A 55889-nucleotide genomic window follows, 5' to 3' on the forward strand; every position below is an offset into this window, starting at 1 on the left:
GCTTCGGCTTCGGCTTCGGCTTCGGCTTCGGCTTCGGCTTCGGCTTCGGCTTCGGCTTCGGCTTCGGCTTCGGCTTCGGCTTCGGCTTCGGCTTCGGAAAGGTTCTCGTCTTCTATACCAGCAGCGTCAATGGCCGCTTCTTCGGATTGGGATACATCGTCCTGTGCAGGCTCACCCATAGTATCGGACCATTCGACCGGTGTATTTGCCGAGTCGATCAGGTCTTCCGACTTGGGGTCTTCCACCGGCTTTTGATCGGTTTTTTTCTTACGAGCCACCGCAGCATTCCCCTTATCGAATCCAAAATCTCATGAATAACAGGCCACTCTAGGTTAATCGGTGGTCTCGCCACCCTCAACCCGCATCGCATGTTTCACAAGCTTTTTAACGGCTTTCTGCATTTTCTTGGGTGTCGGCTCTTTGGATATCTTCAAGCGCGCATAGTCCAAGGAATAAAGGGGTTCAGCCGTCGCTTCACTGATCGCAGCCAGCCACAACGGGGCCGAACCAACCCAAATTTCGGCAAATTGTCGCGCTGTTCTGGGTGAAAAAAGGGGCGCAATAACCGGGGATTCACCACTGGCAGCCGCCTCTGCTTCGGGTGTTAGCGGCAACAGACGTTGTTGATAGACAGCCTGTTCACGCACAGTCAGCCCCGACTCGGTCAAACGGGTGGCCACATTGCCCCGACTATGCTCGCCGCGAAGATGGAGCAGAGGGCTTTCGGGCCTGTGTTTAATCAGATAAGCCACCAACTCTTCAGCCGTTGCGCCAACCATCTGCGCATTCCAACCTGCGCCCTTGGCGGTACCTGTGGTGGCAGGGCCAACGCAAAAAGCAGGCATATCCCGGGACAATCCTTGCGAAATCGCGGCGTTTACACCGTTGGCTGAGGTGAAAATCAGCCCCCGCACGTCGGTAGTATCCACGCAAATCGGCAAAGGCTTGATCTCGAGGATTGGGGAATAGATGACCTCTACCCGCGTCTGGGTGCGGGTCGATAACTGCGCGACGAACCTTTCAGAGGCTGCGCGCGGGCGGGTCATAAGCAAATACAACGGTCGGCGCCCTCGGCCTTGGGATTGTTTGCATCCGCGCAGGGTGATACCCCGCTTGGCAATCATGGTGTAACGGATCAGGTCTATGGTGCAAACACTTACCGTGCTCGGATTGGAAAGCAGCTGTGACGACACAGCCGCGGCGGTCGTGCGCCAAACCGATGGGTCAGGAGCCGAAATACTGTCATCGGTCGTACACGGCCAAACCGAGTTGCATAGCGCCTTTGGCGGCGTCGTCCCGGAAATCGCGGCGCGGGCGCATGCAGAAAAGCTGGATGTCTGCGTTGTACAAGCCTTAGAGGCTGCAAAAACAACGCTTGCCGAGATCGATGCCATCGCCGTCACAGCCGGGCCGGGGCTTATCGGCGGCGTCATGTCCGGTGTTATGTGCGCCAAGGGTCTGAGCGCTGCGACCGGCCTGCCTCTGATCGGTGTGAACCACTTAGCCGGACATGCGCTAACGCCGCGCTTGACCGATGGAATCCCTTATCCCTATCTGATGCTTCTGGTGTCAGGTGGTCATTGCCAATACCTGATCGCCCACGGCCCGGAACAGTTTACGCGTCTGGGCGGCACTATCGACGATGCGCCTGGCGAAGCGTTTGACAAGACCGCCCGCTTGCTCGGCTTGTCACAACCGGGTGGTCCCTCGGTTGAAGCTGAGGCGCGGCTTGGAGATCCCAAGCGCTTTCGCTTTCCACGCCCTCTGTTGGATCGACCGGGGTGCGACCTGTCATTCTCGGGGCTGAAGACCGCACTGATGCGGTTGCGGGATCAAATCGTTGCTGAAAAGGGTGGCCTGACCCGTCAGGATCGCGCCGACTTATGCGCCGGGTTCCAGCAAGCCATCGTTGATACTCTGGCCGAGAAGACCCGACGCGCGATGGATCGGTATTTGGAAGAAAACCCGTCAGACCCGGTGATCGCAGTGGCCGGAGGAGTGGCAGCAAACGCGGCCATTCGTTCCGCTTTAGAGACTGTTTGTGCAGAAAAAGGGGCTCGTTTCACTGCGCCCCCCCTGGATTTGTGCACCGATAACGCTGCAATGATCGCCTACGCTGGAATTGAGCGGTTTCGCACCGGGGCCCGTGATGGTCTGGACCTGATTGCTCGCCCCCGTTGGCCATTGGACCAGACCAGCCCTGCAATGCTGGGCAGCGGGAAGAAAGGGGCCAAAGCATGAGCGTCGCGGTTCTCGGTTCAGGTGCATTCGGCACCGCGCTGGCAATCTCACTGGCCGGGAACGGCCCGGTGACCTTGTGGTCGCGCAACGCAGAGCAAGCACGCGACATGCAAAACACCCGCAAGAACAAGACGCGCTTGCCAAATGTGATCCTGCCGGACGAAATCTTGGTGACGGCCGATATACAGGCCGCCACAGCCGCTGATGTCCTGTTGCTTGCGGTACCGATGCAGAAGCTGCGCGCGGCCTTGATGGAACACTCTTCTGTTCTGGCCGGAAAAACGCTGGTGGCCTGCTGCAAAGGGATCGAGCTTTCTTCGGGTCTTGGTCCTATCTCGGTGATCCACCAGACCATCCCGGATGCGCGCCCGGCCCTGCTAACCGGACCCAGCTTTGCCGATGATATCGCGCGCGGATTGCCTACAGCATTGACACTGGCCTGTGCGGATGCCGAACTGAGCCTGCACCTTCAGCATGAACTTAGCAGGCCGAACTTGCGCCTCTATCGCACTACCGATGTGATCGGAGCAGAGTTGGGAGGGGCATTAAAAAACGTCATCGCAATTGCCTGCGGCGGCTGCATTGGCGAAGGGTTGGGTGAAAGCGCCCGCGCCGCCCTGATGACGCGAGGTTTTGCAGAGATGCAGCGGTACGCAGCTATGCGGGGCGCGCACCCAGAAACTCTTATGGGGCTTTCCGGCATGGGCGACTTGGTTCTGACTTGTTCTTCTGAAAAGTCGAGAAACTATCGTTTCGGCCTGGCATTGGGACGCTTAGATGAATTTGATGCGAATACTACCGTCGAAGGTGTTGCCACCGCGAAAGCATTGGCCAAAATTTCTGCGACCGAGGAATTGGACATGCCTATAAGTGCAATGGTTGCAGAAATAAGCACCGGAGAATGTAGTGTTGGCGAAGCCATTGTCTGGCTACTCAACCGACCCCTGAAGGAGGAATAACATGCTCATCGCCCTGATCGCCAAGGACAAGGATGGCGCCCTACAAACCCGGCTGGACAATCGCGCTAACCACTTGGCTTATATCGAGGAAACCGGCGTCGTCCAACAAGCTGGTCCTTTGCTGGACGGGGACGCGATGATCGGCTCTCTGATCGTTCTGGAGGTCGAAGATTTGGCCGCTGCACAGAGTTGGGCCGACAATGACCCGTATGCCAAAGCAGGGCTGTTTCAGTCCGTCGAACTGATCCATTGGAAAAAGGTCGTTGGCTGATGGCGTATTGGCTGTTCAAATCTGAGCCTTCGACCTGGAGTTGGGATCAGCAGTTCGCAAAAGGTGAAACTGGCGAGGAATGGGACGGCGTGCGCAATTATCAGGCGCGCAATTTCATGCGCCAGATGGCAATCGGGGATCGTGGGTTCTTTTACCATTCGCAAAAAGACAAGGCGATCGTCGGCATTGTCGAGGTGTGCGCCGAGGCCCATCCTGACAGCACCACCGATGATGAGCGGTGGGAGTGTGTGGACATCAAGGCGATACGCCCGTTTAACATTCCGGTCACTTTGGACCAGATCAAGGCAGATGAACGCTTGGACCAGATGGTGCTGGTTAAGAATTCTCGCTTGTCGGTGCAGCCGGTCAGCGATGCCGAATGGCAAGTGATCTGCGATCTTGGCGAAACACAGGCCGACTAACCGGTCTTTTTGATCCAATCTAGGATCATTCCGGCGATATCGTCCGAGTTGTCGTCCATCATCATGGCATGGGTATTGCCAGTTATTCCTGCTGCGGGCAGGTCGAGGATGTCCGCCACGCCGCCCTCTGATCGCAACTGGTTTACGTATTGATCCGCCTTATCCCTGTAGACGCGCCAGAGTGCATGTTCATCAATGTTATCGCCCCATATCAACAGATGCGGCACTTGCGCGGCGCGGCCTGTATCGGGCGGAACCGATGCGGGTTCAATGACGACAACACCCTTGAAAAACTCTGGATGGGTAGCCGCCGCATCCAATGCGAAATGACCGCCTTGACTGTGAGCAACAAGCCAAACCGGCCCTACGCGGCGCAGCGCGTCGTAGTAAGCAGCCAGCGTCATGTCCGCATGAGTGGTCCAACGTGGTACGAATTGTGATCCAAACCCGTCCAACGTATTCAACGGGAACCTGATTCCGGAAAATGGACGGCGCGCAGTGTGATCAGTTGAATACCCATCCGGCGGACCAAATCGAAACATCGTCCAAACATCGTTCAGGGTGCGAAAGACCGGGTCGTCCGTGTATATCTGAGGATAGGGTGACCATCCTGCCCGGCCGCGTTCAACAGCGTCGCAATTGAAAGTATCGAAGCCAGCATGCAGAAAAAAGCTATGCCATCCGGGGCGACCATCGGGCGTTGTTTCCCATGTTGCACCCGTCATGCTGCCGCCGTGCCAGAACATCAACGGTGCGTCGAATTTCGGCTCAACCTGCCGCAAAAACTGCACATAACACTGGCCCGTCAGGTAGTCGCCATTCATATCGACCGTGCGCGTTGGTGCGTTTTGCGAAACTTGAAGATGCTGAACTGGTTGGCCGGTCAATGTAACCTTGTGACCACCCGCAAAAAAACTTCCTATCTCTTTGATCCGGATGGTAAAAGTATCGCCCAGCGATTGTTCTGAGTTTGACATTTTGTGCTCAATTCAAAAATTAAAATACACCGAGATCGTAGATGGCGATCTAGTTGAGTTCAATTGCGCGACACAAACTGAAAAAGGGAAGGCCCTGACTGATACAGAACCCTCCCTACCCCAGCGTGCTCCCAACTCACCACACGCGTCTGGAAATTTATCGGCTCTGACCGTCCTGGTCACACACTGACACTAGCCGAGTTCCAGCGGTCGGTTCAAACACCAAGTGCTTAAAATTGAAAACGCCCACCGGTGCAGGCGCATATGCGGGTCAGCCGTAAACCGACTCTTTGCCGAAATGCTTGGTCAGCATGTAGTAAACCACGGCGCGGTACTTGTTGCGCTCGGACATGCCATAGGTTTCAAGCGCTTTGTTAATCGCTTCCATAAGCTCAGGCCCGTCGGACAGACCCAGTTTCTTGATGAGGAAGTTGCTCTTGACGGTTTCAAGCTCTCCTTCCTGCGTAGCCGCCACGGTCGACGCATCGGCATCATAGATCGCCGGACCACAACCGATGGTGACTTTAGTCAGCAGGTCCATGTCCGGATCCATGCCGCATTTGGATTTCAGATCATCTGCATACTTGGCGATCAACTCGTCGCGTTTTCCCATGAAATACTCTCCCTTAAAGCGGTTGCGTCCTGATGACTCTCGTCCTGAAACAGGTGCAAGCAGGTTAATCACAGAAAAAATTCGGACAAAGGGAAAATTTCACGGCTTTCCCCGTAAGCCGATCTTCTACCGTTAGCACCAATTCGAATCGGGTTTGATTTTTGCAGGTTTATAATTTAACATTTTTGTTAAATAATGGTAGGAGAGCCCCATGTCCGTGAATTTCCCAAACGAATCCGCTGAATACAGAACAGCCCGTGCGGCCCTTTTGGATGCCGAAATCGAATTGCGAAAAAGGATCGAAGACGTGGCCGCCCTGCGTCGCAGTCTACCAAGAGGAGGGGATTTGCCGCAGGATTACACATTTCACACTCTGTCCAACGATCCTGCGCCACTATCTTCGTTGTTTGGCGCACATGACACGTTGGTCATCTATTCGCTGATGTACGGGCCAGATGCCACTTCACCCTGCCCTATGTGTTCGGCCTTTCTGGATGGTCTCAATAGTCAGATTGAACATCTGACACAAACCGTATCAATCGCTATCGTTGCTCAAAACACACCGCAAAAGCTGGGTGACCTCAAGGCGCGCATGGGGTGGAATAACCTCCCACTATACTCTGCGCTTGGCACGACTTATCAACGCGACTATCTGGCCGAGACAGACGAAGGCAACCAATTGCCGATCCTAAATGTCTTTCAGAAAGACGCCGACGGGATCCATCATTTCTGGAGTTCGGAATTGTTCTTTGAACCCAGCGACTGGCACCCCCGGCATGTGGATTCCGCATGGCCACTTTGGAACATTCTTGACGTTACACCCAACGGGCGCGGGGACTTTATCCCACCTTTGCGCAATTAAGACATGTGCCAAAAGAAAACGGCGGCCTGCATGGCCGCCGCTTATTTGTGATCACTATCAGTAGCGATAATGCTCGGGCTTATAGGGGCCTTCCGGTTTCACACCGATATAAGCCGCCTGTTCGTTGTCCATTTTGGTCAGCTTCACGCCAATGCGATCCAGATGCAGGCGAGCCACTTTTTCATCCAGATGCTTGGGCAGGATGTAGACCTTGTTCTCGTACTGATCTCCTTTGGAGAACAATTCGATCTGCGCCAGAACCTGGTTGGTGAAGGACGCTGACATCACGAAAGACGGGTGACCGGTGGCATTGCCGAGGTTCAACAGACGGCCTTCAGACAGCAAGATGATGCGGTTGCCCGAGGGCATCTCGATCATGTCCACCTGTTCTTTGATGTTCGTCCATTTGTGGTTCTTCAAGTTGGCGACCTGAATTTCGTTATCGAAGTGACCGATGTTGCCGACGATGGCCATGTCCTTCATCTCGCGCATATGCTCGATGCGGATCACGTCCTTGTTGCCGGTTGTGGTGATGAAGATATCCGCGCTGGCAACTTCGTCTTCCAGCAGGGTGACTTCGAACCCGTCCATCGCGGCTTGCAGCGCGCAGATCGGGTCAACCTCGGTGACTTTCACACGGGCGCCAGCGCCGCGCAGCGAAGCAGCCGAGCCTTTGCCCACATCGCCGTAACCGCAGACCACGGCAACCTTACCGGCCATCATGGTGTCGGTGGCACGGCGGATGCCGTCGACCAGCGATTCCTTACAGCCGTATTTGTTGTCGAATTTCGACTTGGTGACTGAGTCGTTTACGTTGATCGCCGGAAACGGCAGATGGCCGTCTTTCACCAGCTGGTACAAGCGGTTTACACCAGTGGTGGTCTCCTCGGAGACACCCTGAATCTGGTCGCGCATCTTGGTAAACCAGCCGGGGCTTGCAGCCATCCGCTTGGCGATCTGCTTCTTGATCACCTCTTCCTCTTCCGAACCGGGAACCGGGATGATGTCCTCACCCGCTTCGGCGCGGGCACCCAGCAGGATGTACAGCGTAGCGTCGCCGCCATCGTCCAGGATCATGTTGGGGCCGTCTTCGAACAGGAAGGATTTATCCAGATAATCCCAGTGCTCTTCCAGTGTCTGACCCTTGATGGCAAAGACAGGGATGCCAGCCTCGGCTATTGCCGCCGCCGCGTGATCCTGGGTTGAGAAGATGTTGCACGACGCCCAGCGCACATCCGCGCCCAGCGCAACCAGTGTTTCAATCAGAACGGCGGTCTGGATGGTCATATGCAGCGAGCCGACGATGCGCGCGCCTTTCAGCGGCTTTGCTTCACCGTATTCTGCACGCAGTGCCATAAGGCCCGGCATCTCGGTTTCAGCGATATCCAGCTCTTTGCGGCCGAACCCGGCCAGCGTAATGTCTTTGACGATATAGTCCCCGGCCATCAGGTGCTCCATTCCGGTAAATTACAGTCCGGGCTGCCCCTAACACTCCTTGGGGCAGGTGGCAACGAACATGGCCGGAAATGGAGTATCCCGTCGCTAAAATCAGCTTGGCTCACCCTTCAGTTTAATCTTCGGGATCGCTTCAAAAAAATCGGTGCCAACGGCCACAATACAGCTAATGCCGTTCGCTTGGGTCACCAGAACCGTGTAGCTTCCGGTTTCCTTCGAGGTCCAGACCTCCATCACAGCCTGCGCTCCGCGGGTTTTCTGCAATCCGCCAAAGACCAGCTCTTCTGAGTAACTGTCTTGCAGCTTTGCGACCACATGCTCTCGCTGTGCGCAGCTTTGGGCAAAGGCAGGAGGCGCTGTCGCGGCCATCCCAAAGGCCAAAGTCAATCCAAACAGTCGCTTAAACATAAGTAGCTCCTTTCGATACGCATTGCGTTCCGAGAGGGGCACACTGGGAGGAGTATGCACCCCCCTCAGCACAAATGTCGGTATCACCACGCGCCAATTCAAAGCACGCCTAGTCAAGAAAAAGTTGGCAGCAGGTGATCTCGACAGGTACATCATATCACAAAAGCGCGAAATGAACGTGTCCAACTTCACAAGGCATGGCAAAATGGCAACACAACCCAGAGCATGGCAGCGAATGCTGTCGGGAAGACGGCTGGATTTGCTGGATCCGACCCCTGTCGACATCGAAATCGAGGATATCGCCCACGGATTGGCTTTTGTGGCCCGGTGGAATGGCCAAACCGCTGGGGATTTTGCCTATTCCGTCGCCGAACATTCCCTTCTGGTGGAGGAATTGTTTGGCAGAATTGCCCCGAAAGCACCAGTGAAATGGCGGCTCGCGGCGTTGTTACACGATGCGCCGGAATATGTGATCGGAGATATGATCTCGCCCGTCAAAGCCGCTGTCGGCCCCGGTTACGGCGCTCTGGATGACCGTCTGGCGGCGGCGATCCATATCCGCTTCGGCCTGCCCGCTGCGGTGCCGAAAACGGTAAAACGGCAGATCAAAAAAGCCGATAAGATCAGCGCCTGGATGGAGGCCACCCAGATCGCGGGGTTTTCCGAGGCCGAGGCGACCAAGTTTTTCGGTCGACCGGACAAGGCGGTGATGGAAGGTTTGGAAATCAGACTGCGGCCACCGGTTGAGGTGCGACAAGCCTATAATGATCGGCACGCTGCATTGATGGGACACCTGTAGAGCGCAGTTGTAAACCAACGTCAGCTCTGAGCCATTAGTCACCGATGATGCACCCTACGCGAGTGTCAGCTTACTAGAGCAAACAGCATTTTGGGACATTGCGGTGTGACGCACAGTTTTCTCAATCTGTTCCGCTTCTGACTAGGACGTGAAACCTACACCTTTCGCGTTGCGCAAACAAAACATAAGTCTGAGAAATGGCGAAAGTATCGATTGAAGAACTGCGAGTGCGCCGAACTCTTGCAAAAGAGCGTCAAGCGCAACTTGAAGAAAGGGCCGGGCCATCCCAACGACTCCGACGGGACGACCATTGGCGACATGTTTATGCGCAGCATCCGTACCTACTGGGCGCTCCAGACGAACGGCTCGATGAGCGCTTCTGTAATGTCTTCCAGAACGTTATGGAACTCGGCGACAATGGCAAAATTCAGCTTGTTTCACTTCATTCGAACCCCGAGTTTATGGAAGCTTTCACGCACCTTCTTGAAGAATATGCCTTTCGAACCGGTGGTGGGCCACCACCGAACTTAATTGAGCGTGCGGGTGCGCCAATAAAGAAGTATTTCGAGAACGGCACTCCGATTGGTGTCCGGATGTTCGAAGGTTATGAAGCTCCTTCGACGCCAATTCTCGTCAAGTACGGTAAGCGCAGATACCTGGAGCCAATGCTGCAAAAGGGCGAACTTCGGTTGGCCAATGCTGGCCTCTACAATGATTCTGGATTTCTCGATGCAGTGAGGGATGATGAGACGAGCCGAACTTTCTTCCTGCCAACCTATCATGAGCGACTTGAAGGAAAGACGCACCTCGAATTTCAAGGAAAAAAGCAAGCATATGATGACGACGACGTAGTGCTGCCTTTAGTATTTGAAGACTACTACCTGTTCAGCCTCTGCGAGAGCATCCACCATCGAATGCCTACCGATTTCGATGCAGACGCGGCAATTGTGATCCACAGTCCAGAACTGTTCAAACAGCGGCTCATCAGCACGTTTCTGGCCCAACGTCCCGATTTCGTGCCCGCAGCGGGGCGCGTGATTTATTATGATCCCTACCGTGATTACACGAAATTCAGGGAACCCATGTTGGCCAAGCACTTTGGGTACGCTTATCAAAGAGAGGTACGTGTGGTTATGCGTCCCAAACGGCAGTCACTCCTCCCGCTTGAGCCCATCTTTTTGAACATCGGTTCGATGAGCGAATATGCTGAAATGGTGACAGTTTAAGCTTGGATAGCGCTTGCTTGCGCCGTGCCGTCAGATTTTCCTTTGCCACCTAAGAGTGCTCTAAGCGGCCATTGGCAAAACGTTGTCGGAAGGCAGATTTGTCCCGCAAAGCAGACAAACCGAAGTCTCCCGATCAACACAGATTTAAAGCCGGATTCCAAAAGGCCGTGTTTTACCGTGGGCTGCGCTTCGCCAAAATACGCTGCAACGTCCGGCGGTGCATGTTCAGGCGGCGGGCGGTCTCGGATACGTTGCGATCACACAACTCATAGACCCGTTGGATATGCTCCCAGCGGACACGATCCGCGCTCATGGGGTTTTCCGGCGGTGGAGGAAGTTCGTCGCCTTTGGCCAATAAGGCGCTGGTAATGTCGGTGGCGTCAGCAGGCTTTGACAGGTAATCGGTCGCGCCGATCTTCACAGCGGCCACGGCGGTGGCAATCGCGCCGTATCCGGTCAGAACCACAACCCGACTGTCGGGGCGTTTTTCGCGCAGGACCTCGACGACATCCAGCCCATTGCCATCCTCAAGCCTCAGGTCGACCACCGCATAAGCAGGTGGGCGGGCAGTTGAAATTGCGCGACCTGCGGCAACGGAGCCTGCGGTTTCAACCTCGAACCCGCGCTTCTCCATGGCCTTGGCCAGACGCCTCAGAAACGGCTCGTCATCATCCACCAAAAGCAGGGATTTATCGGGACCGATATCGAGGTCAGAGGTATCCGCCATATTCTGTTCTTTCCGCTATTTCACGCCTTTGGCTTAAATATGAGTAATAGCAGCGCCGCCCCAAAGGTCAAACGCATCAGAGCTTATCCAGAAAACATCCGACCTTATCGGCCATCTGTTCGGGTGTGTCGTCACGATTGAAGAATTCAAGGAACCCCTGCTCGGGCGTCATTAGATAAGTAAAGGTGGAATGGTCGACCAGATAGAACTCGTCGCTTTTGTCATGGGCCTTATAGTAGGTCTTGTAAGCTTGGCTGGCGGCCTTGACCTGCTCAGGAGTACCGGTCAGGGCGATGGTCTTGCCGCCAAGGTTAAAGGCATAGTCATCTACCACCTCTGGGGTATCGCGGTTCGGGTCGATCGAGATGAACAGTGGTGTCACAGATTGGCCCCGCTCGGCCAGAATATCCACGGCTTCGGCGTTGCGGGACATATCAAAGGGGCAGACATCCGGGCAGAACGTATAGCCGAAATAGACCAACGTGGGTTCGGTAATCACATCCTTGTCGGTGACTGTCTCACCTTTGCCATTGATCAGTTCGAATGGACCACCAATAGCAGCCGAGCCACCCGCGATCTGGCTGGTGCGGCATTGCGCGAATTGATCGTCCGGGCGCGCGCCCAATGTCAGCAGCCACATGGCGCCCAGGCCGACGGCCAAAACAACGGTTGCAAGAATGGCGTAAAGACGGACCATGTCATCTATCCTGAGACAAGAGGGGTTGTTGATCGTTTCGGCCGGGACACCTATCAAGATGAACAGCCGATGCAACAGGACATAATAGACCGATGGCAAATTCCAACATCACATTGTGGAGTGGTCAGGAAGGCAGCAATTGGATTCGACTGCGTACGCTGATCCTGTTGCGCTGGGTGGCCATTTTCGGTCAGTTCACGGCCATCACTGTGGCGCAACAATATTATCACGTGCAGCTAGAGCTGGCGCTGTGCTATCTGGCCATAGGAGTCTCGGTCATGGGGAACATGACAGCCATCCTATTGTTCCCGCAAAACAAGCGCTTGACCGAGTTTGAGAACTTCCTGATGGTTTTGTTCGATCTTATGCAGCTCGCCATCTTGCTGTATCTGACCGGTGGACTGAACAACCCGTTTGCCCTGTTGCTGCTGGGTCCAGTGACGATTTCGGCCAATGTGATGAGCACCCGTTCGACCTTGATCGTGGGCGGCGTGGCGATTGTTTTGACCACATTGCTGGCCGAGTTCCACATTCCGCTGCGTACCGAACAGGGGCAGATGTTGGAAACCCCCGATATGTTAGTGTTCGGCAACTGGGCCGCGGTCGTCATCGCCATCGTCTTTATCGGAGCCTATTCCCACCGGGTCAGCGCCGAGGTCCGCTCGATGTCCGAGGCGCTTGCTGCCACCCACATGGCCTTGGCACGCGAACAGAAACTGACGGACCTGGGTGGCGTGGTCGCCGCTGCGGCGCACGAACTGGGCACTCCGCTGGCCACTATTAAACTAACCAGCTCTGAGTTGATCGAAGAGCTGGATGACCGCCCCGACCTGAAAGAAGACGCCGCTCTTATCCGCGAACAAGCCAACCGCTGCCGCGATATCCTGCGCGATATGGGGCGCGCAGGTAAAGACGATCTGCATCTACGGCAAGCACCGCTGTCCACAGTCGTACATGAAGCCGCCGAGCCGCATATCAATCGAGGCAAGATCGTGCATTTTGACGAGGGGCCTGCGGGGGACGGTGATGTGCAGCAACCCTCGATCTTGCGCAAACCGGAAATTATTCACGGGTTACGCAACCTGATCCAGAACGCGGTGGACTTTGCCCGTACCAATGTCTGGGTCGAGGCCGAATGGACCACCGATCAGATAACCATCGACATCATGGATGACGGGCGCGGCTATCCGGCACATATGATCGGTCGGATCGGGGACCCATTCATGCGCCGCCGCAGGGCTGAGACGGATCAACGAACCCGGCCAGAATATGAGGGCATGGGGCTGGGTCTGTTCATCGCCAAAACGTTGCTGGAGCGTAGCGGCGCGGAATTGCATTTTGCCAATGGTTCAGACCCCTACCAGAGTTTATGCGACGACCCAGAACGCCGGGGCGCAATTGTGCGGGTATCCTGGCCACGTAAACTCATCGACGCGCAAACTGGCGACACCCCTGTGCCGTCGGGCGCAAATCAGCGGATCCAAGTCTGAGTTAAGACCCCGTTAACCATTCTCCCGCATAGTTCCCCTTTGTGCTGTCAGCCCCGAGGAATGTATGATTGACTGGATCATTCTAGCCGCAATAAGCCTGGTATCAGCCAGTTTGGCGGTGCAGTGGCTTTTGCCCCGTCGTCGGCAAGCGGGAGACAATTTCGGCTTTTCCGCCCCGGCTTCGCTGTTCAATGCGGTTTTTCTGTTCGAGGCAGATCGGTTGATCAGCCACTCCGACATAGCGTTGGAGGGGTTCGAGTCCGTTCGCGACTGGGCTGACCTGCGCCGCTTGCTACAAAGGAATTTTCCAGCTTTTCCAGAAACCCCCGATCAAGTTCGCAGCGCGGGTACGCTAGTCATTCCGCCAATCGACTGCACGATCGAACGGGACGTTTTGTGCGAGTGGATTGACGGCATCGTTCGTGTGCAGCTGCGTGACAGTGTAGACAACCATCGCCCGGTTCAACGCGAAGCGCAGGATCCTATCCGCTTGGCCATGGAGCATGCACCCTACCCTGTCTGGTTATTGGATCGCCAAAACAACGTGAGGTGGTGCAATGCCGCCTATGTATCCTTGGTTCGAAAGGTGCGCGGTCAGGATACCGATTTGACAGCACCTCTGTTTCCCGGTGCATGCGGGGATGCACGGTTGGGAGCAAAGACCCGAATTTCAATCTCATCTGACGACATCGAAAACAAACTTTGGTTTGACCTGAGTCTAGTCGATCATCCCGAAGGTCATTTGTGCTATGCCGTAGATATCAATGCCATCGTCGCCGCAGAAACGACCCAGCGCAAATTCGTCCAGACAATGACGAAAACTTTTGCTCAACTGTCGATCGGGCTGGCCATATTTGACCGCAATCGCCAACTGGCCTTGTTCAACCCGGCGCTGATCGATCTGACCACCCTGCCCCCGGATTTCCTCAGCTGCCGCCCCAGCCTGTCCAGCTTTTTCGATCGGCTGCGCGATCAGCACATGATGCCGGAACCGAAGAATTACCGCAGTTGGCGCACCCAGATGAATGACCTTCTCGAAGCTGCTGAGGACGGAAATTATCAGGAAACCTGGTCGCTGCCCTCTGGGTCAGTATATTCGGTTAGCGGTCGCCCGCATCCGGACGGAGCTGTTGCGTTTCTGTTCGAAGACATCACCGCAGAAATTACCCTTACCCGTCGGTTCCGCTCGGAAATGGACCTTATGCAATCAGTTCTCGACAAACTAGCTGACGCCATCGCTGTGTTTAGCGACGACGGAACGCTGGCTTTCACCAACCGCGCCTACCAACACCTGTGGGGCGATACCGGAGAGGTCGGTTTCGAGCCAGACTCCGTTTTAAACGTGACGCGAAATTGGCAAGAACACTGCGCGGCAACACCAATCCTTGGTGAAATACGTGATTTTGTGGAGATGAGGGACAGCCGTGCCGAATGGTCCAGCGGGCTCAGGCTGCGAAACGGCACCAATCTGACTTGTACGGTTAGCCCAATGCAAAACGGCGCGACTATTGTTCGGTTCTCAACTGAGGACACGACAAAACCTCTGCCGATCCAGAAAATCAGCGCCTGAACCGGGTTGCAGCCGACCGGTCGTAAGGCCATTGTGGCGCCATGACGCCGCACTCACGTTTGATCACCCTGAATTCGCCCGAAGAAACTGCAAACCTGGCTGTCAGGCTAGGCGCAGCGTTGCGGCCTGGCGATATCCTTTTGCTTGAGGGCGAGATTGGAACCGGCAAGACCCACTTCGCCCGAAGTCTGATCCAATCTTTGATGGTTATTCCCGAGGATGTCCCGTCACCCACCTTCACACTGGTACAGGCATATGACACTCAGTCCGGCGAAATTTGGCACTGTGACCTGTACCGGATAAGCTCTGTTGAGGAGATCGAGGAGTTGGGCTTGGCAGAAGCATTTGACACCGCTATTTGCCTTGTCGAATGGCCTGACAAACTGGGGGTTATTACCCCTATCACAGCCCTGAATCTGCGTTTTGAATCAGACCCTAATTCAACAGAAAAACGGCAGTTAACCCTGAGCTGGTCTGATCCGAAATGGACCAAAATATTGGAGAGCACCGCATGACGAACCGGGCTGTTCTAGCCGAAGCCCTTATCGCGCAGTCACCGTGGTCGAACGCGACACGCGCGCCACTGGCGGGGGATGCTTCGAACCGACGGTATGAGCGTTTGACTGACCCCGAAACGGGACGCACTGCGGTTTTGATGGACTCTCCTCCGGATGAGGCAGAACCGGTCGAGGCTTTTGTCCGCATGGCAAAATATCTAAGGAAGATCGGTCTTAGTGCGCCTGAGATTTACGCCGAGGACACTGAATACGGCTTTCTGCTGCTGGAAGATTTGGGTGATGACCTGTTTGCCCGCGTTCTGGAACAGGATCCGAAGATGGAGCGCGAGCTTTACGAAGCCGCAACCGACGTGCTGATCGAGCTATACAAAGCACCAACACTATCACTGCCATCTTATGATCCGACCTTGATGACTGAGCTGGCTGCGCTGGCTTTTACCAAATACGCACAAGAGATTCTGGGCGATCATGATGGGGACGCGCGGGCCCGTTTTGAGCATCGCTTTTCAGATATTCTGCACCGCGAAACTTCAGGCAGCAAAGTGGTTGTGCAGCGCGACTATCACGCAGAAAACATGATCTGGCTGCCGGAGCGTGAAGGGGTTAAGCGGGTGGGTCTCTTGGATTTCCAGTCCGCCATGCTGGGGCACCCAGCCTATGATCTTGTCTCGATGCTGCAAGATGTGCGCCGCGATGTGGCCCCGGGCACAGAGATGCAGATGCTAAACCGCTATATCACCGCGACCGGAGTGAATGACCACGATTTTCGCACGGCTTACGCTGTTCTTGGCGCTCAACGGAACCTACGGATTCTGGGCGTATTTGCCCGATTGGCAACGGAATACGGCAAACCAAAGTACATTGATCTGATTCCAGACACTTGGGCGCACCTGATGCGCGATCTAAGCCATCCTGCGTTGGTCACCGTCGCCGATTTGCTTCGAGAAACGCTTCCCGAACCCACCCCAGAAAATCTGAACAGGCTCAGACGTTCATGACCCAACTTCCCGAAGCCGTGATGCTGTTTGCTGCCGGGTTTGGGACCCGTATGGGTGCGCTGACCAAAGACCGACCCAAACCTATGATCGAAGTCGCAGGTCGTCCTTTGATTGATCACGCGCTTGACCTGGTTGACGACTTGAACCCGGAACGCGTCGTAGCCAACCTTCATTATAAGCCTGAACAGCTTGAGGCCCATCTGACCCCTAAAGGCGTAGCGCTGTCCCGCGAAGAGCCGGAAATCTTGGAAACAGGTGGCGGATTACGCGCCGCTTTACCTTTATTAGGGTCTAATCCAGTATTTACGCTGAACACGGATGCCATCTGGTCCGGACCGAACCCACTGACCCTTTTGCGCGACGCTTGGGATCCAGACAGCATGGACGCGCTGCTGATGTGTGTTCCTATCGAACAGACCATTGGGCACAGCGGAGCGGGCGACTTCGCCGCCGATTCCGATGGCCGGATCACCCGCGGCCCCGGTCTGGTATATGGAGGCGCACAGATCATGAAAACCGGCGATCTGTTGGGTGTTTCAGAGAAAGCGTTCTCGCTGAACGTGCTGTGGGATCTAATGCACAAGCGAGGCCGACTGTTCGCAGCCACCTATCCCGGTCGCTGGTGTGATGTGGGCCGTCCTGAAGGGATCGCGTTGGCCGAAGGTCTGATCGACGATGTTTGAACCCAGCGCCGCGCCTCGAGTCTTTGCCGTACCGCCAGGGGCTGACTTTCCCAAGGCTTTGGTGAACGGACTGCGGGCGCGTGTTGCTACACACCCACCCGAGGCACTGGCGCGGGTGCAACTTGTGATCAACACCCGCCGCATGGCTCGGCGTGTGCGCGAGCTGTTCGATAAAGGTCCGGCCTGCTTGCTGCCGCGCTTGTCGCTGGTGACTGATTTGGGTGAAAGCGTTGATCTGGCGCATATCCCGCCGGCCATACCGCCGTTAAGACGCAGGCTGGAACTGACCCAACTGATCGCCAAGTTGTTGGAACAACAGCCGGATCTGGCCGCACGGTCCTCACTTTTTGATCTGTCAGACAGTCTGGCCGCGCTGATTGATGAAATGCAGGGCGAAGGGGTTTCCCCGGACGCAATCCGGCAACTGGATGTCAGCGATTTGTCCGGGCACTGGGCGCGCGCGCAGGCATTTATCGGGATCGCCGATCATTTCATCGCGTCAGGTCCCGACGCTCTGGACGCACAGGCACGGCAGCGACGTGTCGTAGAAAACCTGATCGACCGCTGGCGGACCGCGCCGCCACTGCACCCGGTAATACTTGCAGGCTCAACCGGATCACGCGGCACAACGCTGATGCTGATGGAGGCCGTCGCCCGCCTTCCCCAAGGTGCTCTGATCCTGCCTGGATACGATTTCGATCAGCCAAATCACGTCTGGCAGGGACTGGACGACGCCCTGACGTCGGAAGATCATCCGCAATATCGGTTCCGTAAACTTATGACGCGGCTCGAGATGCAGCCCGGTCAGATTAAAAAATGGACCGATGACCCTGCCCCTTCACCCGCTCGTAACCGACTGATTTCCCTCGCGCTACGCCCAGCGCCGATTACCGATGCCTGGCTGTCCGAAGGTCCACTTCTAAGTGATTTGAACGGCGCCACAGAAAAACTGACACTGGTCGAGGCTCAATCGCCCCGCGCCGAGGCGCTCGCCATTGCCCTACGCTTGCGCGAAGCAGCGGAAACCGGTCAGACCGCCGCCTTGATCACCCCCGACCGCATGCTAACCCGTCAAGTCAGCGCTGCCTTGGATCGTTGGAATATCCTGCCAGACGACAGTGCAGGGCTGCCATTGCAATTGTCGCCTCCGGGCCGTTTCTTGCGCCATGTCGCAGGTCTGTTCGTCCGCCGCCTTGAAGGCGAGGCGTTTCTGACACTTCTGAAACACCCGCTCTGCCACGGCGGCAGCGATCGCGGCGCGCATCTTTTGCATACCCGCGATCTGGAGCTGGATCTTCGGCGTCACGGCCCTCCATACCCTGACAGCGCCAGCCTGACCGAATTTGCCATCCGAAAAGAGGTCACTGAAGACTGGATGCGCTGGCTGATCACGCATTTCTGCGACCAGCAGGTGAACGAAGAGCTACACTTGTCTGAGTGGGTTACTCGTTTGCGTACCTTGGCCGAAGCAATCTCAGTCGGCAGTGACGGTGAAACTGGACCACTGTGGGAAAAGAACGCAGGCCAAAAGGCAAGGGCGGTTCTGTCGGCGCTGGAGGACGAGGCGCAACATGGCGGCCCGATGACGGCACATGATTTTGCCGATTTGCTGGGTGCGCTTTTGGCGGGTGAAGAAGTCCGCGACCGCGACGCGCCTCATCCGCGCATCATGATATGGGGCACACTCGAAGCGCGGGTACAGGGGGCTGATCTGCTTATCCTGGGCGGCGTGAACGAAGGCAGCTGGCCCGAGGCCCCGGCACCAGATCCCTGGCTGAACCGTCAAATGCGCGACAAGGCTGGCCTGCTGCTGCCGGAACGCCGCATCGGTCTTTCTGCCCACGATTTCCAGCAAGCTGTAGGTGCGCCCGAAGTTTGGCTGACCCGAGCAACCCGATCCGACGACGCAGAGACAGTACCGTCGCGCTGGTTGAACCGCATGACGAACCTATTGCAGGGACTGCCGGGGCAGGGCGGGCCCGAAGCTCTTTCAGCGATGCGTACCCGTGGGCAAAAACATTTGCGCTGGTCAGAGCAACTGGAGGCTGCGCCTAAGATCGAGCCAGCCCAGCGTCCGTCTCCGAGACCTCCGGTTGCTGCACGTCCCAACCGCCTGAGTGTTACGGAAATCAAACGCCTGATCCGCGACCCTTATGCGATCTACGCAAAGCATGTATTAAGGCTGCGGCCGTTGGACCCGCTGGTTCAAGCCCCGGACGCATTGCTGCGGGGAATTGTGATCCACGAAATCCTGGAGCATTTCATCAAGGATAGTGTTCTGGATACCGCCTTGCTGACCTGCGAGAACTTCTTGAAACGCGCAGAAACGTTACTGGACCAACATGTCGCTTGGCCGACAGCCCGTAAGCTGTGGCTTGCGCGGTTAGAGCGGATTGCCGACGACTTTCTAAGCGCCGAAACCGCCAGGCGTGGTGACGGTGGGCCCATTGCCTTTGAAGCCGCTATGAAATTGGAACTGGCTCCATTGAATTTCACCATCGCTGGCCGGGCGGACCGTATCGACCAAAACAGTCGCGGAGCATTGCGGATCGTTGACTATAAGACTGGTGTGCCTCCGACTGAAAGCCAACAAGCGAAGTTCGACAAACAGTTGTTGATCGAAGCGGCGATGGCTGAACAAGGCGCCATCGAGGGGATCGATCCAATCCCGGTCGCTGAAGCGGTATTTATCGGCATGGGCGGCAGCTACAAAGAGGTCGATGCTCCCTTAGCGAAAGAACCGCCTGAAAAGGTACTCGCTGAGCTAAAAGAGCTTGTTTCCGCTTATTTAGAGCCTGATCAAGGCTTCACCTCCCGCCGCATGCTGCACAAGGACACCGACATTGGTGATTATGACCATCTGGCCCGGTTCGGCGAATGGGATCGGACCGATGAAACCGATCCAGAGGTCCTGAAATGAACATCCGCAACGATGCTACAGAACGGCAAGTGCAGGCCGCACGGCCAGATGCCTCAACCTGGTTGGCGGCCAATGCGGGTTCAGGCAAAACACGGGTTCTGACCGATCGGGTGGCGCGACTTTTGCTGGGCGGGGTGCAGCCGCAACACATCCTGTGCCTGACTTACACCAAAGCCGCCGCAAGCGAGATGCAGAACCGGCTGTTCAAGCGCCTGGGTGAGTGGGCAATGCTGGGCGATGCGCTCTTGTTGGCGCAACTGACCGACCTGGGCGTACCGGGCGTCATTGATCCCGACCGATTGGCGCAAGCGCGTACGTTGTTCGCCCGCGCAATTGAGACCCCGGGCGGGTTGAAAATTCAGACGATCCATTCGTTCTGCGCCTCGCTGCTTCGGCGGTTTCCTCTGGAGGCCGGGGTCAGCCCGCAATTTTCAGAAATGGAAGATCGTGCTGCCGCATTGCTGCGCGAAGAAGTCGTCGAGGATTTTGCAGAAGGGCCACAGGCCAAGCTGATTGAGGATGTCGCCCGTTTCGTAACCGACACTGGGTTCGACAATTTGACCGCGGCCATAACGCACAAACGCGGCCTGTTTGTGCAACCGGTCGAATGGGGCCAGTTACTTCAAAAGTTCGGACTGGCTGATGCATTTGACGAGGACGTTCTGGCGAGCCGCGTGTTTCTGGGTGGTGAGATCGAGCTGATCCGCTCAATCCTACCCGCGTTGACGGACAGCGGTGGCAACAACGCCAAGGCTGCGGCCAAGCTTTCTGCGTTTACCGAAGCTAAGATCAGCAGCCTACCCATGTTGGAAAGCGTATTTCTAACCGGGAAATCCGCCAAGGAGCCCTTTACTGCCAAGATCAACAGCTTCCCGACAAAAGCCCTACGCGAGGGTGCACTTGCCGAACAAATGCCGCAGCTGGAATCTTTTATGCTGCGGATCGAGGATGCGCGCGAGCAACGGTTGGCCCTTGTCGCGGCGCGAAAAACACATGTCCTGCATCGTTTCGCCGCCGCCTTCCTGCCGGAATACGAGCGGCGCAAACAACTGCGGGGTTGGTTGGATTTCGACGATCTGATCCTGCGCGCTCGGCAGGTGCTAAACGATCCAGCCGTTGCAGAATGGGTGCTGTACCGGCTGGATGGTGGCATCGATCATATATTGGTCGATGAAGCCCAGGATACCAGCCCAGACCAATGGGATGTGATCGAAAAGCTGGCCCAGGAATTCACCAGCGGGGAAGGGGCCCGGTCAGGGGTAGAGCGCACGATTTTTGTGGTCGGTGACAAGAAACAGTCAATTTATTCTTTCCAGGGTGCCGACCCGCAGGCCTTTGACCGGATGCAGCAAGATTTTGGTGCAAGACTGGCGGAATCAGGCTCTAAACTGTGGGATTCGACGCTGGAATACTCGTTCCGGTCATCCAGCGCGATCCTGTCTTTGGTTGATATCCTGTTCGAAAACCGTGCTGAAGCCGGATTTCACAAGGAAAGCCAACACCGCGCCTTCAAAGCGGATCTGCCAGGTCGTGTCGATCTGTGGCCAGTGGTTGAAAAGGTCGAGGACGATAGCGACGGCGACTGGACCGATCCGGTGGATCGCCCCGGATCGCGTCATCACACGGTCATTCTGGCCGAGAAGGTGGCCCGGTCGATCAAGGACATGATCGATCAAGGAGAGACGATCCCAGAGGATGGCGAAACGCCTGGGTCTTTTGTGCGACGCAAAGTTCAGCCGGGGGATTTCCTGATCCTCGTGCAGCGCCGCTCAGACCTGTTTGCCGAGATCATCCGCGCCTGTAAAGCCGAGGGTCTGCCCATTGCCGGTGCCGACCGCCTGAAAGTGGGCGCAGAACTTGCGGTAAAGGATTTGGCTGCACTGCTGAGCTTTCTGGCCACGCCCGAGGATAGCCTCTCGCTGGCGACCGTGCTGAAATCACCGCTGTTTGGTTGGAGTGAGCAACAGCTCTTCGATCTGGCGCACCGGCGGCAAGAACAGTACTTGTGGGCTGCGCTACGTCACCGTGCCGAAGAGTTCCCGGAAACGCTGAACATCCTCAACGATCTGCGCGACCAAATCGACTTTCTGCGCCCATATGACCTGATTGAACGCATCCTGACCCGTCATGATGGGCGACGAAAACTGCTGGGCCGATTGGGGGCAGAAGCTGAGGATGGCATAAACGCTCTGCTCTCACAGGCGCTGGCTTATGAACGCACAGACATTCCCAGCCTGACCGGGTTCCTCGTGTGGATGCAGACCGACGATCTGGAAATCAAGCGGCAGATGAGCGGTGTCGGCAACATGATCCGTGTGATGACGGTGCATGGTTCTAAGGGGCTTGAGTCCCCGATCGTGATTTTGCCGGACACGGGCAAACGGCAAGCCCCGCGGGATGCTGAAATCATGGTGGGTGAGGGTATTCCGCTTTGGAAAGTACCTGCAGACGCTTCTCCGGCGCTGATTGCGCAAGCGCGGGCAGAAGCGCGTAGCCGCGAAGAGAATGAACGGCTACGATTACTGTATGTGGCTCTAACACGGGCGGAAAAGTGGTTGATAGTTGGAGCTGCCGGGGATGTCGGCAAGGATGGTACCAGCTGGTATCAAATGGTTCAGGCCGCGATGGAGCGCACAGGGGCCACGCAACTGCCCGGCTCGGAAACGCTTCGCCTATCCCATGCAGATTGGGACGCACTGCCGCGTGTAGACCACTCTGAGAGCCAGATTGCCGAGACGCCGTTGCCTACCCAATTTCTGAGTTCGGCGACGGTACCAGAGCTGGCACCCGATACGTTAAGCCCATCGGAGCTTGGTGGAGCCAAAGCTTTGCCCGGAGATACAGGTCTGGATGAAGAAGCTGCCAAGCTTCGCGGCACCCGCCTGCATCTGTTACTGGAACACTTGCCGTCAACCGCGCGCGAAAACTGGCAGCAGCTTTGCACAAGGGTTCTGCCCGATATGCAAGAAGCTGAACGGCGCGAGCTGCTGAAAGAGGCGGAAAACGTTTTGACAGCGGATCACTTGCAAGACGTTTTTGCCGATGACGCTCTGGCTGAAGTTCCGGTGTCTGCCGACCTGAACGGGCAGCGCATGCATGGCGTGATCGACAGGTTAGTCATTACCGAGACTGACGTGCAGGTGATTGATTTCAAATCAAATGCCACTGTTCCTGACAGTCCGGAAACATGCCCCGAAGGACTTCTGCGACAAATGGGAGCGTACGCCCAGGCCTTAGCGCAGATTTATCCTGGCCGTCATATACGCACAGCGATCCTATGGACCCGAACGGCAGACCTTATGTGGTTGCCACACGATCTTGTGACGGATGCATTAGCGCGCACCCAGATATCTTGACCTTGGACCACACCGACCCTACGTTCTGATCCCGAGCTTACCCCATTCAGGAGACAGAATATGTCGACCGTAGCCGTAACCGACGATACCTTTGACGCCGAAGTAAAGAATTCCGACATCCCCGTAGTTGTCGATTTCTGGGCCGAGTGGTGTGGTCCCTGTAAGCAGATTGGCCCCGCTCTGGAAGAGCTGGCCGCTGAATACGGTGATAAGATTAAAATTGCCAAAGTGGACGTAGACAGCAACCCGAACGCCGCAGCCGCCATGGGCGTGCGTGGCATTCCGGCGCTGTTCATCTTCAAGGACGGTCAGGTCGTCTCGAACCGTGCCGGTGCAGCCCCGAAGGCTGCGCTACAAAGCTGGATTGATGAATCCATCTGAATACACCAGTTCATTTCGGAAGAACGGGCATCGCGCAGCGGTGCCCTTTTTCTTTAACCATTCGCTCTGGATTAACGGTCGATCCATTCCTGCGGCAATTTCAACACCGGCCCATTCGGTCTGTGAGGACGATCCAGAGGATGCGGTAACTGCGTCACTGGAACAGCCTGCTTAATGCGATCCCGACGAACAAACGTAGCTTCAATCACCCGAGGAAACGTCTCACCTTCAATATCTACCGTTCCAGACGCGTTATTTGGGTGAATATGAGCGCAAACGAAGCCCTCTTTTAATGCAGACAAGGCGGGATACGCTCTCTGGAACGCACCCGGCTTCATCAGGATCGACGGTATGCGGTGAAGCTCAAGCACGATTATGCGAAATCGGTGCAGAAGATTAATTGGCAGTGTGGATAGGACTGGGTATTCAGCTGCTTCGATATCCATTTGCAGGATCATGTCACCTTCTGCTGGCGCAAACTCGGTCATCCAATCCTCAAGCGAAATCACGTCAGTGCCTGTCTTGGCAGCCAAGTGCTTTTTGACGAATACCGATCCCGGAACTTTCAGGATCGGTTCATCAACCGAACCATCTGCCATAAATGACGGAATCCCGTGTTTTGCTATATCCAACTCAAAACTAGACTGCCGAGATACGCCCGGAGAAAAACATGCAGTGATATCTTCGAGGTCGTTGGGTAATAGGTACCCTCCGTCCCCAAAATCACCAACACGGATCAGCTTATATCCCAAATCATAGGGTCTCACGACTTCGGCAAAAAAAGCGCGTCGGTCAGCCGTCTTCATGTCAATTTCAGGCAAAGTGAGCATTGGTAATCCGCCAGTGGTAAGTTCTATCTGACCACATTGCCTTGTCACGCAACGCTATGGAAGGTCAGCATTGTTTAATCCTTAACAGAGGCCGACGCAGAAACAGCAAACCTTTTCCGGTCGTTTCCCGGCCTATCCCCGCACTTTATGTTTGAATATGGGTATAAATTCGGGTTGCTTTGGCGGAAACAGTAATCGCTCAAGCACGAAAGAGAAATCAATGGCAAAGACACGGGTTCTTGTGGAATTCGGAATGGGGACGTCTTTGCGGCGTGAAGACTATACCGAAGCGGCGCTGCGCGCTGTCAAAGACGCATTGTGGCACAACTCGGTAAACATGGCTGAGCTGTTCGGATTTCCGAAAGAGGCGATGATAATCGACGCCGAGATTGGTGTGCAGCAGCCCGATCAGGTGGACTGCGACGCGCTGAAGGCCATATTCCCCTATGGGCAGCCGAACATCACCGTCACACAGGGCGGGTTGGATATCGAAAAACCGCATACAGAAGGGCGTACGGTGATTGCCAATGCAGCCGTCATTGTCTCATTCGATATGGAGCCGGTGACATGACCGAAAAACGTATCATTCTGGAAATGGGCACCGGGAACGACCTCTACGGTCAGGACTATACCAAGGCGGCGCGCCGGGCAGTGCAGGATGCGCTGCACCATTCTTCGATTACTCTGTTTTCAAAGCTGGGTATCGACCACTCTGAAATGCGAGTGCAGGTGACGATTGCGGTACAGGACCCAGATCGCGTGGATTGCGCGTTGGTCGCCGCGGATTTGCCACGTGGGCGCGCAGAGGTGCGGGCTGTGAAAGGCGGGCTGGACATTGAAGATACCGAAGCGGGCACACGGCATGTGATCGCAACAGCCGCTATCGAGGCGTTTCTGCCGGACCTTTCGCTTCACTACAAATTGTCATGAAAAAAGCCGCTCGGATGAGCGGCTTGCTTTCTTCGTCGTACTGGTCGCGGATCAAACGTTTTTGATGTCCGCGCGGCACAGGCCGATATCGTCCAACTGTGCATCGCTCAGTTCCGACAGGGCTTTGCGTGTTTTACGGGCTTCGTTCCAAGCTGCTGCTTTTTCGAAGGTTCCGGTGAACGCGTCCACTACGTGCAGGATGGTAGCTGCTCCGAGCGGCGCATGGATATTTGCTGTAGTTGCCATTTGCGCTTTCCTTAAAACTGAAACAGCCGACCTGTTGTCGGTTGTGAGCCTCATCTAGGATTTTCCCTCAAGACTCACAATTGCTAGTCTGGTAACCCCGATTTGCGTTTTTTGCATATCTTTTGGGCGGTTTATGAACTGTTGCGCTGCCGTCAGGTCCGGCCCATATAGGACGACAGTTGATATCGGAGGCTTTTATGGCGGACAGCGATTTTCCAGGTTGGCACGGCACAACAATCATTGGCGTCAAAAAGGGCGGTCAGGTGGTAATTGCCGGCGACGGACAGGTCAGCCTGGGCCAGACCGTCATTAAGGGCACCGCCCGAAAGGTGCGTCGCCTGACGCCCGGTGGGTTCGAGGTAGTGGCCGGTTTTGCCGGATCGACCGCTGATGCCTTTACCCTATTGGAACGGCTGGAGGCAAAGTTGGAAGCCACACCCGGCCAACTGGCCCGTGCGTCGGTTGAACTTGCCAAGGACTGGCGCACCGACAAGTACCTGCAAAAGCTGGAAGCGATGCTGATCGTCACCGACGGCAAGGACCTTTTGGTGATTACCGGGGCAGGGGATGTACTTGAACCGGAACACAACGTAGCTGCCATAGGATCGGGCGGAAACTATGCTCTGGCTGCTGCACGCGCGATGATGGACAGCGACAAAACGGCCGAGCAAGTGGCTCGTGAAGCGATGGCGATTGCATCGGATATCTGCGTCTACACCAACGGTAATCTGACGGTGGAAACGATCTCAGGCTAACAGCGCTTTGATCTCTTTTCCCTTCCATCGCATTTGCATCCCGATCAGGCCCAAGATCGCGGCGATGATCACAATGTAATATGGCACGCGAATGTCGATGCTCATCAAGCCGCCGCCTATCAAGGACATGACCCCGCCCGCCAGACAGAACACAGCGGTTGTAACTCCCATGACCCACCCCTGATCTGCTTCGCTGACAGCTGATGAAAAAAGGCCAAGCAGAGTTGGGTAGGACACACCGAAAAAGAAATAAAAGAAAAAGACCGGTACATAGCTGAACACGCCACTGGGGCTGAAAGCGAAGGCAAACCCGCAGATCACCATGGTCACAAGCGACACAAAAATGATCTGGTGCTTGCTGAACCGCTCTTGCGCGGGCTTCACAAGGAATGTGCTGGAGAACGCCAGTGCAAAGCCGATCACCACCATCGCCATACTGCCACCGATCACGCCATAGCCCCAGGCGCTAGTGAGGAAGTTGTCGACGAAAACATAGAAGGTGACATTGGCGACCATGAACAGCGCATAAACTGGCAGGATTTTCAGAACCATCGGATGTTCGCGCACGGCGATCAAACTGTCGGTGATGTCACGCGGGCGAAAGACAAAGGCAGCTCTCTCAGCCCTTGTGTCCTTGAAAAAGAACAACACCAGAAAAATGGCGATCAGCACCAAAACAAAAGCGCCGTAGAACGGGGTTTTCAGGGTCGCAATGCCGCCCAACAAGGTGGCGTCAGATAGAACCGCACCGATAATGGGTCCACCAACCAGTCCAAAGCTGACGCCAGTCACTATGTAACCCATGTTACGGTCCCGGTCGGCGGCATCCGTGCTGCCGTCAATCATCGCAGCCTGCGCAATCGGCTGGTTTCCAGCGGTGAAGCCTGTGATTGATCGACCGATGATCAACAGCAACAAGCTATTGACGTACAACGCCGCGATGGTCAGGGCATAGCCGATCAGCGCTCCACCCAGGCAAACCAGCAGTGCATTCTTTCGCCCGATGGAATCTGAGACTTTCGATACGTAGACAACACCCAGAAACCAAGACAAAAAGAAACATCCGATCACCAGCCCATAGTAGAAATGGCGCCGGCCTTGCGGCGTGCTGTCCGGCAAGAACCCGGATTTCGTTTCCATGATCAGTGAGTTGATGATGGGAAAGACCAACCCTTGACCAATCAGATCGACAAACACCACGAACAGCAAAGTGATCTTGGCAATTTTTGTCATGTTCGCGCTCCTGACCCACAACGCCTTGAAATCACTGTAACAGAGGGATCGCAATTCACCTATGGAAAGCATTTGCAAACCTGATGGTGCATTGTTAACCAACGCAGCCAATGAAATTGGCTTGGTTGTTTTCGCCATTGCGGTGATTACCTAGGCCGCATCTGACCCAAGCCGACCGAAAGGACTGCCCCCGTGACTGACCTGACCCCGCGCGAGATTGTCTCGGAACTGGACCGTTTTATCATCGGGCAGAAAGACGCCAAACGCGCCGTGGCCGTGGCGCTGCGCAACCGTTGGCGACGCAAGCAACTGGCCGACGATATCCGCGACGAGGTCTATCCCAAGAACATCCTGATGATCGGCCCAACCGGCGTCGGCAAGACCGAAATCAGCCGCCGTCTGGCCAAGCTGGCCCGCGCGCCTTTTATCAAAGTCGAGGCCACCAAGTTCACAGAGGTCGGTTATGTCGGTCGCGACGTTGAACAGATCGTCCGCGATCTGGCCGATGCTGCCATCATCCAAACGCGCGAATACATGCGCGAGGACGTGAAGGCCAAGGCCCATCAAGCCGCCGAAGACCGCGTGATTGAGGCCATCGCCGGGACAGACGCTCGTGAGGGCACGCGTGAAATGTTCCGCAAGAAACTGAAAGCCGGGGAACTGGACGATACCGAAATTGAACTGGAACTGTCCGACACATCGAACCCGATGCCGATGTTCGATATTCCCGGTCAGCCCGGCGGCCAGATGGGCATGATGAATTTGGGCGACATTTTCGGCAAAGCGTTTGGCGGGCGAACCGTCAAAAAACGCATGACCGTTGCCGATAGTTATGACGCACTAATTGGGGAAGAAGCCGACAAACTGCTGGATGACGAAACCGTCAGCCGTGTGGCGCTAGAGTCGGTCGAACAAAACGGCATCGTGTTTCTGGATGAGATCGACAAAGTTTGCGCGCGATCGGATGCACGCGGCGGCGACGTCAGCCGCGAAGGGGTGCAGCGCGACCTGCTGCCTCTGATCGAGGGTACGACGGTCTCAACCAAACATGGCCCGGTCAAAACTGACCATATCCTGTTTATCGCCTCGGGCGCGTTCCATATCGCTAAACCCTCAGACTTGCTGCCGGAACTTCAGGGCCGCCTTCCGATCCGTGTCGAACTGCGTGCTCTGACCGAAGAAGATTTCGTCCGCATCCTGACCGAAACAGACAACGCTTTGACCCTTCAATACACGGCACTGATGGGCACCGAAGAAGTCACCGTCAGCTTTACCGAAGATGGGATCGCCGCCCTGGCCCGTATCGCGGCGGACGTGAATCAAAGCGTTGAAAACATCGGCGCGAGACGGCTGTACACGGTAATGGAGCGCGTGTTCGAGGAACTGTCGTTCACCGCGCCAGATCAGGCGGGAACCGAAATTACAGTGAACGCACAGTTTGTAGAAGATAATCTGGGTGAGCTGACAAAATCGACGGATCTAAGTCGTTACGTCCTGTAACCTTTTCAGCCGAAATTCGCCGCTGTTCTTGCCCGTGTCTCTAGACGTTGGGCAAGAATTCGGTAGCGTAACGCAAAAGGCCCCAAGGACCCTATGCAATGCGCTATCTGATATTTCTGATCGTATCTCTTTCTCTGAGCGCTTGTGTGGATAGAACAGTATCCGAGATTGTTCCCTCGGCTGCTTCCATTGGGACACCAACAACGGTGTTTGCAAGTACCACCCGAGCACGTGAACCAAACGGAAATTATGGATTTAGACGCGGTGAGAAACTGCAGTTTCTGGAAACTACGGTCTCTATTCCACCAACACATACACCTGGGACACTGAGGTTTTCATACGCAAATCCAAATCCGCAAAAAGAGTTCGTGCTGGCAAACGTGACTGAACTCGACGGGCCGACCGGCTTGCGGGAACATCTGCGCGGTCAGGATGACGTCACGATCTTTGTTCACGGCTATAACTCCACCCAGACGGAAACTATTTTTCGGGCGGCTCAGCTGTCGCACGACATCGGCATTCCTGGAGCTATTCTGGTCTATTCTTGGCCCAGCCGTGCGACCGGATCCGGATATGCTTATGACCTCGACAGCATGCTGTTTGCCCGCGATGGGCTGGAGCAAACCATCCGCGAGTTGAAATCCATGGGCGTCAAGCGAGTTATTCTAGTTGCACACTCCATGGGCGGCGCCTTGTCGATGGAAATGATGCGCCAAGCTGAGCTGCAGGAGCCTGGTTGGTCCAATAGAAACATAGAAGGCGTGGTTCTTATCTCGCCTGATCTGGATGTCGACCTTTTCCGTTCACAGATGGAACGGATCAACAACCCACCGGATCCTTTCATCGTCATGGTTTCGCAAAAAGACAAGATTCTGAATATTTCCGCCCGCCTCCGCGGCACCGCCGAAGGAGAGCGGCTGGGCAACATCAGCTCGATCGAAACTTTGGAGGAATATCCGATCAACGTTATCGACACGACTGCATTCAACAGCGACGCTGAGTCTTCTCATTTTGTTGCGGCCACATCTCCGGCTTTACTGGCAATCCTTAGCTCAACCCGCCGTGTCAGCAGTACTTTCGGACCAAACGAGCAAACCATAGATATTCTGGTCCCGCCGGAAGAGCGCAACCCAGACGGTGCAACTGAGATCATCTTGACGGAAACTGGGCAGGCTCAGGTTTCAACTCCGTGACGCAGTTTAGGCTGCTCAGCTTTGTTCACCAAAACGCCTCATGGTTAGGTGCGGGCGTTTTGCTAACGTTCCTGTCCAGTTTCGGCCAGACCTTCTTTATCTCGGTCTTCGCCGGAGAAATCCGCACTGAATTTGGCTTAAGCCACGGAGCCTGGGGCGCGATCTATTCACTGGGTACTACGGTGTCGGCGCTGGTTATGATCTGGGCCGGGGCTCTGACTGATATCTTTCGCGTGCGGGTACTAGGCCCGGTTGTATTAGCGGGGTTGGTATTGGCAACACTGGCAATGGCACTGAACAGCTGGGTATTGCTGTTGCCGCTAGTGATCTTTCTGCTTCGCTTGTTCGGGCAAGGGATGAGCACCCATCTTGCTCAAGTCGCTATGGCCCGTTGGTTTACTGCGACCCGAGGCAAAGCGCTGTCGATTGCCACCATTGGATATGCGCTGGGGGAAGCGCTGTTGCCACTGGCGTTTGTTGCGGCAATGGGATTTGCTGATTGGCGGTGGCTGTGGGTAGTTGCTGCGGGGATTACCATATTGGGTATTCCCGTCCTGATCAGCTTATTGCGTCAGGAAAGAACACCCCAAAGCCTTGCGGCCGACTATTCAGCAACGGGCATGCAAAACCGCCACTGGACCAGACGAGACGCTTTGATCCATCCGCTGTTTTGGTGCATGGTACCAGCCGTTTTGGGCCCATCAGCCTTTATCACCGCCTTTTTCTTCCATCAGGTGCATTTGGCCGATGTCAAAGGTTGGTCCCATATCCAACTTGTCAGCCTGTTTCCCGTTTTTACGGGCGTTTCCCTGCTTTCGATGTTTGCGGCCGGGTGGTCTTTGGACAAGTGGGGTACGGCACGCCTAATGCCGTATTACCAACTGCCAATGGCAATAGGCTTTGCCATTTTGGCCATGTCCTCATCTGTCAGTGGCGCTATGGTTGGGCTTATTTTTCTAGGAGTGACCGTAGGAGCCAATAGCACCCTACCAAGCGCCTTTTGGGCCGAGTTTTATGGCACACAACACATCGGTGCGATCAAGGCGATGGCCGCAGCGGCGATGGTTCTGGGATCTGCAATTGGCCCCGGTCTGACTGGCATTTTAATCGACCTCGGCGTTTCGCTGGGTACGCAGTTTTTGTGGATTTCCACTTTTTTTGTCGGTGTCTGCATCCTGGTATGGTTCGGGGTATCCCATGCAGAACGCGACCTTTAACGAATGCGTCTGAGATAGACGTAATATGCGCCTTCGCCACCGTGGCTGATATGGGCGGGTGTCACCTGCATCACGGCTTGCGCCAGCGGTGGGATCGTCAGCCAATGCGGCACCTGATTGCGCAGTACGCCGCGCGGGGTGGGGATCGGTCCGGCTTCGTCCCGATCCTTTCCCTTTCCAGTAACCACAAGGACCAACCGCTTACCCTGTGCTTGGGATGTCAATACAAAGCGGATCAACGCCGGGTGTGCAGTGTCCACGCGCATCCCGTGCAAATCCAACTTGCCTTCGGGTTTCAACTTGCCCCGTTTCATCCGGCCAAAGGCTTTGCTGTCCATCTGAACCGGAGCCGCGCGCAGCGTATCCGTAACAGATGGCTTAAGATCATTGGGCTTCTTTTTTTGCTTGTGATTGTCGCCTATTTCAAACGCTTCAAACCGGGGTTTGGGTGCCTTCTTAGGCGTGGGTTTGGGCAGCGAGGTCGGATGCACCGTTTGGGGTATCTCAGGGTGCAGACGCTCAGCTTGTTTGGCGACCTTGCGCCATAGCTCAATCTCTTCAGCAGTCAGTTTTCGGCGAGACATTAGAATTCATCCGGGACCAGGGCATAGGCACGCTGGATTGGCAGTAGAACCACCATCCGGCCGGGGTCTTTCAGCCGCCCTGCAGCTTGACCGGCGGCGTCACCGGTGCCAAAAAATATATCCGCCCTCTGCGCGCCCTTGATCGCAGCGCCGGTATCCTGCGCTATCATCAAGCGACGCATCGGATCCTTGCCATCTTTCTCGACCCAGACCGGAGCGCCCAACGGCGTATAAGCTGGATCGGCTGCAATGCTGCGCATGGTAGTGACAGATCGGTTCATCGCACCCAATGGCCCAAGTTCGGGCGCGACGCGGGTAACTTCGCGGAAGAATACATAAGAGGGGTTGTGAAACAGCAGTTCCGCTCCAGCTTCAGGGTTCTTGCGCACCCAAGCCCGGATCATCTGTGCGCTGACCTCATGCGCGCCCAAAGCGCCGCGACGGATCAATTCGGTTCCGATAGACCGGTAGGGGTGCCCATTTGCGCCACCGTAACCAACACGCAAAGCACCGCCATCCGGCAGACGAATACGTCCCGAGCCTTGGATTTGCAGAAAGAACAATTCAACCGGGTCATCGACCCAGGCGATTTCCAAACCACGGTCGGTCATCGCATCACCGGTCAGGATTTCCCTGCGACTGAGCCATAGCCCTTCGGCCCGCGCTTCGGGTGGCATTTTGTAGATCGGGTATTTGAAGCGGTCGCTTCGTGTTCTTGACCCGTCCAATTCAGGTTCGAAATACCCGGTGAACAGCGCGTCCTTGCCGTCTTCGATAAGAACCGGCCGAAAGAAAAGCTCAAAGAACGCCCGTGCTGCGTCTGCTTCATAGGTCCGGGCCACGCCGCACAAGGCGCGCCAATCCGGATCATCCAGATCGCCACAAGTGTTCAGAAAAACCGAAAGGGCCGCCCCGTGATCATCGGCGGCCCAACCTTCCAAGTCACTAAACGACAGGATCGAGCGCGTCGCCTCGGCTCCGGCGGCGCTTGAGGTGGTCATCGCGCCCACCAGAAAAAGCGACCGGAGTGCGGCAATCATGCGTCCGTGGCAACAAGCAGCCAGTTCGGATCGTCCGAGCCCATGACACGGGCAAAGGTCCAGCTGTCCTTTTGGCGTTTGACGGTGTTTGGGTTGCCTTCGATGATATCGCCACCGCGATCCCGCACGACCGAGGTCAGTTCGCCCACGAATTTCATGGTGATCTCGGCCTGATTGGTATCTTTGTCGAACTTCACATCAGCCAGCGAGGTTTCGCGGACACCAATGAACTCGGCCTCGATGGTCAGACCTTTGTCTTCCCGATCTGCAACGACAGAAACGAAGGTATCAAACACCTCTTCGGACAGGAAAGGCTGGATTTCGTCCAGATTTCCTTTTTCGAACCCCATAACGATCATCTCATACGCACCACGCGCGCCTTGCACAAATTCACTTACTGAGAAGCTGGGTTCGACCCGCTTCATCGCGGCCAATGTCTGAGCCTGTTCGCTGTCTTCGGCGACATGGTCAGTGATATCGTGATCAGGGCCACCGTCGATCACCTCAAACCCGCGGCGAGCGCTGTTTGTATCAGGCTGTTGTTGAACGGGAGGTTTCTCAAAACCTTCACGCGTGCCCAGCACGCTTTTCAGGCGCAGGATCAGGAAAACGGCAATTCCGGCCAGGACCAGCAACTGGATCATCGGTTCGTTCATTTCATCCTCTTTTCAGACCGCGACTTTGTATACACGGCCTCATGCCACTATGTAGGTGACAGTTCGTGGCAAGTCCACTGCCCGGCCTCTGTTAAAGGATAACGCAAATGTACTTGTTCTTGGCATTTTTATTGGTGCCCATCGTCGAGATCGCCCTGTTCATTCAAGTTGGTGGTCTGATCGGCCTGTGGCCAACCCTTGCAATTGTGGTGCTAACGGCGGTTTTGGGCACTGCTTTGGTCAGGACACAAGGTCGCATGGCAATGGCCAACTTGCAGCGATCCTTTGCCGAATTGGACGACCCGACCGAACCATTGGCCCACGGCGCGATGATCCTTATGTCGGGTATGCTGCTGCTGACACCCGGATTTTTCACTGATGCCGTTGGCTTTGCGCTGCTTATCCCCGGAGTACGCTTGGCCGTGTTCCGATATCTTAAATCCAAAGTGAAGATCACTCAGTTCCAGATGGGCGGTGGTGCGCAATTCCGAACTGGAGCATCAAGATCAGACGATGACGTGATCGAAGGGGAATTTACCGAAGTACGACCTCGTGAAAACCCGTCAAAACCTTCGAAATGGGTCGAAGGCCCGCACTAGCATTGAGGTGCCGCGCCCAACTTGCTAAGCAGTGACGAATTTCTTTTTTGGAGTAGATCATGGCCGAAGAAAACGCTGCAGAAAATACTGCGGCACAAGCAGCCCCTCAGGTTCAGATGCGCGTTCTGGGACAGTTCATTCGTGATATGTCCTTTGAAAACGTAATGGCGCAAAAGGGCGTGTCCGGTGACGTTCAGCCCGAAATTGCCGTGCAGGTGAACCTGGATGCCAAAAAACGTCAGGCTGAGCATCAATACGAAGTCTCGATCAAGCTGAAATTGACGTCCAAAGCCAAGGGCATGGAAGACGTTCTGTTCCTGTGTGAGATCGATTATTGCGGTCTTTTCCACGTGGAAGGCGTCGCCGAAGATCAATTGCACCCTTTCCTATTGATCGAGTGCCCACGCATGCTGTTCCCGTTCTTGCGCCGGATTGTCAGCGACATCACCCGTGACGGTGGGTATCCACCGGTGAACCTGGACAATATCGACTTTGTCGCGCTGTACCGTAATGAATTGATGCGTCGTCAAGCCGAAGCACAAAAAACCGAAGCCTGATTGGTTTGACCCGCGCCGGGATTGACCTCAGGCGCGGGTCCACAGGGCGTTTTCGCCCAGTTTTTCCACAAATGCCTCGTGCGCGGCGCGTTCTTCATCGGTGATTTTCGATGCCAGTGGTGCCGGACGGGCCGTCGGCCGCCAATCTTCCTGACCGCCTGCTGCTGAAGACGCAGCCGTTGCAAGCCCGAAATCTGGCTGCCGTCCACCAATTAGTTCCAGATACACCTCTGCCAGAATCTCAGAGTCGAGCAACGCGCCGTGCAGCACCCGGTTGGTATTGTCGATATTGAACCGCCGGCATAGTGCATCCAGTGATGCTGGCGAGCCTGGAAACCGTTTGCGCGCGATCGCCAGCGTGTCCAGCGCCTGATCCATTGGGATTTGTGGCAATCCTAGCCATTTAAGTTCCGCATTCAGGAATTTCATGTCGAAGGATGCGTTATGGATCACCAGCTTCGAATCCTGAATGAAATCAAGAAAACCCTGACCAACCTTGGCAAACACCGGCTTATCTTTCAGCGTTACTTCGCCCTTTTCCGGCGGACGCGGATTGTCCAAAAGATCGGGGCCGATGCCGTGTACGCCGAATGCCTCTTCGGGCATGGATCGTTCGGGGTTTATGTAGACATGATAAGTTTCGCCCGTGGCCACGTGATTCCACAGTTCAACCGCGCCGATCTCGACAATTCGGTCACCGCTTTCGGGATCGAAGCCTGTGGTTTCAGTATCCAGTACAATCTCACGCATCTGCCAGCCCCGCCCGTATCTGCCTGACCACATCCTGCACCTGTGCGCGGGCGTGGTCCAGCGTATCCGTTTCAATCACGTAATCTGACCGTGCGCATTTTTCGTCATTTGGCATCTGCTTGGCGCGGATCTGTTCGAATTGTGCCTCAGTCATCGTTCCGCGTTCCATTACACGGCGCTTTTGTTCAGCAGCCGGTATCGACACGCAAACAACGGCGTCCATCGCCGCGTCGCCGCCGGTCTCAAACAGCAACGGAATGTCGAATACCAGAATGTCGGCCTTGGCCTGCTTCCGAAATTCCGCCCGATCGGCAGCAACCAATGGGTGCACAATGGCTTCGATCTTCTTCAACGAAGTTGGGTCCTGCGCGATGATCTGTTTGAGTGCGTCACGGCTGACGGCATCATCAACAATGGCTTCAGGAAACATGGCCCGAATGGGCGCGACAGCCGCTCCTTCCTTTGAATAGAGTCTATGTACGGCCTCATCGGCGTCCCATAGCGCACAACCTTCGTCGACAAACATCTGCGCTGTGGTGCTTTTGCCCATACCGATGGAGCCTGTCAGTCCAAGTGCAAAACTCATCCCAACACCGCCGCACGCAGATCATCTGTCACCTCAGGACGGATACCGAACCACCGTTCGAACCCTGGGACAGCTTGATACAGCAACATGCCCAATCCATCGACCACGGTGCAGCCTGCCAATTCAGCTTGTTCCAAAAAATAAGTTTTTAAAGGTGCGTAAACCAGATCTGTCACTACAGTGCCCGATTGCAGCCCGTCCATTGGTACGCGTAATTCTGGCTGCCCGAGCATTCCTAGTGACGTGGTGTTGACCACCAATGCTGCTTCTTCAACAACATTGCCCGCCTGAACCCAATCTATCACCGTGATGCGTGGGCCAAATTCCTCCTTCAGGTGATCTGCACGCTCGCGGGTGCGGTTGGTCAGAAGGATTTGGGGCACGCCGGCCTCTAAAAACCCTTGCAGAACAGCCCGCGCCGCGCCGCCCGCACCAAGAACAACTGCCGGACCAGTTGAGGGTATCCACCCAGGCGCGCCGCTACGCAGGTTCTCCATAAAACCGTAACCATCTGTATTATCTGCATGAATCGTACCGTCGCCATGCAGCGTCAGCGTATTCGCAGCACCAATTATTGAGGCGCGTTCTGACACCTGATCTGCGATGCGCAGCGCGGCCTCTTTATGAGGAACCGTTACGTTAACACCAACAAAACCGGCCTTTGGTAACATGCGTAGAACAGCCTCAAAGTCCGTGGGCGCAACATCCATGGGAATGTAGTACCCAGCCAACCCATAGGTTTTTAGCCAATGCCCATGCAGCTGAGGGGATTTCGAATGCGCAATCGGGTGCCCGATCACTCCGGCCAGTGGAATACGGTTATGCGTCATTGGTCGATCACCTTTTTAACGGCCAGATAGTTAAGCAGTTCCAACAGAGGCATACCCAAGACATTAAAGTAGTCTCCGTCAATGGTGGCGAACAGGCGAACACCTTCTTCTTCCAACTTATATGCCCCCACGGCATGCCGGATGCTGTCCCAGTTGCGGCTCACGTAATCACGCAAATAGGCATCCGAACTCATGCGCATCTTCAGGCGGACCTGGCCGACATGGCGCCAAATCGGCTCACCATCCTGATAAATAACCGCCGCTGACAACAACATGTGTTGCTTTCCCCGCATTGCCTTGAGTTGCCCAAATGCGTCCTCGGGTGTTTCGGGTTTGGAAAGCAGCTGGCCATCAAAGTCCAGAACCTGGTCGCAACCCAACACCATAGCTCCGGGGGATTTGTCGCTAACTTTGCGCGCTTTCATCTCAGCCAAAGCATCAGCAATATCGCGTGGCGATGCCTCCTCGGCCATCAGCGCGCGTTTCATGGCATCCTCATCCACGCGCGCAACTTGAGCAGAGAAGGGCACCCCTGCGTTCCGCAACAGCTGCGCGCGAATGGTTGAGCCCGAGGCCAGGATAATGGGGACAGACATGTGGAAAACCCCGTGTGCAAATCGTTGAACGTTCTGGGACGGTTTGTATGGTTTTCAGATTGACACGCAACCCCGGGATTTTCTCGTAAAACTTCCCTGAGTCGTTCGAACGCTGTCCATCCGGGACAAGGATAAGTCAAAACACTGGGATATCCCGGTATTCCAGATTTACCCAACGAGTTATCCTCAGACTTACCCGGAAAAATTCATTCTAACCATATATTTTTATTTTCAAAATTTTGAAACTCACAGAATCGCCTGGAAATCTGTTAACTCTTTCCACTTGGGGAAAACCCGTGTGTAAAAAAGTAATCCACGGATTTTGTTCACCCTACAAAACCATCTTCCTTTTTCTTTTCTTATTTTTTTATTAGGGAGAGTTCCGAGCAACGCCCGGAGCCAGAATGACCGATCTTCTTTTCACGATTTACCCGTGGGTGAAGTCTTTACACATTATGGCTGTCATCTCGTGGATGGCGGGGTTGTTCTACCTACCAAGATTGTTCGTGTATCACGTGGAAAAAGCAAAGGCGATCGAAGGGGCAGAAACCATCTTCTTTGAAATGGAAGAGAAGCTGCTGCGCGTGATCATGCGCCCTGCAATGATTGTGGCATGGGTGTGCGGGTTAATCATGGTGTTTACTCCGGGCATCGTCGGATGGGACTTTGCGTGGCCTTGGGTCAAAGGCACTGCGGTGATTGCGATGACCTGGTTCCATCACTGGTTGATGGCGCGGCGCAAAGACTTCCTAGCAGGCAGAAATAAGCTCACTGGGCGGCAGTATCGCATGATGAACGAGGTTCCTACCGTTCTTATGGTTACCATCGTTCTAGCGGTCATTCTGAAGTTCTAAGAGGCTGTTTGACTCTTGGTCACTAAGCGCATAATTATCCGGTAACACGCCCGTCCGGGCGGCGTATCTTCCGTACTGAATTTCCACTTCGTGCCGCGGTGCTAGCGGTGAAGGTATATATCATGACAACTGAAACCCTGAATCTGGCCGACCTAAAGGCCAAAAGCCCAAAAGACCTTCTGGCGATGGCCGAAGAGCTGGAAATCGAAAACGCCTCGACCATGCGGAAAGGCGAGATGATGTTCCAGATCCTGCGCGAACGCGCGGATGACGGCTGGACTGTCAGTGGTGATGGCGTTCTGGAAGTTTTGCAGGATGGTTTTGGCTTTTTGCGCTCGCCCGAAGCGAACTATCTACCGGGTCCAGATGACATCTATGTATCGCCAGAGATGATCCGCCAGCATTCCTTGCGCACCGGTGACACTGTCGAAGGTGAAATCAAAGCGCCTGATGATAGTGAGCGCTACTTTGCGCTGACCAAGGTCACCAAGATCAACTTTGAAGATCCTGAAAAGGCAAAGCACAAGATCCTGTTCGACAACCTGACGCCGCTTTATCCGGATGAGCGCCTGAAGATGGAGATCGAGGACCCGACCATCAAGGACAAGTCTGCCCGCGTAATCGATCTGGTTGCGCCGATCGGTAAAGGCCAGCGTTCGCTGATCGTGGCACCGCCGCGGACGGGTAAGACGGTGATCCTGCAGAACATCGCGCATTCTATCGAACAGAACCATCCCGAGTGCTACCTGATCGTCCTGCTGATTGACGAACGGCCGGAAGAAGTGACGGATATGCAGCGTTCGGTGAAGGGTGAGGTTGTATCTTCCACCTTCGACGAACCGGCAACCCGCCACGTGGCCGTGTCGGAAATGGTCATCGAAAAAGCCAAGCGTTTGGTCGAACATAAACGAGATGTTGTTATTCTTCTCGATTCGATCACAAGACTTGGTAGGGCGTTTAACACCGTGGTGCCATCTTCGGGTAAAGTTCTGACCGGTGGTGTCGATGCAAACGCCCTGCAAAGACCAAAGCGCTTCTTCGGTGCGGCGCGGAACATTGAAGAAGGCGGCTCGCTGACCATCATTGCAACCGCGCTGATCGATACCGGTAGCCGGATGGACGAAGTAATCTTTGAAGAATTCAAAGGCACCGGTAACTCGGAAATCGTTCTGGATCGTAAGATTGCAGACAAGCGCGTGTTCCCGGCGATCGACATTCTCAAGTCCGGTACGCGGAAAGAGGACTTGCTGGTCGACAAGGGCGATCTGGCTAAGACCTTCGTTCTGCGCCGCATCCTCAATCCGATGGGTACCACCGACGCAATCGAATTCCTGTTGTCCAAGTTGAAACAGACGAAGACAAACGGTGAATTCTTCGATTCGATGAATACCTGACACAGGTCTTAGACCTAAGCGAGGCCTTCGAATGGATACGATATTCGCCTTGGCCAGCGCACAAGGCAAAGCAGGGGTGGCGGTCATACGCCTCTCTGGTCCCTTGGCGCATTCTGCTGCGGCTGATTTGACTGACGGTTCTCTGCCTGCCCGCGGCATGCGGGTTAGGTCACTGTATGCAAGTGACGGATCACGGTTGGACGACGGGCTGGTTCTGACGTTCCAGTCCCCAGCGAGTTTCACGGGCGAAGATGTGGCTGAATTGCAGATTCATGGCAGCACGGCAGCTGTAAACTCAGTGATGAGATATCTGTCCGACAAAGACGGTCTACGGCTTGCTGAGCCAGGAGAATTCACGCGGCGAGCGCTAGAAAACGGCAAGATGGATCTTACGCAAGTCGAAGGTCTGGCTGATCTGATCGACGCGGAAACCGAGGCGCAGCGGAAACAAGCCCAGACTATTTTGGCCGGCGCGCTTGGAAACTTAGCTGAAAGATGGCGTCGGGATCTGATCCGTGCGGCATCTTTGTTGGAAGCTGTGATTGACTTCGCAGATGAGGAAGTACCGACCGACGTCACGCCTGAGGTTGAAAAGCTGGTGGGCGGCGTCCTGCAAGATCTGAAGCGCGAAGCGGAAGGCGTTAAAATCGCCGAGCGTATTCGAAACGGTTTTGAAGTGGCGATTGTAGGCTTACCAAATGCCGGTAAGTCCACTTTGTTGAATGCCTTGGCAGGACGAGAAGCTGCAATCACTTCGGAATACGCGGGTACGACTCGCGATGTGATTGAAGTTCGTATGGATCTTGGCGGACTTCCGGTTACTCTTCTAGACACAGCTGGTTTGCGAGAAACCGAGGATCATGTTGAAAACCTTGGGATAGAGCTCGCTCGGAGACGAGCGGAAGCGGCTGATCTGAGAGTGTTTCTAACAGAAAACCCTGAGGAGTTGGGTGTTCTCTTGGTCGATGGCGACATTCAGCTTTTACCAAAAGCTGACCTTCGTGGTGATACTTTAGATGGGATCTCCGGGAAAACGGGGTATGGGATTGATCGACTGATATCGCATATATCTAGTGTCCTGAAGCAACGATCCACTAGTCATGGTATAGCAACGCGAGAACGACATCGCGTGGCGCTGATGGATGCCAGCACGTCTTTACTTGCCGCGATAAGGGTTCTGGAATCAGGACCAGACTTATATGATATTGCGGCAGAAGAACTACGTACAGCGATCCGCTCTCTTGAAACATTGGTCGGTAGAATAGGGGTCGAAGACCTGCTGGACGAAATATTCTCCAGCTTCTGCCTTGGAAAGTAAGGAGTGTTTCACGTGAAACATTCAAAGTTTGATGTGGTGGTCATTGGCGCTGGCCATGCTGGTACTGAGGCTGCGCATGCGTCCGCTCGGATGGGTGCTGAAACAGCATTGGTGACGCTGTCGGCGCAGGACATCGGCGTTATGTCCTGTAATCCCGCCATTGGTGGCCTTGGTAAAGGGCATTTGGTGCGTGAAATCGATGCACTAGACGGCGTTATGGGGCGGGTGGCTGACCAGGCTGGTATTCAATTTCGCTTGTTGAACCGTCGAAAAGGCCCTGCTGTTCAAGGCCCCAGAACTCAGGCAGACCGCGCATTGTATCGCTCTGTTATGCAGAAAGAGACAAAGGCGCAGGAGCACCTATCCGTCATCGTCGGAGAAGTTGTTGATTTTCTGATGGATGGGCCGAAAGTCGTAGGAATAAAAATGGTTGACGGTTCGGAGCTTCGCGCAGGTGCAGTCATACTTACGTCTGGTACCTTTCTACGCGGTGTCATTCATATCGGTGACGTTTCTAAACCAGGCGGACGAATGGGAGACCGCCCTTCTGTCAAACTGGCGGAACGTCTGGACAGTTTTGATTTGCCATTGGGGCGTTTGAAAACCGGTACACCGCCAAGGTTAGATGGACGAACAATAGATTGGGCAGACCTTGAGCGTCAGGACGGCGACGATGATCCTACACTGTTCTCTTTTCTGTCCAGTTCAATTTCCGCGCCTCAGATTTCTTGCGGAATTACGCATACAAACGCAAAAACTCATGAAATCATCGAAAAAAACCTGTCTAGGTCAGCAATGTACGGGGGGCATATCGATGGTGTCGGTCCCCGCTATTGCCCGTCTATCGAAGACAAGATCGTTCGGTTTTCCGACAAGGAATCCCATCAGATTTTCTTGGAACCCGAAGGGGTTAACGACCACACGATCTATCCCAACGGCATTTCCACGTCTTTGCCGCAAGATGTGCAGCTTGACTATGTCCGGTCCATTAAGGGGCTGGAAAACGCCGTAATCCTGCAGCCCGGCTACGCGATTGAATACGATTACGTGGACCCTCGGGTATTGACTTCATCTTTGTCGCTGCCAGAAGCGCCCGGCTTGTATCTTGCTGGTCAAATCAATGGAACAACAGGGTATGAGGAAGCCGCTGCTCAAGGTCTTGTGGCTGGGTTGAACGCGGCTCTGAGCATTTTGGGTCGTGATCCAGTGCATTTCACGCGCGCAGACAGCTATATCGGTGTGATGATCGATGACTTAACGACACGCGGGGTGGCAGAGCCGTACCGTATGTTCACCTCGCGCGCGGAATTCCGTTTATCTCTGCGCGCTGACAACGCCGATCAAAGGTTAACGCCCTTAGGAATTGATCTTGGATGCGTCAGTGAAACGCGGAAGACCCATTTTGAAAGTAAGATGGATAGGTTGACCGCCGCTAAATCGAAGTTGATGGATCGCACATATACTCCGAAAGAAGTACGAAGCGTGGGAATCAATGTAAACCAGGACGGTAATCGCAGGGACGGGATGGCGCTTTTGGCGTTTCCGGATGTTGCGTTTGACGACCTTTTCCCACTTGTGCCGGGATTAGAGGAAGTTGACGCGGAAATACGACTTCAGGTCGAGCGGGATGCGCTATACGCAAACTACATCGCACGGCAGCAAAAAGATGTCGAAGCCATGAAACGCGACGAATCTTACGAGATTCCAAGGGATTTTGACTTTTCCAAGTTGGATGGTTTGTCTTCCGAGGTCACACAGAAGCTTACACAAGCTAGGCCGCTGAACATTGCTCAGGCCGCTCGGGTGGATGGCGTAACGCCAGCCGCACTTACTTTGTTGCTGGCAAAACTGAGACGGGAACAGAAAGTGCGGAAAGCATGAGTTCAGAGGTGTTGAGCGGATTTGATGTTTCACGTGAAACATTGGATCGGCTTGAAACTTATGTGAGTTTGGTTCAACGCTGGAACCCCAAGATAAACTTAGTTTCTCGGAATAGTCTTAAAGACATATGGTCGAGACATATCCTGGATTCCGCACAAGTTTTCCATTGCGCAGATGAATTTCAGAACTGGGTTGATTTGGGCAGCGGAGGGGGCTTTCCAGGCATGGTTTGTGCAATCATGGCTGTTGAAAAGGCGCCACACGCGCAATTTACGTTCGTTGAGAGTGATCAAAGAAAATCTGCATTCTTGCGGAATGTTGCACGAGAGTGCGGTGTAAAATGTAACGTAATTTCAAGACGAATCGAAGACTTGGATCCTTTAGGTGCTGATGTCCTAACGGCGCGCGCCTTGGCTGAGCTAAAAACGCTATTGTCCTTTTGCGACAGACATTTAGAACATCTGGGTATTGCGCTGTTGCCTAAAGGAGCAAACTGGAAAAAAGAGCTTGAAGGAGCGCAGGAGGAATGGAAATTCGATTGTGAGCCGATTACAAGTTTAACTGAACCTCAAGCTGTTATTCTAAGGATCAAAGGAGTATCGCGTGGTTGATCTGTCTCGTCCCTCAGGGCCCCGGATTATTGCGGTTGCCAATCAAAAGGGAGGGGTGGGAAAAACAACAACAGCGATAAACCTTGCCGCGGGGCTTGCCGAAGCGGGTTGCAGGGTTCTGGTTGTTGATCTTGATCCCCAAGGCAATGCTTCAACAGGGCTGGGCGTAGAAGATAGGGATTGGACCACTTACGATCTTATCCTGGACGAAGCCCCGCTAGAGGCGGTGTTACAGGAGACGGACATTGAAGGGCTATTTGTTGTTCCTGCGACTGTTGACCTGAGTTCCGCCGACATTGAATTGATTTCCAATGAAAAACGCAGCTATTTGTTGCATGACGCTTTGCGTCAAACGGCTATTGATAAGTTTGAGTTGGATTTCGTTCTGATAGACTGCCCACCTTCACTGAATTTGTTGACGGTGAATGCGATGGTGGCAGCTCATTCCGTCTTGGTTCCGCTGCAAAGCGAGTTTTTTGCCCTAGAAGGGCTTTCGCAGCTTATGCTGACCATTCGAGAGGTCCGGCAAACCGCGAACCCAGACCTCAGAATCGAAGGTGTTGTGTTGACTATGTATGACAACCGCAACAACTTGTCCCGTCAGGTCGAAAAGGATGCGCGTGACAATCTGGGTGAGATGGTATTTAAAACCAAAATACCCAGAAATGTGCGGGTCAGTGAGGCACCGTCGTATGCGTTACCTGTTCTGCAATATGATTCGGGGTCATTGGGGGCGATGGCGTATCGGCACTTGGCTCGTGAAGTCATACATAAAAATAAAAATGCCGCCGCTTGAGTGGCAGTGAGGAGGGCGCAGTGACTGCAAAAAAATCAAAACCCAGAGGTTTGGGCCGAGGTTTATCAGCCCTGATGGCCGATGTAACGCAGGAAGCCGGGGGTTTGGCCTCATCTGAACCGCGCCGACCTGACATGAAAGTGCCAATTGAAAAGCTGCGGGCTAACCCTAACCAGCCACGCAGAACTTTTTCGTCGGAACAACTGGAAGAGCTTGCGGCTTCTGTAAAAGAAAAAGGTATCATTCAACCTCTCATCGTGCGTGAGGTTTCTGGGGGCCAATACGAAATTGTCGCCGGTGAACGCCGCTGGAGAGCCGCTCAGATGGCTCAGCTGCATAATATTCCGGTTGTGGTTCGTGATTTTGACGATACCGAAGTCCTCGAAGTCGCGATCATCGAAAACATTCAACGCGCTGACCTGAATGCGGTTGAAGAGGCTGCTGGCTACAAGCAGCTCATGGATCGTTTTGGTCATACACAAGAAAAGCTGGCTGAAGCGCTTGGGAAAAGCCGCAGTCATATTGCAAATTTGCTTCGCCTGCTTTCGCTGCCGATGGATATTCAAACATTGGTGATCGAAGGAAAGCTGTCAGCTGGTCATGCGCGAGCACTGATTACGGCAGAAAACCCATCAGAACTTGCGAAAATAGTAGTGAGGGATGGGCTGTCCGTGCGTGCTACTGAGGCGCTTGTAAAGAAACAGCAGGCAGATCCGGCAAAATCAGCGCCGCGCTCACGTAACCTTGATGCCGGCAAGGATGCCGATACACGGGCGCTGGAAAAAGACCTTTCGGCAATTCTTGCGATGAAGGTTGCCATCAATCACAAGGCTGGAACGGAAACTGGGCAGGTTGTTTTAACCTATGAGAACCTGGATCAGCTGGATGATCTTTGTGCCAAACTCAGCCGTTAGGCCGGGTCCAGATAAAGATCATGACGCAGCTTAGAACCACAGCCTGAATGATCAGAACGTGGGAAGGCAAGGCGAGCAGGATAGACAAACCGAATACGGCGGCAACTGAAAGAGTAGCCGCCTTTTTTGCGCTTGGACGTATGGCGCCAGAGGTTTGCCAATCCACGATCATTGGCCCGAAAGTTCTATGTGTGATCAGCCAATTGTGCAAACGAGACGAAGATCGCGCGAAGAAAAAGGCCGCCAACAAAAGGAAGGGCACTGTGGGCAAGAGGGGCAGGGCGATTCCCACGACAGCAAGCCCAACGCAGATCAATCCCAAAGCAGCCCAGAAATATTGCATCATCTATTCCAATAATTCCCGGATCACCGCATTCAGAACAGCACGTCCAGCCTTTGTAGCAGCCAGACGGCCGTCCGCTTGTTCAACCACGCCCAATTCTACCAAGTCTGCGAGTTTGTCGTGTGGAAGCGGATGATCAGACAAATTATTGAAGCGATCAATATATAGGCCTTCAACAACCCTCAACCCCATCATAAGGTATTCCTTGGCCTGATCTTGCGTAGAAAGAACCGTACGCTCTTTTTCCCCACTACCGTTGCTAGCCGCGGTCAACCACGCATTCGGTGACAGGTAGGTTTCGGTTGCCAGTTTTTGACCGTCGAGTGTGATTCGTCCGTGCGCTCCGGGCCCAATCCCGACGTAATCGCCATAGCGCCAGTAGATCAGGTTGTGTTGTGATTCCGAACCAGGACGGGCGTGGTTTGAAATCTCATATGCTGGCAGACCATGCGCTTCGCAAATCTCTTGCGTGGCCAAATACATGTCGGCTGCGCTGTCATCTTCAGGCAGGCCGCGCAGCTTGCCGATGGCATACCGGTCGCCAAAGGCGGTGCCTTCTTCGATGGTCAACTGGTAAAGCGACAAATGATCAACGGCCATAGACAGCGCCTCGGTCAATTCTGCGCGCCAAGCATCTAAGGTCTGATGTTGCCTAGCGTAGATCAGGTCGAAACTGACCCGATCAAAGCAACCTCGAGCGATTTCGAATGCCGCGCGGGCTTCTGCAACGGTATGAATGCGGCCCAGTCGACGCAGGTCTTCGTCGTTCAACGCCTGAACACCCATCGAGATGCGATTTACGCCGGCGTCGCGATAAGCCGCGAACCGGCCGGCCTCGACCGATCCTGGGTTGGCCTCAAGTGTGATTTCCATATCGTTGGCAGGCCGCCAGAGCGCGCGAGCCGCGTCGATCACTGCAGAGACCGTGTCGGGGTCCATAAGTGAGGGCGTACCGCCACCGAAGAAGATTGTGTTAAGGACGCGGTCGGGGGTTTCGGCGGCTGAGCGGTGTAATTCGCTCAGATACGAATTAAGCCATTGTTTTTGATCAATTTTCTTTGATACATGACTGTTAAAGTCGCAATAGGGGCATTTGGCCTCGCAAAAAGGCCAATGAACGTAAAGGCCGAAGCCCCCGTTGCGCCAATCATCCGCCAAAACAGCCTTTCACGAACATCTCAACCGCGCGACCACGATGGCTGATTTTGTTCTTTTCCCAGCGATCCATCTCAGCAAAGGTAATGTCATGGCCTTCAGGGACAAACATCGGGTCATAGCCGAAACCGCCTTCGCCTCGGATGGGCCAAACCAGATGGCCCGGAGCAACGCCTTCGAACACTTCATCATGACCGTCAGGCCAGGCGAGAACCAACGTACTACGGAACTGAGCGGTTCGCGGGTGTGCCGCGTTCTTCGCCTCCAGCTCATTGTGCGCACGTGTCATGGCCATTAGGAAATCGCGGCCTTCTCCGGTTTCGGCCCAATCGGCCGTGTAAACGCCGGGCGCACCGTCAAGCGCATCGATGGTAATCCCGGAATCGTCCGACAGGGCGGGCAGGCCGGTGGCCTTGGCAGCGGCATGCGCCTTGATCCGAGCGTTTCCGACGAAAGTATCTTCAGTCTCCTCCGGTTCGGGAAGGTTCATTTCGCCCGCGCCCACAACAGTGACACCAAAGGGTTCGAGGAGATGTGCCATCTCCTCAAGTTTGCCCTTGTTGTGCGTGGCTACCAGTAACTTGTCGCCGTCGAACTTGCGGGTCATGCAGTTGCGGCCTTTTGGGCGGCAACCAGCTCGGCAACACCTTTTTCAGCCAAATCCATCAGTTGATCCATCTGGGTGCGGCTAAACACGGAGCCTTCGGCACTCATTTGTACTTCGATCAGCTTGCCGGAGCCGGTCATGATAAAGTTGCCGTCAACGCCCGCTTCACTGTCTTCTGGATAGTCCAGATCCAGCACGGGCTGGCCTGCATAAATCCCACAGGAAACGGCCGCAACAGGGTCTAACAAAGGGTCCGAGATGACATCGCCTGCTTTCATCAGCTTATTCACCGCTAGGCGCAGCGCTATCCATCCACCGGTGATCGATGCACAGCGGGTACCGCCATCGGCCTGGATCACATCGCAGTCCACGGTGATCTGACGTTCACCCAGGGCGACCCGGTCCACGCCAGCGCGCAACGCACGGCCGATCAGGCGCTGGATTTCAACGGTACGACCGCCTTGCTTGCCACTGGCGGCTTCGCGACGCATCCGCGTGTTGGTTGCGCGGGGCAGCATACCATACTCGGCGGTGACCCAGCCCAGCCCGGAACCTTTGATGAAGGGCGGCACACGATCTTCGATCGTGGCTGTGCACAGCACATGGGTGTCGCCAACTTTGATCAGGCAGGAACCTTCGGCATGTTTGGTAAAGCCGGTTTCAATTGAAACGGCGCGCATTTCATTTAGATCACGTCCTGAGGGTCGCATGGAAAATCCTTTGTTTGCTGGGTTGGGGATAACGCCCTCGTGCCTTACGATGCAACCCCGATTGACCTTTCGTTTGCCTGCGATTTAATGACGATCCAGCAAGGGACCGCCGATGAGCGAAGCGAGCAAAATTCTAGACGAGATGAATGACCGGTCACGTGAGGTGTTCCGGTTGATTGTCGAGAGTTATCTGGACAGCGGTGAGCCGGTCGGCAGCCGTACCTTGACCCGCACCTTGTCTGAAAAAGTAAGCGCCGCAACCGTGCGAAACGTAATGCAGGATTTGGAGTTTTTGGGTCTGCTAGATAGTCCGCATGTCTCAGCTGGCCGAATTCCAACGCAACAAGGGCTGCGGATGTTTGTGGACGGGTTGCTGGAAGTTGGCGATCTGGGTGCGGATGATCGAAAGAAATTGGACCAGACATTAGGCTCTAACGCTGGCGATGTTGGTGGTATGCTGGATCGCGTCGGGGCGGCTTTGTCACACGTGACACATGGGGCGTCGCTGGTACTGACCCCTAAACACGAGACCGAGATCAAGCATATCGAATTTGTTTCTCTGGCTCATGACCGGGCATTGGTGGTTTTGGTTTTTGCAGATGGCCATGTTGAAAACCGCCTGTTTACACCGCCCCCGGGACAGACACCCAGTTCAATGCGCGAAGCTGCGAATTTCCTGAACGCTCTGATCGAGGGGCGGACTCTCAGTGAAGTACGGCGGCAAATGCAGACGCAGATCGACGCTCATAAGCAAGAGATTGATGTTCTCGCGCGCGCGATGGTGGAAAGTGGCATCGCGGCTTGGGACGGCGATGACGGCGACTCGGCCCGTCTGATTGTTCGAGGGCGGGCGAATCTGCTGGGTGAGTCGGGCGAAGCTGAGGAGTTGGATCGAATCCGGACCCTGTTTGACGATCTGGAACGAAAGCGAGACATTGCCGAATTCTTGGAATTGACTGAAGAGGGCGAGGGTGTTCGCATTTTTATCGGGTCTGAGAACAAACTTTTCTCACTTTCGGGTTCCTCTTTGGTGGTGTCTCCATATATGAACGCTGATCGAAAGGTAATCGGTGCGGTTGGGGTCATCGGACCCACGCGTCTAAATTATGGACGGATCGTGCCGATCGTGGATTATACGGCGCAACTGGTCGGTAAGCTGATATCCGACCGGAGCTAGAGGGTAAGAGATGGCAGAACCCAAAGACGAAGATTTTCTGGACGATATCGCAACCGCCGAGGCGGAAGAACTGGCCGAGGAATTTGCCGAGATTGCCGGGGAAGCATTAGAGCTGGATGAGTTGCGCGCTGAGCGCGACGATTACAAAGACAAGTTCATGCGCGCATTGGCCGATGCCGAGAATGCGCGCAAGCGTGGTGACAAAGCACGCCGAGATGCCGAACAGTACGGCGGATCGAAGCTGGCCCGTGACATGCTGCCGGTCTATGACAACATGAAGCGTGCGCTTGAGGCTGCAACAGACGAACAAAAAGAAGTGGCGGCCGGCTTGATTGAAGGCGTGGAACTGACCATGCGCGCGTTGAAGGACGTGTTCCAGAAGCACGGGATCGAGGTGATCACACCCGAAGTTGGTGATCGCTTTGACCCGAATGTGCATGAAGCAATGTTCGAAGCCCCGGTTCCTGGTACCCGCGCAGGCGACATCATTCAGGTTTCGGCCGAAGGATTCATGCTGCACGATCGCCTGCTGCGCCCGGCGCAGGTTGGCGTTTCTTCGACACCTGCAAGCTAAGCGGCTTCAAGCTCTGAGAATTTTTGAGGCGGTCAGGTTCTGGCCGCCTCTTTCAGTTGATAGATCAGATCCAGCGCCTCCCGTGGGGTCAGCTCGTCGGGCAACACGTCGTTCAGCATATCTGTGACCGGTGACGCCTTTGGCGCGGGTGGAGGAGGTGGTGGCGCGGCTGAGAACAGGGGCAGATCATCGATCAGTGCCTTTTGTTTACCGCCTTCGCGCTCGGTCTTCTCCAGTTGGTCCAATACGATACGAGCCCGTTCGACCACAGAAGCCGGTAGGCCAGCCAATTGTGCGACCTGCACGCCATAAGACCGGTCGGCGGCACCTTTATGGACTTCATGTAGGAAAATGACTTCTCCTTCCCACTCTTTGACCGCGACCGTGGCATTTTCGACGCCTTCCAGTTTCCCGGCCAGAGCAGTCAGTTCGTGATAGTGGGTGGCAAATAAGGCACGGCACTGGTTGCTAGCGTGAAGGTGTTCCAGCGTGGCCCAGGCGATGGACAGTCCGTCATAGGTGGCCGTTCCGCGACCGATTTCGTCAAGGATCACCAACGCGCGGTCATCGGCCTGATTGAGAATGGCGGCGGTTTCGACCATCTCGACCATAAAAGTCGAGCGACCGCGGGCCAAATCGTCCGACGCACCGACGCGGCTGAACAGCTGGCTGACCACGCCGATATGTGCCTTTTCGGCTGGAACATAGCTGCCCATCTGCGCCAGCAGTGCGATCAGAGCGTTTTGGCGCAGGAAGGTAGACTTACCGGCCATGTTCGGGCCGGTCAGCAACCAAATAGCGGCACCTAGTTCGGCGCTGAGGTCACAGTCATTGGCAATGAAGGCATCGCCGTTTTGCTGTCGAAGGGCGTGCTCCACTACCGGATGGCGACCGCCTTGCACGTTGAAATCGCGCGATGCATCGACCTGCGGACGACACCAGTTTTCCCCTTGCGCCAAATCGGCCAGCGCGGTGGTCAAATCCAGCTCAGCCAATCCTCGGGCGGCTTGATTGAGGCGTGCGGCAAGGGCCAGAATCCCATCAGAAAGCCTTTGATAGAGCCGCTTTTCGATTTCAAGAGCCAGATTTCCTGCGTTTAGAATACGAGTCTCGATCTCTGACAGTTCTACGGTCGTAAACCGCACCTGGTTAGCGGTGGTTTGGCGGTGAATATAGGTTTCGCTGAAGGGCGGGTTCAGCATCTTCTCGGCATGAGTGGCAGTGGTTTCGATAAAATAGCCCAGAACGTTGTTATGCTTGATCTTCAACGAAGTGATGCCGGTGTGTTCCGCATATTTTTGCTGAAACCCGGCGATGACCGAACGACCTTCGTCGCGAAGGGTGCGCGCCTCGTCCAGCTCGGGTTCGAAACCAGGGGCGATGAAGCCACCGTCGCGCGCCATAAGGGGTGGTTCGGCAACAAGCGCCTCGTCCAACAGGTTCAGCAGATCGTCAAAGCCAATAAGGTTTTGCAGGGCGGTGGCCAGTAGGACCGGTAGATCCTGACTTTCGCAAACTTCAGCAATTGCTGCGGCTTGAACCAGCCCATTGCGGATGGCGGCCAGATCGCGGGGGCCGCCGCGATCCAGTGATAGCCGGGACAACGCCCGATCCAAATCGGGTGTTTTTCGCAAAGCTTCGCGCAAGTCTGAGGCGGTTAGGCTGTCCTCGGCGGCGAATGACACTGCGTCCAGCCTAGCGTGGATCACATCCAGATTGCGTGAGGGGCTGGATAGCCGCTGTTCCAATAGCCTTGCGCCACCGGGTGTCACAGTTCGATCGACCACGGAAAGCAGCGATCCGGCGCGACCGCCGGACAGGGATCGGGTCAGTTCCAGATTGCGGCGCGTGGCGGCGTCGATCTGAACGACGCGGTCTTCGGATTCCTTCAACGGCGTTTGTAGAAGGGGCAGTTTGCCTTTTTGTGTGATCTCCAGATAGTCGATCAGCGCACCCATGGCTGAGATTTCTGCGCGGTTAAAACTTCCGAACGCGTCCAGAGCACCCACGTGAAACAGCCCGCAGATACGTTTTTCCGCCGCCGTGCTGTCGAAACTGGCGCGTCCGATAGGCGTTAGCGAGATCCCAAGATCGTGGACGGGTTCCTGCAAGGGTTGGTGGGATCCGTCGGCTACGATCAGTTCGGAAGGAGCCAATCGCGCCAATTCCGGGCTAAGGCGAACAGAGGTCAACGGCATCACGTGAAACGCGCCGGTCGAGATATCGGCCCAGGCTAACGCAACCTCATCTCTGACCTCAGCGTAGGCAGCCAGAAAGTTGTGGCGGCGGGCTTCGAGCAAGGCATCCTCGGTCAGCGTGCCGGGCGTCACAAGACGCACAACATCACGCTTTACCACCGATTTAGAGCCTCTTTTCTTCGCCTCAGCAGGACTTTCCATTTGTTCACAGACGGCCACGCGAAACCCTTTACGGATCAAGGTCAGCAGATAGCCCTCGGCAGAGTGGACCGGCACGCCGCACATCGGAATATCTGTTCCGTTGTGTTTGCCGCGCTTGGTCAGGGCGATATCCAGCGCCTCGGCGGCGTTGACGGCGTCCTCGAAAAACATCTCGTAAAAGTCACCCATGCGATAGAACAACAGGGCATCGGCGTGGGCCTCTTTGATTTCGAGATATTGCGCCATCATTGGCGTGACTGTGGACAAGGCGGTCCCTTTCTGGCGTGTTCCGGGCGCGACCTTACAAATCCCCCCGGTGTGACGAAAGGCGAAAACGCAATCTCGTTGAGAACGGGCGGGGGCTGAGGTAAGAGGCAAAAGCACCGAACAAAAAGAAACGACGCCCACCATGCCTAAAACCAAGATCACTGACGAAGAGGCTCTGGCCTTTCACCTGGACCCCACTCCCGGCAAGTGGGAGGTACAAGCAACAGTTCCAATGACGACCCAGCGCGATCTGTCGCTGGCTTATAGTCCCGGTGTCGCTGTTCCTTGTGAAGCAATCGCCGAAGCGCCCGAGACCGCCTATGACTATACCAACAAGGGTAATCTGGTCGCCGTGATCTCGAACGGGACGGCGGTTTTAGGGCTTGGCAATCTGGGCGCTTTGGGCTCGAAACCGGTGATGGAGGGGAAATCAGTCCTTTTCAAACGGTTTGCCGACGTGAACTCGATCGATATCGAGCTGGACACCGAAGACCCGGATGAATTCTGTCGCGCGGTAAAACTGATGGGGCCGACCTTTGGTGGCATCAATTTGGAAGACATCAAGGCGCCCGAGTGTTTCATCATCGAACAGCGCCTGAAGGAAGAGATGGACATCCCCGTCTTCCATGATGATCAGCACGGCACAGCGGTGATCTGCGCAGCGGGTCTGATCAACGCACTGCATATTTCAGGCAAGAAGATCGAAGACGTGAAGATCGTTCTGAACGGTGCGGGTGCTGCGGGGATTGCCTGTATCGAGCTGCTCAAGTCGATGGGCGCACGGCATGAAAATTGCATTGTTTGTGACACCAAAGGCGTGATCTACCAAGGTCGAACCGAAGGTATGAACCAATGGAAATCGGCCCACGCGGTCACCACGGATTTACGCTCGCTTGAGGATGCAATGAAGGGCGCAGACGTATTCCTGGGTGTTTCGGTCAAAGGGGCGGTTACGCAGGATATGGTTGCCAGCATGGCCGACAACCCAGTGATTTTCGCCATGGCGAACCCCGATCCTGAGATCACGCCGGAAGAGGCGCATGAAGTCCGTGTAGATGCCATCGTTGCCACCGGCCGCAGCGACTATCCCAATCAGGTCAACAACGTCTTGGGCTTCCCCTATCTGTTCCGGGGTGCGCTGGATATTCACGCCCGCGCTATCAATGATGAAATGAAGATCGCTTGTGCGCATGCATTGGCAAATCTGGCGCGTGAGGATGTGCCGGATGAGGTCGCCATGGCCTATGGTAAGTCGCTGACTTTTGGTCGCGACTACATCATTCCAACGCCGTTTGATCCACGCCTGATCCACCGCATCCCGCCAGCAGTCGCCAAGGCTGGAATGGATACCGGCGCTGCCAGACGTCCGATCATCGATATGGAGGCTTATGAGCTGAGCCTCAAATCGCGCATGGACCCGACAGCAAGCATCCTGCGCGGCCTGAACGCTCGTGCGCGTCAGGCGCAAAGCCGGATGATCTTTGCCGAGGGCGACGACCCCCGCGTACTGCGTGCCGCTGTGACCTATCAGCGATCGGGTTTCGGTAAAGCGCTGGTCGTCGGTCGTCAGGAAGATGTGAAGGTCAAGCTGGAAGAGGCCGGTCTGGGCGATGCCGTGCGAGAGCTTGAGGTTGTAAATGCCGCCAACACCACACACCTCGAGGCATATAAAGATTTTCTGTATCAGCGGTTGCAGCGCCGGGGGTTTGATCGAAAGGACATTCATCGTCTCGCGGCGCGTGACCGGCATGTGTTCTCGTCGCTGATGCTGGCCCATGGCCATGCAGACGGTCTGGTAACGGGGGCTACGCGTAAATCGGCGCATGTGCTGGATCGGATCAGTCACGTTTTCGACGCTGACGCTGCTCATGGGGCTGTGGGTGTGACGGCGCTGTTGCACAAAGGTCGGATTGTTCTGATTGGCGATACGTTGGTGCACGAATGGCCGGATGAAAATGATCTAGCCAATATCGCTGAACGCTCAGCCGCAGTTGCGCGTCATATGGGGTTGGAACCGCGCGCGGCTTTTGTCAGCTTCTCAACCTTCGGCTATCCGGTTTCTGAACGTGCCGAGAAGATGCACCGTGCTCCTGCTGTTCTTGACCAACGCGGTGTGGATTTCGAGTACGAGGGCGAGATGACCGTAGACGTGGCCCTGAACGTGGATCAACAAGCGGCCTATCCGTTTCAACGTCTTACTGGTCCGGCGAATATCTTGATTGTTCCAGCCCGCCATTCTGCCTCGATTTCCACCAAGCTGATGCAGGAAATGGGCGGTGCCACGGTTATTGGCCCCATCCTGACGGGCGTCGACAAACCGATCCAGATCTGTTCGACCGTTTCGACGGCGAATGACATCCTGAACATGGCTATCCTGGCCTCCTGCGATATTGGGTAAGCGATGACCATTTGGAACCTCGGCTCGATCAACGCGGACATGATTTACGACGTTCCGCACCTGCCCAGATCCGGAGAGACCCTTTCCGCGAACGGGCTAGGCCGTTTTCTTGGCGGCAAGGGTGCGAATATGTCGGTGGCTGCCGCACGTGCTGGCGCTCGTGTGGCGCATATCGGGGCTGTTGGGCAGGATGGGCGCTGGGCGCAGGATCGTCTGACCGAATATGGCGTCGATACACGCTATGTTTCCGAGGCACAGGTTCCCACCGGCCATGCCATAATTGCGGTTGATGCGCAGGGTGAAAACAACATCATCCTGTTTCAGGGCGCGAACCATGCCGTGTCTAAGGATCAGTTAGGACAGGCCCTATCGTCAGCTTCCCGGGGCGACCTTCTGGTAATGCAGAATGAAACCAACTTGCAGATCGAGGCTGCAAAGATGGGGCGCGAGCTGGGTGTAACGGTCTGTTATGCCGCCGCCCCGTTTCAGGCCGAGGCAGTGCAGGCCGTGCTGCCCTATTTGGAATTTCTGATCCTGAATGAGGTTGAAGCAGAACAATTGCGCGAAACCACTGGACAGTCGGTGACGGGTATCGACGTCGAGCACGTTATTGTCACTTTGGGGTCCAAAGGCGCGCGGTACTACCACGGCGGCGCAGCGTCAGATTTTCCGGCCCACAAAGTACAGGCCGTGGATACGACTGGCGCAGGCGATACTTTTACGGGTTACGTCCTTGCCGGGATGGATCGAGGGATGCCAATGGCGCAGGCCATTCAGCAAGCAAATCGCGCCGCAGCCCTGATGGTCATGCGGCAC

General features: G+C 55.2%; 56 protein-coding genes and 1 pseudogene (1 of these 57 running past the window's edge). 34 read left to right on the forward strand and 23 right to left on the reverse strand.

Annotation, left to right across the window (positions count from 1 at the left end; all coding sequences use genetic code 11):
* Positions 1-278: pseudogene (locus tag ACR0L3_RS11045) on the reverse strand (hypothetical protein); the annotation flags it as partial.
* A gap of 54 nt (positions 279-332) precedes the next feature.
* Complete coding sequence (locus tag ACR0L3_RS11050) at positions 333-1046, reverse strand: uroporphyrinogen-III synthase (RefSeq protein WP_480745776.1); 714 nt, start codon at positions 1044-1046, stop codon at positions 333-335.
* A 97-nt stretch (positions 1047-1143) separates the two neighbouring features.
* Between ACR0L3_RS11050 and tsaD the strand changes: the two genes are divergently transcribed.
* The 4 genes from tsaD to ACR0L3_RS11070 are packed head-to-tail and all read left to right on the forward strand — an operon-like array spanning position 1144 to position 3893.
* Positions 1144-2241 carry a tRNA (adenosine(37)-N6)-threonylcarbamoyltransferase complex transferase subunit TsaD gene (gene tsaD / locus ACR0L3_RS11055; RefSeq protein WP_480745777.1) on the forward strand — a complete coding sequence of 366 codons (1098 nt, stop codon included), beginning with the start codon at positions 1144-1146 and terminating at the stop codon, positions 2239-2241.
* A complete protein-coding gene (locus ACR0L3_RS11060) occupies positions 2238-3200 on the forward strand; it encodes an NAD(P)H-dependent glycerol-3-phosphate dehydrogenase (protein WP_480745778.1) in 963 nt (320 codons plus the stop codon). The genes tsaD and ACR0L3_RS11060 overlap by 4 nt, the downstream gene beginning before the upstream one ends.
* A gap of 1 nt (position 3201) precedes the next feature.
* Positions 3202-3471: a YciI family protein gene (locus ACR0L3_RS11065; protein WP_480745779.1), complete on the forward strand. Its 270-nt coding sequence runs from the start codon at positions 3202-3204 to the stop codon at positions 3469-3471.
* On the forward strand, positions 3471-3893 hold the full coding sequence (locus tag ACR0L3_RS11070) for an EVE domain-containing protein (protein ID WP_480745780.1): 423 nt from the start codon (positions 3471-3473) through the stop codon (positions 3891-3893). Before ACR0L3_RS11065 ends, ACR0L3_RS11070 begins: the two co-directional genes overlap by 1 nt.
* On the opposite strand, the gene ACR0L3_RS11075 is transcribed toward ACR0L3_RS11070, so the two are convergent.
* Positions 3890-4870, reverse strand: coding sequence for an alpha/beta hydrolase (locus ACR0L3_RS11075; RefSeq protein ID WP_480745781.1), 981 nt, complete (start codon positions 4868-4870; stop codon positions 3890-3892). The two genes, ACR0L3_RS11070 and ACR0L3_RS11075, sit on opposite strands and share 4 nt — an antisense overlap.
* A gap of 271 nt (positions 4871-5141) precedes the next feature.
* Positions 5142-5483, reverse strand: a complete 342-nt coding sequence (locus ACR0L3_RS11080) for a DUF2853 family protein (protein WP_480745782.1) — start codon at positions 5481-5483, stop codon at positions 5142-5144.
* Between the two features lie 211 nt (positions 5484-5694).
* Here ACR0L3_RS11080 and ACR0L3_RS11085 point away from each other — a divergent pair, with 211 nt between their 5' ends.
* Positions 5695-6345: a DUF899 family protein gene (locus tag ACR0L3_RS11085; protein ID WP_480745783.1), complete on the forward strand. Its 651-nt coding sequence runs from the start codon at positions 5695-5697 to the stop codon at positions 6343-6345.
* 57 nt (positions 6346-6402) lie between these two features.
* Here ACR0L3_RS11085 and ahcY read toward each other — a convergent pair whose 3' ends face one another.
* Positions 6403-7791: an adenosylhomocysteinase gene (ahcY, locus tag ACR0L3_RS11090; protein WP_480745784.1), complete on the reverse strand. Its 1389-nt coding sequence runs from the start codon at positions 7789-7791 to the stop codon at positions 6403-6405.
* 102 nt (positions 7792-7893) lie between these two features.
* A complete protein-coding gene (locus ACR0L3_RS11095; protein WP_480745785.1) occupies positions 7894-8208 on the reverse strand; it encodes a hypothetical protein in 315 nt (104 codons plus the stop codon).
* Positions 8209-8413: 205 nt separating this feature from the next.
* Here ACR0L3_RS11095 and ACR0L3_RS11100 point away from each other — a divergent pair, with 205 nt between their 5' ends.
* Both ACR0L3_RS11100 and ACR0L3_RS11105 read left to right on the forward strand, forming a co-directional pair.
* Positions 8414-9007: an HD domain-containing protein gene (locus tag ACR0L3_RS11100; RefSeq protein ID WP_480745786.1), complete on the forward strand. Its 594-nt coding sequence runs from the start codon at positions 8414-8416 to the stop codon at positions 9005-9007.
* Between the two features lie 197 nt (positions 9008-9204).
* Positions 9205-10233: a hypothetical protein gene (locus ACR0L3_RS11105; protein WP_480745787.1), complete on the forward strand. Its 1029-nt coding sequence runs from the start codon at positions 9205-9207 to the stop codon at positions 10231-10233.
* 172 nt (positions 10234-10405) lie between these two features.
* Here the strand turns inward: ACR0L3_RS11105 and ACR0L3_RS11110 are convergent, their stop codons facing one another.
* Both ACR0L3_RS11110 and ACR0L3_RS11115 read right to left on the reverse strand, forming a co-directional pair.
* Entirely contained in the window at positions 10406-10960 is a 555-nt protein-coding gene (locus ACR0L3_RS11110) for an ActR/PrrA/RegA family redox response regulator transcription factor (RefSeq protein WP_480745788.1), read from the reverse strand.
* A 76-nt stretch (positions 10961-11036) separates the two neighbouring features.
* Positions 11037-11657: an SCO family protein gene (locus ACR0L3_RS11115; protein ID WP_480745789.1), complete on the reverse strand. Its 621-nt coding sequence runs from the start codon at positions 11655-11657 to the stop codon at positions 11037-11039.
* Between the two features lie 92 nt (positions 11658-11749).
* On the opposite strand from ACR0L3_RS11115, the gene regB reads away from it, so the two are divergent.
* The 8 genes from regB (at position 11750) to trxA (ending at position 23573) form a co-directional block, all read left to right on the forward strand.
* Positions 11750-13147: a sensor histidine kinase RegB gene (regB, locus tag ACR0L3_RS11120; RefSeq protein WP_480745790.1), complete on the forward strand. Its 1398-nt coding sequence runs from the start codon at positions 11750-11752 to the stop codon at positions 13145-13147.
* Positions 13148-13211: 64 nt separating this feature from the next.
* A complete protein-coding gene (locus ACR0L3_RS11125) occupies positions 13212-14717 on the forward strand; it encodes a PAS-domain containing protein (protein ID WP_480745791.1) in 1506 nt (501 codons plus the stop codon).
* A 41-nt stretch (positions 14718-14758) separates the two neighbouring features.
* Positions 14759-15232 carry a tRNA (adenosine(37)-N6)-threonylcarbamoyltransferase complex ATPase subunit type 1 TsaE gene (tsaE, locus tag ACR0L3_RS11130; protein WP_480745792.1) on the forward strand — a complete coding sequence of 158 codons (474 nt, stop codon included), beginning with the start codon at positions 14759-14761 and terminating at the stop codon, positions 15230-15232.
* Positions 15229-16233 (forward strand): aminoglycoside phosphotransferase family protein, encoded by a 1005-nt coding sequence (locus ACR0L3_RS11135; RefSeq protein WP_480745793.1) that lies wholly within the window; start codon positions 15229-15231, stop codon positions 16231-16233. Before tsaE ends, ACR0L3_RS11135 begins: the two co-directional genes overlap by 4 nt.
* On the forward strand, positions 16230-16916 hold the full coding sequence (locus ACR0L3_RS11140) for a nucleotidyltransferase family protein (protein ID WP_480745794.1): 687 nt from the start codon (positions 16230-16232) through the stop codon (positions 16914-16916). Before ACR0L3_RS11135 ends, ACR0L3_RS11140 begins: the two co-directional genes overlap by 4 nt.
* On the forward strand, positions 16909-19836 hold the full coding sequence (gene addB, locus ACR0L3_RS11145; protein ID WP_480745795.1) for a double-strand break repair protein AddB: 2928 nt from the start codon (positions 16909-16911) through the stop codon (positions 19834-19836). The genes ACR0L3_RS11140 and addB overlap by 8 nt, the downstream gene beginning before the upstream one ends.
* Positions 19833-23192 carry a double-strand break repair helicase AddA gene (addA, locus tag ACR0L3_RS11150; protein ID WP_480745796.1) on the forward strand — a complete coding sequence of 1120 codons (3360 nt, stop codon included), beginning with the start codon at positions 19833-19835 and terminating at the stop codon, positions 23190-23192. The genes addB and addA overlap by 4 nt, the downstream gene beginning before the upstream one ends.
* A 60-nt stretch (positions 23193-23252) precedes the next feature.
* On the forward strand, positions 23253-23573 hold the full coding sequence (trxA, locus tag ACR0L3_RS11155; protein WP_170444806.1) for a thioredoxin: 321 nt from the start codon (positions 23253-23255) through the stop codon (positions 23571-23573).
* A 71-nt stretch (positions 23574-23644) separates the two neighbouring features.
* On the opposite strand, the gene ACR0L3_RS11160 is transcribed toward trxA, so the two are convergent.
* On the reverse strand, positions 23645-24379 hold the full coding sequence (locus ACR0L3_RS11160; RefSeq protein ID WP_480745797.1) for a class I SAM-dependent methyltransferase: 735 nt from the start codon (positions 24377-24379) through the stop codon (positions 23645-23647).
* Positions 24380-24623: 244 nt separating this feature from the next.
* On the opposite strand from ACR0L3_RS11160, the gene ACR0L3_RS11165 reads away from it, so the two are divergent.
* Both ACR0L3_RS11165 and ACR0L3_RS11170 read left to right on the forward strand, forming a co-directional pair.
* Positions 24624-24974 carry a Lin0512 family protein gene (locus ACR0L3_RS11165; RefSeq protein WP_480745798.1) on the forward strand — a complete coding sequence of 117 codons (351 nt, stop codon included), beginning with the start codon at positions 24624-24626 and terminating at the stop codon, positions 24972-24974.
* Complete coding sequence (locus tag ACR0L3_RS11170; RefSeq protein ID WP_480745799.1) at positions 24971-25333, forward strand: Lin0512 family protein; 363 nt, start codon at positions 24971-24973, stop codon at positions 25331-25333. Before ACR0L3_RS11165 ends, ACR0L3_RS11170 begins: the two co-directional genes overlap by 4 nt.
* Positions 25334-25384: 51 nt before the next feature.
* Here the strand turns inward: ACR0L3_RS11170 and ACR0L3_RS11175 are convergent, their stop codons facing one another.
* The gene (locus ACR0L3_RS11175; RefSeq protein ID WP_480745800.1) at positions 25385-25579 is read right to left on the reverse strand and encodes a DUF1127 domain-containing protein; all 195 of its coding nucleotides are present in this window, start codon (positions 25577-25579) and stop codon (positions 25385-25387) included.
* Positions 25580-25776: 197 nt separating this feature from the next.
* On the opposite strand from ACR0L3_RS11175, the gene hslV reads away from it, so the two are divergent.
* Entirely contained in the window at positions 25777-26334 is a 558-nt protein-coding gene (gene hslV / locus ACR0L3_RS11180; RefSeq protein WP_480745801.1) for an ATP-dependent protease subunit HslV, read from the forward strand.
* Here the strand turns inward: hslV and ACR0L3_RS11185 are convergent.
* Entirely contained in the window at positions 26326-27567 is a 1242-nt protein-coding gene (locus tag ACR0L3_RS11185; RefSeq protein WP_480745802.1) for an MFS transporter, read from the reverse strand. The two genes, hslV and ACR0L3_RS11185, sit on opposite strands and share 9 nt — an antisense overlap.
* 192 nt (positions 27568-27759) lie before the next feature.
* Between ACR0L3_RS11185 and hslU the strand changes: the two genes are divergently transcribed.
* From hslU to ACR0L3_RS11200, 3 genes are all read left to right on the forward strand, one after another.
* The gene (hslU, locus tag ACR0L3_RS11190; protein ID WP_480745803.1) at positions 27760-29067 is read left to right on the forward strand and encodes an ATP-dependent protease ATPase subunit HslU; all 1308 of its coding nucleotides are present in this window, start codon (positions 27760-27762) and stop codon (positions 29065-29067) included.
* A gap of 98 nt (positions 29068-29165) precedes the next feature.
* Positions 29166-30260 (forward strand): alpha/beta hydrolase, encoded by a 1095-nt coding sequence (locus ACR0L3_RS11195; protein WP_480745804.1) that lies wholly within the window; start codon positions 29166-29168, stop codon positions 30258-30260.
* Entirely contained in the window at positions 30257-31477 is a 1221-nt protein-coding gene (locus tag ACR0L3_RS11200) for an MFS transporter (protein ID WP_480745805.1), read from the forward strand. Before ACR0L3_RS11195 ends, ACR0L3_RS11200 begins: the two co-directional genes overlap by 4 nt.
* Here ACR0L3_RS11200 and ACR0L3_RS11205 read toward each other — a convergent pair.
* Genes ACR0L3_RS11205 through ACR0L3_RS11215 form a run of 3 tightly spaced genes read right to left on the reverse strand, consistent with a single transcriptional unit; the run spans position 31474 to position 33757 of the window.
* On the reverse strand, positions 31474-32061 hold the full coding sequence (locus ACR0L3_RS11205; protein ID WP_480745806.1) for a Smr/MutS family protein: 588 nt from the start codon (positions 32059-32061) through the stop codon (positions 31474-31476). The two genes, ACR0L3_RS11200 and ACR0L3_RS11205, sit on opposite strands and share 4 nt — an antisense overlap.
* Positions 32061-33101 carry a murein transglycosylase A gene (gene mltA / locus ACR0L3_RS11210; protein ID WP_480745807.1) on the reverse strand — a complete coding sequence of 347 codons (1041 nt, stop codon included), beginning with the start codon at positions 33099-33101 and terminating at the stop codon, positions 32061-32063. Before mltA ends, ACR0L3_RS11205 begins: the two co-directional genes overlap by 1 nt.
* Positions 33098-33757, reverse strand: a complete 660-nt coding sequence (locus tag ACR0L3_RS11215) for a Tim44/TimA family putative adaptor protein (protein WP_480430043.1) — start codon at positions 33755-33757, stop codon at positions 33098-33100. The genes mltA and ACR0L3_RS11215 overlap by 4 nt, the downstream gene beginning before the upstream one ends.
* Before the next feature lie 107 nt (positions 33758-33864).
* Between ACR0L3_RS11215 and ACR0L3_RS11220 the strand changes: the two genes are divergently transcribed.
* Entirely contained in the window at positions 33865-34356 is a 492-nt protein-coding gene (locus tag ACR0L3_RS11220) for an FxsA family protein (RefSeq protein WP_480745808.1), read from the forward strand.
* A gap of 59 nt (positions 34357-34415) precedes the next feature.
* Positions 34416-34913 carry a protein-export chaperone SecB gene (gene secB, locus ACR0L3_RS11225; protein ID WP_480745809.1) on the forward strand — a complete coding sequence of 166 codons (498 nt, stop codon included), beginning with the start codon at positions 34416-34418 and terminating at the stop codon, positions 34911-34913.
* A gap of 27 nt (positions 34914-34940) precedes the next feature.
* Here secB and dnaQ read toward each other — a convergent pair whose 3' ends face one another.
* The 4 genes from dnaQ to ACR0L3_RS11245 are packed head-to-tail and all read right to left on the reverse strand — an operon-like array spanning position 34941 to position 37675.
* On the reverse strand, positions 34941-35663 hold the full coding sequence (dnaQ, locus tag ACR0L3_RS11230) for a DNA polymerase III subunit epsilon (protein WP_480745810.1): 723 nt from the start codon (positions 35661-35663) through the stop codon (positions 34941-34943).
* Complete coding sequence (gene coaE, locus ACR0L3_RS11235; RefSeq protein ID WP_480745811.1) at positions 35656-36249, reverse strand: dephospho-CoA kinase; 594 nt, start codon at positions 36247-36249, stop codon at positions 35656-35658. Before coaE ends, dnaQ begins: the two co-directional genes overlap by 8 nt.
* Positions 36246-37079 carry a shikimate dehydrogenase gene (locus tag ACR0L3_RS11240; protein WP_480745812.1) on the reverse strand — a complete coding sequence of 278 codons (834 nt, stop codon included), beginning with the start codon at positions 37077-37079 and terminating at the stop codon, positions 36246-36248. Before ACR0L3_RS11240 ends, coaE begins: the two co-directional genes overlap by 4 nt.
* Positions 37076-37675 (reverse strand): Maf family protein, encoded by a 600-nt coding sequence (locus ACR0L3_RS11245; protein ID WP_480745813.1) that lies wholly within the window; start codon positions 37673-37675, stop codon positions 37076-37078. The genes ACR0L3_RS11240 and ACR0L3_RS11245 overlap by 4 nt, the downstream gene beginning before the upstream one ends.
* A gap of 404 nt (positions 37676-38079) precedes the next feature.
* Here ACR0L3_RS11245 and ACR0L3_RS11250 point away from each other — a divergent pair, with 404 nt between their 5' ends.
* The 7 genes from ACR0L3_RS11250 to ACR0L3_RS11280 all read left to right on the forward strand — a co-directional run bounded on the left by ACR0L3_RS11250 (position 38080) and on the right by ACR0L3_RS11280 (position 45443).
* A complete protein-coding gene (locus ACR0L3_RS11250; protein ID WP_480745814.1) occupies positions 38080-38529 on the forward strand; it encodes a CopD family protein in 450 nt (149 codons plus the stop codon).
* Positions 38530-38651: 122 nt separating this feature from the next.
* A complete protein-coding gene (gene rho, locus ACR0L3_RS11255) occupies positions 38652-39923 on the forward strand; it encodes a transcription termination factor Rho (RefSeq protein WP_480745815.1) in 1272 nt (423 codons plus the stop codon).
* Between the two features lie 31 nt (positions 39924-39954).
* Positions 39955-41241, forward strand: coding sequence for a tRNA uridine-5-carboxymethylaminomethyl(34) synthesis GTPase MnmE (mnmE, locus tag ACR0L3_RS11260; protein ID WP_480745816.1), 1287 nt, complete (start codon positions 39955-39957; stop codon positions 41239-41241).
* A gap of 12 nt (positions 41242-41253) precedes the next feature.
* Positions 41254-43122 carry a tRNA uridine-5-carboxymethylaminomethyl(34) synthesis enzyme MnmG gene (gene mnmG, locus ACR0L3_RS11265; RefSeq protein ID WP_480745817.1) on the forward strand — a complete coding sequence of 623 codons (1869 nt, stop codon included), beginning with the start codon at positions 41254-41256 and terminating at the stop codon, positions 43120-43122.
* Positions 43119-43733, forward strand: coding sequence for a 16S rRNA (guanine(527)-N(7))-methyltransferase RsmG (rsmG, locus tag ACR0L3_RS11270; protein ID WP_480745818.1), 615 nt, complete (start codon positions 43119-43121; stop codon positions 43731-43733). The genes mnmG and rsmG overlap by 4 nt, the downstream gene beginning before the upstream one ends.
* Complete coding sequence (locus tag ACR0L3_RS11275) at positions 43726-44529, forward strand: ParA family protein (RefSeq protein ID WP_480745819.1); 804 nt, start codon at positions 43726-43728, stop codon at positions 44527-44529. The genes rsmG and ACR0L3_RS11275 overlap by 8 nt, the downstream gene beginning before the upstream one ends.
* A 20-nt stretch (positions 44530-44549) precedes the next feature.
* Positions 44550-45443, forward strand: coding sequence for a ParB/RepB/Spo0J family partition protein (locus tag ACR0L3_RS11280; protein ID WP_480745820.1), 894 nt, complete (start codon positions 44550-44552; stop codon positions 45441-45443).
* Here the strand turns inward: ACR0L3_RS11280 and ACR0L3_RS11285 are convergent.
* Genes ACR0L3_RS11285 through rph form a run of 4 tightly spaced genes read right to left on the reverse strand, consistent with a single transcriptional unit; the run spans position 45433 to position 48258 of the window.
* Positions 45433-45786: a YbaN family protein gene (locus ACR0L3_RS11285; RefSeq protein WP_480745821.1), complete on the reverse strand. Its 354-nt coding sequence runs from the start codon at positions 45784-45786 to the stop codon at positions 45433-45435. The genes ACR0L3_RS11280 and ACR0L3_RS11285 overlap by 11 nt on opposite strands.
* A gap of 3 nt (positions 45787-45789) precedes the next feature.
* Complete coding sequence (gene hemW / locus ACR0L3_RS11290; protein ID WP_480745822.1) at positions 45790-46944, reverse strand: radical SAM family heme chaperone HemW; 1155 nt, start codon at positions 46942-46944, stop codon at positions 45790-45792.
* Positions 46934-47548: an RdgB/HAM1 family non-canonical purine NTP pyrophosphatase gene (rdgB, locus tag ACR0L3_RS11295; RefSeq protein WP_480745824.1), complete on the reverse strand. Its 615-nt coding sequence runs from the start codon at positions 47546-47548 to the stop codon at positions 46934-46936. Before rdgB ends, hemW begins: the two co-directional genes overlap by 11 nt.
* The gene (gene rph / locus ACR0L3_RS11300) at positions 47545-48258 is read right to left on the reverse strand and encodes a ribonuclease PH (RefSeq protein ID WP_480745825.1); all 714 of its coding nucleotides are present in this window, start codon (positions 48256-48258) and stop codon (positions 47545-47547) included. Before rph ends, rdgB begins: the two co-directional genes overlap by 4 nt.
* A 112-nt stretch (positions 48259-48370) precedes the next feature.
* On the opposite strand from rph, the gene hrcA reads away from it, so the two are divergent.
* Together hrcA and ACR0L3_RS11310 are read left to right on the forward strand one after the other, a co-directional pair.
* Entirely contained in the window at positions 48371-49435 is a 1065-nt protein-coding gene (gene hrcA / locus ACR0L3_RS11305) for a heat-inducible transcriptional repressor HrcA (protein ID WP_480745826.1), read from the forward strand.
* A 10-nt stretch (positions 49436-49445) separates the two neighbouring features.
* On the forward strand, positions 49446-50009 hold the full coding sequence (locus tag ACR0L3_RS11310) for a nucleotide exchange factor GrpE (RefSeq protein WP_480745827.1): 564 nt from the start codon (positions 49446-49448) through the stop codon (positions 50007-50009).
* Positions 50010-50041: 32 nt separating this feature from the next.
* Here ACR0L3_RS11310 and mutS read toward each other — a convergent pair whose 3' ends face one another.
* Complete coding sequence (gene mutS, locus ACR0L3_RS11315; protein ID WP_480746102.1) at positions 50042-52657, reverse strand: DNA mismatch repair protein MutS; 2616 nt, start codon at positions 52655-52657, stop codon at positions 50042-50044.
* 160 nt (positions 52658-52817) lie between these two features.
* Between mutS and ACR0L3_RS11320 the strand changes: the two genes are divergently transcribed.
* Together ACR0L3_RS11320 and ACR0L3_RS11325 are read left to right on the forward strand one after the other, a co-directional pair.
* Entirely contained in the window at positions 52818-55073 is a 2256-nt protein-coding gene (locus tag ACR0L3_RS11320) for an NADP-dependent malic enzyme (protein ID WP_480745828.1), read from the forward strand.
* 3 nt (positions 55074-55076) lie between these two features.
* A protein-coding gene (locus tag ACR0L3_RS11325) for a ribokinase (RefSeq protein WP_480745829.1) crosses the window boundary here: on the forward strand, positions 55077-55889 show its 5' portion. Its footprint extends 57 nt past the window's final position; 813 of the gene's 870 nt are visible here — the first part of the coding sequence; its start codon is at positions 55077-55079; the stop codon falls past the right edge of the window.

This window comes from Ruegeria sp. CK1, from assembly GCF_056536545.1.

Coding starts and splice junctions, on each gene's coding strand:
- ACR0L3_RS11050 (WP_480745776.1), bottom strand. CDS start 1,046: ATGACCCGCCCGCGCGCAGCCTCTGAAAGGTTCGTCGCGCAGTTATCG.
- tsaD (WP_480745777.1), top strand. CDS start 1,144: ATGGTGCAAACACTTACCGTGCTCGGATTGGAAAGCAGCTGTGACGAC.
- ACR0L3_RS11060 (WP_480745778.1), top strand. CDS start 2,238: ATGAGCGTCGCGGTTCTCGGTTCAGGTGCATTCGGCACCGCGCTGGCA.
- ACR0L3_RS11065 (WP_480745779.1), top strand. CDS start 3,202: ATGCTCATCGCCCTGATCGCCAAGGACAAGGATGGCGCCCTACAAACC.
- ACR0L3_RS11070 (WP_480745780.1), top strand. CDS start 3,471: ATGGCGTATTGGCTGTTCAAATCTGAGCCTTCGACCTGGAGTTGGGAT.
- ACR0L3_RS11075 (WP_480745781.1), bottom strand. CDS start 4,870: ATGTCAAACTCAGAACAATCGCTGGGCGATACTTTTACCATCCGGATC.
- ACR0L3_RS11080 (WP_480745782.1), bottom strand. CDS start 5,483: ATGGGAAAACGCGACGAGTTGATCGCCAAGTATGCAGATGATCTGAAA.
- ACR0L3_RS11085 (WP_480745783.1), top strand. CDS start 5,695: ATGTCCGTGAATTTCCCAAACGAATCCGCTGAATACAGAACAGCCCGT.
- ahcY (WP_480745784.1), bottom strand. CDS start 7,791: ATGGCCGGGGACTATATCGTCAAAGACATTACGCTGGCCGGGTTCGGC.
- ACR0L3_RS11095 (WP_480745785.1), bottom strand. CDS start 8,208: ATGTTTAAGCGACTGTTTGGATTGACTTTGGCCTTTGGGATGGCCGCG.
- ACR0L3_RS11100 (WP_480745786.1), top strand. CDS start 8,414: ATGGCAACACAACCCAGAGCATGGCAGCGAATGCTGTCGGGAAGACGG.
- ACR0L3_RS11105 (WP_480745787.1), top strand. CDS start 9,205: ATGGCGAAAGTATCGATTGAAGAACTGCGAGTGCGCCGAACTCTTGCA.
- ACR0L3_RS11110 (WP_480745788.1), bottom strand. CDS start 10,960: ATGGCGGATACCTCTGACCTCGATATCGGTCCCGATAAATCCCTGCTT.
- ACR0L3_RS11115 (WP_480745789.1), bottom strand. CDS start 11,657: ATGGTCCGTCTTTACGCCATTCTTGCAACCGTTGTTTTGGCCGTCGGC.
- regB (WP_480745790.1), top strand. CDS start 11,750: ATGGCAAATTCCAACATCACATTGTGGAGTGGTCAGGAAGGCAGCAAT.
- ACR0L3_RS11125 (WP_480745791.1), top strand. CDS start 13,212: ATGATTGACTGGATCATTCTAGCCGCAATAAGCCTGGTATCAGCCAGT.
- tsaE (WP_480745792.1), top strand. CDS start 14,759: ATGACGCCGCACTCACGTTTGATCACCCTGAATTCGCCCGAAGAAACT.
- ACR0L3_RS11135 (WP_480745793.1), top strand. CDS start 15,229: ATGACGAACCGGGCTGTTCTAGCCGAAGCCCTTATCGCGCAGTCACCG.
- ACR0L3_RS11140 (WP_480745794.1), top strand. CDS start 16,230: ATGACCCAACTTCCCGAAGCCGTGATGCTGTTTGCTGCCGGGTTTGGG.
- addB (WP_480745795.1), top strand. CDS start 16,909: ATGTTTGAACCCAGCGCCGCGCCTCGAGTCTTTGCCGTACCGCCAGGG.
- addA (WP_480745796.1), top strand. CDS start 19,833: ATGAACATCCGCAACGATGCTACAGAACGGCAAGTGCAGGCCGCACGG.
- trxA (WP_170444806.1), top strand. CDS start 23,253: ATGTCGACCGTAGCCGTAACCGACGATACCTTTGACGCCGAAGTAAAG.
- ACR0L3_RS11160 (WP_480745797.1), bottom strand. CDS start 24,379: ATGAAGACGGCTGACCGACGCGCTTTTTTTGCCGAAGTCGTGAGACCC.
- ACR0L3_RS11165 (WP_480745798.1), top strand. CDS start 24,624: ATGGCAAAGACACGGGTTCTTGTGGAATTCGGAATGGGGACGTCTTTG.
- ACR0L3_RS11170 (WP_480745799.1), top strand. CDS start 24,971: ATGACCGAAAAACGTATCATTCTGGAAATGGGCACCGGGAACGACCTC.
- ACR0L3_RS11175 (WP_480745800.1), bottom strand. CDS start 25,579: ATGGCAACTACAGCAAATATCCATGCGCCGCTCGGAGCAGCTACCATC.
- hslV (WP_480745801.1), top strand. CDS start 25,777: ATGGCGGACAGCGATTTTCCAGGTTGGCACGGCACAACAATCATTGGC.
- ACR0L3_RS11185 (WP_480745802.1), bottom strand. CDS start 27,567: ATGACAAAAATTGCCAAGATCACTTTGCTGTTCGTGGTGTTTGTCGAT.
- ACR0L3_RS11195 (WP_480745804.1), top strand. CDS start 29,166: ATGCGCTATCTGATATTTCTGATCGTATCTCTTTCTCTGAGCGCTTGT.
- ACR0L3_RS11205 (WP_480745806.1), bottom strand. CDS start 32,061: ATGTCTCGCCGAAAACTGACTGCTGAAGAGATTGAGCTATGGCGCAAG.
- mltA (WP_480745807.1), bottom strand. CDS start 33,101: ATGATTGCCGCACTCCGGTCGCTTTTTCTGGTGGGCGCGATGACCACC.
- ACR0L3_RS11215 (WP_480430043.1), bottom strand. CDS start 33,757: ATGAACGAACCGATGATCCAGTTGCTGGTCCTGGCCGGAATTGCCGTT.
- ACR0L3_RS11220 (WP_480745808.1), top strand. CDS start 33,865: ATGTACTTGTTCTTGGCATTTTTATTGGTGCCCATCGTCGAGATCGCC.
- secB (WP_480745809.1), top strand. CDS start 34,416: ATGGCCGAAGAAAACGCTGCAGAAAATACTGCGGCACAAGCAGCCCCT.
- dnaQ (WP_480745810.1), bottom strand. CDS start 35,663: ATGCGTGAGATTGTACTGGATACTGAAACCACAGGCTTCGATCCCGAA.
- coaE (WP_480745811.1), bottom strand. CDS start 36,249: ATGAGTTTTGCACTTGGACTGACAGGCTCCATCGGTATGGGCAAAAGC.
- ACR0L3_RS11240 (WP_480745812.1), bottom strand. CDS start 37,079: ATGACGCATAACCGTATTCCACTGGCCGGAGTGATCGGGCACCCGATT.
- ACR0L3_RS11245 (WP_480745813.1), bottom strand. CDS start 37,675: ATGTCTGTCCCCATTATCCTGGCCTCGGGCTCAACCATTCGCGCGCAG.
- ACR0L3_RS11250 (WP_480745814.1), top strand. CDS start 38,080: ATGACCGATCTTCTTTTCACGATTTACCCGTGGGTGAAGTCTTTACAC.
- rho (WP_480745815.1), top strand. CDS start 38,652: ATGACAACTGAAACCCTGAATCTGGCCGACCTAAAGGCCAAAAGCCCA.
- mnmE (WP_480745816.1), top strand. CDS start 39,955: ATGGATACGATATTCGCCTTGGCCAGCGCACAAGGCAAAGCAGGGGTG.
- rsmG (WP_480745818.1), top strand. CDS start 43,119: ATGAGTTCAGAGGTGTTGAGCGGATTTGATGTTTCACGTGAAACATTG.
- ACR0L3_RS11285 (WP_480745821.1), bottom strand. CDS start 45,786: ATGCAATATTTCTGGGCTGCTTTGGGATTGATCTGCGTTGGGCTTGCT.
- rdgB (WP_480745824.1), bottom strand. CDS start 47,548: ATGACCCGCAAGTTCGACGGCGACAAGTTACTGGTAGCCACGCACAAC.
- rph (WP_480745825.1), bottom strand. CDS start 48,258: ATGCGACCCTCAGGACGTGATCTAAATGAAATGCGCGCCGTTTCAATT.
- hrcA (WP_480745826.1), top strand. CDS start 48,371: ATGAGCGAAGCGAGCAAAATTCTAGACGAGATGAATGACCGGTCACGT.
- ACR0L3_RS11310 (WP_480745827.1), top strand. CDS start 49,446: ATGGCAGAACCCAAAGACGAAGATTTTCTGGACGATATCGCAACCGCC.
- mutS (WP_480746102.1), bottom strand. CDS start 52,657: ATGATGGCGCAATATCTCGAAATCAAAGAGGCCCACGCCGATGCCCTG.
- ACR0L3_RS11320 (WP_480745828.1), top strand. CDS start 52,818: ATGCCTAAAACCAAGATCACTGACGAAGAGGCTCTGGCCTTTCACCTG.